Source organism: Shewanella profunda (assembly GCF_023283765.1).
In the GTDB taxonomy this organism is placed as follows: Bacteria; Pseudomonadota; Gammaproteobacteria; order Enterobacterales; family Shewanellaceae; genus Shewanella; species Shewanella profunda.
In genome coordinates, this window is record NZ_JAKILG010000005.1 from 115343 (window position 1) to 164757 (window position 49415).

40 protein-coding genes and 2 pseudogenes (1 of these 42 cut by a window edge) are annotated in these 49415 nt (G+C 47.9%); 11 read left to right on the forward strand and 31 right to left on the reverse strand.

Features of this window, described 5'->3' with window-relative positions; genetic code table 11:
• The 3 genes from L2744_RS04560 to L2744_RS04570 form a co-directional block, all read left to right on the forward strand.
• Positions 1-956: the 3' portion of a tyrosine-type recombinase/integrase gene (locus L2744_RS04560; RefSeq protein ID WP_248990807.1), read on the forward strand. Its footprint begins 58 nt before the window's first position; only the last 956 of its 1014 coding nucleotides appear in the window; its start codon lies off the left edge, out of view; it ends in the stop codon at positions 954-956.
• A 26-nt stretch (positions 957-982) separates the two neighbouring features.
• On the forward strand, positions 983-1738 hold the full coding sequence (locus tag L2744_RS04565; RefSeq protein ID WP_248990808.1) for a helix-turn-helix transcriptional regulator: 756 nt from the start codon (positions 983-985) through the stop codon (positions 1736-1738).
• Positions 1739-1812: 74 nt separating this feature from the next.
• Positions 1813-2673, forward strand: a complete 861-nt coding sequence (locus L2744_RS04570; RefSeq protein WP_186507490.1) for a sterol desaturase family protein — start codon at positions 1813-1815, stop codon at positions 2671-2673.
• Between the two features lie 66 nt (positions 2674-2739).
• Here L2744_RS04570 and lspA read toward each other — a convergent pair whose 3' ends face one another.
• The 7 genes from lspA to L2744_RS04605 all read right to left on the reverse strand — a co-directional run bounded on the left by lspA (position 2740) and on the right by L2744_RS04605 (position 10704).
• Positions 2740-3276 (reverse strand): signal peptidase II, encoded by a 537-nt coding sequence (gene lspA, locus L2744_RS04575; RefSeq protein WP_140907663.1) that lies wholly within the window; start codon positions 3274-3276, stop codon positions 2740-2742.
• Between the two features lie 4 nt (positions 3277-3280).
• Positions 3281-3601 (reverse strand): P-II family nitrogen regulator, encoded by a 321-nt coding sequence (locus L2744_RS04580; protein ID WP_105934546.1) that lies wholly within the window; start codon positions 3599-3601, stop codon positions 3281-3283.
• A gap of 78 nt (positions 3602-3679) precedes the next feature.
• The gene (locus tag L2744_RS04585) at positions 3680-6820 is read right to left on the reverse strand and encodes an efflux RND transporter permease subunit (RefSeq protein WP_140907665.1); all 3141 of its coding nucleotides are present in this window, start codon (positions 6818-6820) and stop codon (positions 3680-3682) included.
• 74 nt (positions 6821-6894) lie between these two features.
• Complete coding sequence (locus L2744_RS04590; RefSeq protein WP_140907666.1) at positions 6895-7836, reverse strand: efflux RND transporter periplasmic adaptor subunit; 942 nt, start codon at positions 7834-7836, stop codon at positions 6895-6897.
• Positions 7833-9173, reverse strand: a complete 1341-nt coding sequence (locus tag L2744_RS04595; RefSeq protein WP_140907667.1) for a TolC family protein — start codon at positions 9171-9173, stop codon at positions 7833-7835. The genes L2744_RS04590 and L2744_RS04595 overlap by 4 nt, the downstream gene beginning before the upstream one ends.
• A gap of 83 nt (positions 9174-9256) precedes the next feature.
• Entirely contained in the window at positions 9257-9613 is a 357-nt protein-coding gene (locus L2744_RS04600; RefSeq protein ID WP_037431561.1) for a hypothetical protein, read from the reverse strand.
• Between the two features lie 191 nt (positions 9614-9804).
• The gene (locus L2744_RS04605; protein ID WP_011711494.1) at positions 9805-10704 is read right to left on the reverse strand and encodes a cation efflux transmembrane domain-containing protein; all 900 of its coding nucleotides are present in this window, start codon (positions 10702-10704) and stop codon (positions 9805-9807) included.
• 77 nt (positions 10705-10781) lie between these two features.
• Here L2744_RS04605 and cadR point away from each other — a divergent pair, with 77 nt between their 5' ends.
• Positions 10782-11189, forward strand: coding sequence for a Cd(II)/Pb(II)-responsive transcriptional regulator (gene cadR / locus L2744_RS04610; RefSeq protein ID WP_025265560.1), 408 nt, complete (start codon positions 10782-10784; stop codon positions 11187-11189).
• On the opposite strand, the gene L2744_RS04615 is transcribed toward cadR, so the two are convergent.
• The 6 genes from L2744_RS04615 to L2744_RS04640 form a co-directional block, all read right to left on the reverse strand.
• Complete coding sequence (locus L2744_RS04615; protein ID WP_105935173.1) at positions 11167-13155, reverse strand: cytochrome c/FTR1 family iron permease; 1989 nt, start codon at positions 13153-13155, stop codon at positions 11167-11169. The two genes, cadR and L2744_RS04615, sit on opposite strands and share 23 nt — an antisense overlap.
• 230 nt (positions 13156-13385) lie before the next feature.
• On the reverse strand, positions 13386-13622 hold the full coding sequence (locus L2744_RS04620) for a GDCCVxC domain-containing (seleno)protein (protein WP_427616048.1): 237 nt from the start codon (positions 13620-13622) through the stop codon (positions 13386-13388).
• Positions 13619-13906: a mercury resistance system periplasmic binding protein MerP gene (merP, locus tag L2744_RS04625; protein WP_050660120.1), complete on the reverse strand. Its 288-nt coding sequence runs from the start codon at positions 13904-13906 to the stop codon at positions 13619-13621. The genes L2744_RS04620 and merP overlap by 4 nt, the downstream gene beginning before the upstream one ends.
• Before the next feature lie 17 nt (positions 13907-13923).
• On the reverse strand, positions 13924-14283 hold the full coding sequence (locus tag L2744_RS04630) for a mercuric transporter MerT family protein (RefSeq protein WP_015485718.1): 360 nt from the start codon (positions 14281-14283) through the stop codon (positions 13924-13926).
• Positions 14284-14359: 76 nt separating this feature from the next.
• Positions 14360-14764: a mercury resistance transcriptional regulator MerR gene (merR, locus tag L2744_RS04635; RefSeq protein ID WP_015485717.1), complete on the reverse strand. Its 405-nt coding sequence runs from the start codon at positions 14762-14764 to the stop codon at positions 14360-14362.
• The gene (locus L2744_RS04640; RefSeq protein ID WP_025265557.1) at positions 14761-15999 is read right to left on the reverse strand and encodes an ATP-binding protein; all 1239 of its coding nucleotides are present in this window, start codon (positions 15997-15999) and stop codon (positions 14761-14763) included. The genes merR and L2744_RS04640 overlap by 4 nt, the downstream gene beginning before the upstream one ends.
• A gap of 181 nt (positions 16000-16180) precedes the next feature.
• Here L2744_RS04640 and L2744_RS04645 point away from each other — a divergent pair, with 181 nt between their 5' ends.
• Positions 16181-19114: a Tn3 family transposase gene (locus L2744_RS04645; RefSeq protein ID WP_050660089.1), complete on the forward strand. Its 2934-nt coding sequence runs from the start codon at positions 16181-16183 to the stop codon at positions 19112-19114.
• An 82-nt stretch (positions 19115-19196) separates the two neighbouring features.
• Here L2744_RS04645 and L2744_RS04650 read toward each other — a convergent pair.
• The 4 genes and pseudogenes from L2744_RS04650 to L2744_RS04665 all read right to left on the reverse strand — a co-directional run.
• Positions 19197-19526, reverse strand: a pseudogene (locus L2744_RS04650) (DTW domain-containing protein); the annotation flags it as partial.
• 190 nt (positions 19527-19716) lie between these two features.
• A complete protein-coding gene (locus L2744_RS04655; protein ID WP_248990809.1) occupies positions 19717-20268 on the reverse strand; it encodes an NUDIX hydrolase in 552 nt (183 codons plus the stop codon).
• 101 nt (positions 20269-20369) lie between these two features.
• On the reverse strand, positions 20370-23474 hold the full coding sequence (locus tag L2744_RS04660; RefSeq protein ID WP_248990810.1) for an EAL domain-containing protein: 3105 nt from the start codon (positions 23472-23474) through the stop codon (positions 20370-20372).
• Between the two features lie 400 nt (positions 23475-23874).
• Complete coding sequence (locus L2744_RS04665; RefSeq protein ID WP_248990811.1) at positions 23875-24600, reverse strand: tRNA (adenine(22)-N(1))-methyltransferase; 726 nt, start codon at positions 24598-24600, stop codon at positions 23875-23877.
• 348 nt (positions 24601-24948) lie between these two features.
• Here L2744_RS04665 and L2744_RS04670 point away from each other — a divergent pair, with 348 nt between their 5' ends.
• From L2744_RS04670 to L2744_RS04680, 3 genes and pseudogenes are all read left to right on the forward strand, one after another.
• Complete coding sequence (locus L2744_RS04670; protein ID WP_248990812.1) at positions 24949-25824, forward strand: universal stress protein; 876 nt, start codon at positions 24949-24951, stop codon at positions 25822-25824.
• 227 nt (positions 25825-26051) lie between these two features.
• Positions 26052-26941 (forward strand): annotated as a pseudogene (locus L2744_RS04675) (helix-turn-helix domain-containing protein).
• 36 nt (positions 26942-26977) lie between these two features.
• Positions 26978-27427: a carboxymuconolactone decarboxylase family protein gene (locus L2744_RS04680; protein ID WP_248990813.1), complete on the forward strand. Its 450-nt coding sequence runs from the start codon at positions 26978-26980 to the stop codon at positions 27425-27427.
• Positions 27428-27497: 70 nt separating this feature from the next.
• On the opposite strand, the gene L2744_RS04685 is transcribed toward L2744_RS04680, so the two are convergent.
• The 3 genes from L2744_RS04685 to L2744_RS04695 form a co-directional block, all read right to left on the reverse strand.
• Positions 27498-28505 carry a class I SAM-dependent rRNA methyltransferase gene (locus L2744_RS04685; protein ID WP_248990814.1) on the reverse strand — a complete coding sequence of 336 codons (1008 nt, stop codon included), beginning with the start codon at positions 28503-28505 and terminating at the stop codon, positions 27498-27500.
• A 279-nt stretch (positions 28506-28784) separates the two neighbouring features.
• Positions 28785-29657 carry an alpha/beta fold hydrolase gene (locus L2744_RS04690; RefSeq protein WP_248990815.1) on the reverse strand — a complete coding sequence of 291 codons (873 nt, stop codon included), beginning with the start codon at positions 29655-29657 and terminating at the stop codon, positions 28785-28787.
• A 298-nt stretch (positions 29658-29955) separates the two neighbouring features.
• Complete coding sequence (locus L2744_RS04695; RefSeq protein WP_248990816.1) at positions 29956-30249, reverse strand: YciI family protein; 294 nt, start codon at positions 30247-30249, stop codon at positions 29956-29958.
• Between the two features lie 736 nt (positions 30250-30985).
• Here L2744_RS04695 and L2744_RS04700 point away from each other — a divergent pair.
• Positions 30986-32569 (forward strand): MFS transporter, encoded by a 1584-nt coding sequence (locus tag L2744_RS04700; RefSeq protein WP_248990817.1) that lies wholly within the window; start codon positions 30986-30988, stop codon positions 32567-32569.
• Positions 32570-32640: 71 nt separating this feature from the next.
• A complete protein-coding gene (locus tag L2744_RS04705) occupies positions 32641-35163 on the forward strand; it encodes a glycoside hydrolase family 15 protein (protein ID WP_248990818.1) in 2523 nt (840 codons plus the stop codon).
• A gap of 161 nt (positions 35164-35324) precedes the next feature.
• Here L2744_RS04705 and L2744_RS04710 read toward each other — a convergent pair whose 3' ends face one another.
• Entirely contained in the window at positions 35325-36140 is an 816-nt protein-coding gene (locus L2744_RS04710) for an AraC family transcriptional regulator (RefSeq protein ID WP_248990819.1), read from the reverse strand.
• An 80-nt stretch (positions 36141-36220) separates the two neighbouring features.
• Here L2744_RS04710 and L2744_RS04715 point away from each other — a divergent pair, with 80 nt between their 5' ends.
• Complete coding sequence (locus L2744_RS04715; protein WP_248990820.1) at positions 36221-37612, forward strand: SLC13 family permease; 1392 nt, start codon at positions 36221-36223, stop codon at positions 37610-37612.
• 118 nt (positions 37613-37730) lie between these two features.
• Here L2744_RS04715 and L2744_RS04720 read toward each other — a convergent pair whose 3' ends face one another.
• The 10 genes from L2744_RS04720 to L2744_RS04765 all read right to left on the reverse strand — a co-directional run bounded on the left by L2744_RS04720 (position 37731) and on the right by L2744_RS04765 (position 49326).
• Complete coding sequence (locus L2744_RS04720; protein WP_248990831.1) at positions 37731-38891, reverse strand: cupin domain-containing protein; 1161 nt, start codon at positions 38889-38891, stop codon at positions 37731-37733.
• A 435-nt stretch (positions 38892-39326) separates the two neighbouring features.
• On the reverse strand, positions 39327-39707 hold the full coding sequence (locus L2744_RS04725) for a DUF1801 domain-containing protein (RefSeq protein ID WP_248990821.1): 381 nt from the start codon (positions 39705-39707) through the stop codon (positions 39327-39329).
• Positions 39708-39853: 146 nt separating this feature from the next.
• Positions 39854-40441, reverse strand: a complete 588-nt coding sequence (locus tag L2744_RS04730; RefSeq protein WP_248990822.1) for a cytochrome c3 family protein — start codon at positions 40439-40441, stop codon at positions 39854-39856.
• A gap of 8 nt (positions 40442-40449) precedes the next feature.
• Positions 40450-40935, reverse strand: a complete 486-nt coding sequence (locus tag L2744_RS04735) for a nitrate reductase cytochrome c-type subunit (protein WP_248990823.1) — start codon at positions 40933-40935, stop codon at positions 40450-40452.
• A gap of 10 nt (positions 40936-40945) precedes the next feature.
• Complete coding sequence (gene napA / locus L2744_RS04740) at positions 40946-43435, reverse strand: nitrate reductase catalytic subunit NapA (RefSeq protein ID WP_248990832.1); 2490 nt, start codon at positions 43433-43435, stop codon at positions 40946-40948.
• Between the two features lie 2 nt (positions 43436-43437).
• Complete coding sequence (locus L2744_RS04745; RefSeq protein ID WP_248990824.1) at positions 43438-43695, reverse strand: chaperone NapD; 258 nt, start codon at positions 43693-43695, stop codon at positions 43438-43440.
• Between the two features lie 43 nt (positions 43696-43738).
• On the reverse strand, positions 43739-43897 hold the full coding sequence (locus L2744_RS04750; RefSeq protein ID WP_248990825.1) for a periplasmic nitrate reductase, NapE protein: 159 nt from the start codon (positions 43895-43897) through the stop codon (positions 43739-43741).
• 447 nt (positions 43898-44344) lie between these two features.
• Positions 44345-48226 carry an ATP-dependent RNA helicase HrpA gene (hrpA, locus tag L2744_RS04755; protein WP_248990826.1) on the reverse strand — a complete coding sequence of 1294 codons (3882 nt, stop codon included), beginning with the start codon at positions 48224-48226 and terminating at the stop codon, positions 44345-44347.
• A 192-nt stretch (positions 48227-48418) separates the two neighbouring features.
• Positions 48419-48835 carry a CBS domain-containing protein gene (locus L2744_RS04760; protein WP_248990827.1) on the reverse strand — a complete coding sequence of 139 codons (417 nt, stop codon included), beginning with the start codon at positions 48833-48835 and terminating at the stop codon, positions 48419-48421.
• A 62-nt stretch (positions 48836-48897) separates the two neighbouring features.
• Positions 48898-49326 carry a nuclear transport factor 2 family protein gene (locus L2744_RS04765; RefSeq protein ID WP_248990828.1) on the reverse strand — a complete coding sequence of 143 codons (429 nt, stop codon included), beginning with the start codon at positions 49324-49326 and terminating at the stop codon, positions 48898-48900.
• Positions 49327-49415: the final 89 nt, after the last annotated feature.

Here is a 49415-nt window from a genome sequence, read left to right on the forward strand (position 1 = left end):
CCCTGATTGAACGTCAGGAAGCCGAATCATTGCGGCACTACCTCCAGGCAGCGACGTCCGACAACACGCGCAAAGCCTACCGCTCGACCATTCGCCAATTTGAAAAATGGGGTGGTCGCCTGCCCTCGGATCGGGATACTGTCGTGCGTTACCTGCTGGCCAGAGCCGAATCGCTCAACCCCCGGACCCTGGATCTGCACCTGACCGCCATTAGCCAATGGCACCATTACCAAGGGCTCATCGATCCGGTAAGCGATCCGTTGGTCCGCAAAACCATGGAAGGCGTTCGTCGTACTCAAGGCCAACCCAAACGCAAAGCCAAGGCATTACGTTTGGAGCACATTGCCCAGATGGTGAATCACTTGCGGCAACTGCCTGACACCAAAAAGAAACAGCGGGATATCGCGCTGGTGTTGACCGGCTTTTTTGGCGCCTTTCGTCGTAGCGAATTGGTGGCCATTCAAATCGGTGATCTGGTGTGGGAACCAGAAGGACTTCTCATCCGGCTGTCTCGTTCCAAGACCGATCAACAAGCCATGGGCTTAGTGCGAGCATTACCTTTCGGTGCACCAGGCTGCTGTCCTGCTATGGCCATGAAGAACTGGATAGAATTGGCTGATATCAATGAAGGTCCGGTTTTTCGTCCCGTTAACCGTTGGGATAAGGTTCAACCCAAAGCACTGAATCCCGGTGGCATTAATCAATTACTCAAGACTCTGGGGAACGCCTGTCAGTTCGATTTCGTGCCGGACTTGAGCAGCCATAGCTTTCGGCGTGGCCTCTCTACATCGGCAGCGAGGGAAAAAATCGACTTTGAGTTTATTAAGAAACAAGGCGGCTGGAAGAGCGACGCTACCGTATGGGAGTACATCGAAGAAGGACAGCAATTCACCAATAATGCCTCATTTATCCTCCTAGAAAAGTTGCAAGCGCTTATAGACAGTCAACTACAATGAAAAGCTGCCTTTGTAGAGATAGGGTAATGATCACAACAAATACTTTAGTGAACCCATGGCACGGCTCAGTAGCGATAACACCAGGTATCGGTGCGTTCCTTGGCGAGTCAGGAGACAATAAGCCCCATAAACATTGGGCGCATCAAATCGCGATCGGTTTAGATGCAAACGTTGAAGTCATTTCCAGCGAAACACGGCACAAAGAAAAGGGGTTATGGATACCGGCTGGAGTTACTCATCAATTGATAATGGCCGAGGTACTGTGTATTTATATCGATCCAACCCATGATATTTGCAAAGCCTTGCTGCCTCACATAAAAAATCCGTTGATGCAACCCATTGGGACACTCCGTGAGGAATTCAATACGGCGTGTTTATCTCGCTTTACTGCCACGGAAAACCTTTCATTCGAACTGGAGGCTTTCGAGCGTCACTACCGGCACGATCAAACATCTGATCCAAAGAGCAGATTGAGCCACATTTTAAAAGCATTACATGCCGAAGCCATGGATGGGCGATCAATCTCTAGAGCCGAGTTGGCAAAGAAAGTTCGTCTTTCCCCAAGTCGTTTTTCCCACTGGTTTTCCGAAAGCACCGGCTTACCTTTACGCAGCTATAAAAAGTGGTTAAAACTATTAACGGGGTTTGAGTTATCACGCCAAATGTCACTCACTGATGCGGCAATTGCATCGGGATTTTCCGATCAGGCCCATTTCTGCCGGTCTGTTACCGAGGCTTTTGGTGTTTCCCCGGCAGTTATTCAACGGCTTTTGTCAGAATAAACAGCACTTTCGTTCAATGTGGCTACGTGTAAACATGAGATGCTGAACACTCTCAATCAGCGAGGAGTGTTAAAATGATTCGTAGCATAACGTGGTTGGTTAGGCTCCTGTATTTGCCGTTGTTTTTGCTCGTCGGAAATGGCGTCGCTATCTATCTTGTTGCCGAGGGTTACAACCAAGGTTGGCTGGTATTTTTGATCTTGGTATTTATAGGAATTTCCTTCGCCACCGAAAAACTGACACCCTATGATCGTGCGTTTAATGAACCGCAACAAGATCAGCGACGCGATCTGCTTCACGCCTTTATGAACGAGTCACTTAATGTTATTGGCGTTGCTGTACTCCCGTTATTTGGTGGCTTGCTGGTCTTGGCACCGATATGGCCTTCCGGGTGGCCGCTGGCTTTCCAGTTACTTTTGGCGATCCTCATTTCTGATGTTGGCATCACCCTGGCGCATTTTGCCAGTCATCGCCTCTCTTCACTGTGGCGCCTTCATGCCGTTCATCACAGCGTAAAACGGCTATACGGTTTTAATGGTCTTATGAAACATCCATTGCATCAATTGATAGAAACCGTCGCAGGAACGACACCATTGCTCTTTGTAGGAGTGCCACAAAATGTCCTGATGTTGTTGGTGGTTGCAGTAGTGCTTCAGTTACTATTGCAGCACTCGAACGTGGCGTATTTTACTGGACCGCTGAGGAGGGTTCTCGCAATCAACGCGGTGCATCGTTTCCACCACTTAAATACGGCAGAAGAAGGCGATGTGAACTTCGGGCTTTTTACCACCTTGACGGATCGCTTGTTGGGAACGGCTTATTTTGACTCTGAACGAACGATCGGTACTAAAGATCTTGGTATCGCTTCAACGCCGAATTATCCAGCTGACTATTGGCAACAGTTGATGCAGCCTTTTCGACGGGACAAGACATGAGGTTATTTAGTAATTGATAAATCCGAGAACACGCTCCACATGCCACAGCGGGAGCGTGTTCTCCACTTACCTCATTCCTTTGTTGTTTTCATGGTCGCTGTTATCGCCTTCATCATGAACTTGATGATTCCTACTACCTATGGTACTCACAATAAAAATACATACCCCTATGAATATCGCTGTATCAGCCAGATTGAATGCTGGCCAATGAGAATAGCTCCAGTGAAAATCAAGAAAGTCCACTACCGATCCACGCCATACACGATCAACCAGGTTGCCCAATGCACCACCAAGCAGCATCGAATAGCTCGCCGCTTCAAGCCGGGTTGGACGCCGCCGCATTGTCCAAACCAACCAAACCGATACGCCAGAGGCTAATGCAATAAAGAAATAGCGTTGCCAGCCACCAGCATCAGCTAGCAAGCTGAATGCAGCCCCAGGATTCATCATGTGTACAATATTAAGAATTGAGTTAATCTCCACGCGCTCACCGTACTCTATCGTACGCTCAACGGCATACTTACTCGCCTGGTCCATCAGTAATATCAAACCGGAAAGACACAGCCAACCACAAAAGGTGTTTGTCGGGTTAGAGTTCGCCATGAAGTTAATTTTCTTTTCCTCCAATCGGTAGCGCTTGCTCGACAGGGGTGACGTATACCCAACCGGATATGTTGGGTCCGATTTTCCCGGTTTTGCGTATGATAGCCGTCACCTCATCCACCTGATTGTCATCACAGACCAGAGATAATTGTACTTCTGAGATAACCACGCCAGCTTCGGCAGAATAGGCCAATTCCCGCTCCCCGAGGGGCTTCAAAGTACCCTTGATGTCGAGTAGCGATAGGTTTTTGTAACCCGCGTCACGCAGTGCGTCGATGACATCAGCGGACCGAACGTGATGTATAAAAGCGGTAATTTGTTTCATGTGAATACTCCAAAAAAGTGTCGTCATTGCTGTTGGATGGATCGCGACAATCGGTTGGGTGCCGCGATCCTGAGGGTGTCACTGAGCGATCGGATCGCCGTTGTCATCAATCTCTTTTGGCTTTCGCCAAGCCAGTCGATAAAGGCCGGGAAGTACCAATAGAGTGAGTAACGTGGATGAGATAATGCCGCCGATGACTACCGTGGCCAGTGGTCTTTGGACTTCTGCTCCAGTGCTGGTGTTGAGTGCCATCGGCAAGAAGCCTAATGCAGCCACCAGAGCGACCATCAAAATCGGCCGCAATCTCAACATGGCGCCGCCCTGAATCGCCTGCTCGACGGATTCACCCCGATTGAGCTCATCTCGAAAGGCCGACACCATCATGACCCCCGTCAGTACAGAAACCCCGCATAAGGTAATAAACCCAACGCCGGCTGTGATCGAGAGGGGAATATCTCTTAACCACAAGGCGATAACGCCACCGGTCAGCGCCAGCGGTACGCCACTGAAGACCAATGCCGCATCTTTTGCCGAACCAAAGGTCATCATCAACAGTGCAAAAATCATCACCAAAGTGACGGGGACAAGCAGGCTTAACCGCTGCGAGGCCGATTGCAGTTGCTCAAAGGTGCCTCCATACTCCAGCCAATAGCCGGGCGGCAATTTCACCTGCTGCGCAACTTTGCCCTGAACTTCAGCCACAAAACCACCCAAATCACGACCGCGAACGTTCGCGCTGACAACCAGTCGCCGCTTGCCGTTTTCGCGAGAGATCTGATTAGGTCCAGGGGCCAGCGTGAGACTGGCCACTTCCCGCAGCGGTACGTAGCCGCCCTCTGGCAGCGGTATCGGCAAACGTTCCAACGCGCGCAAGTCGCCCCTTATGCCCTCGGCCACTCGCACCACTATCGAAAACCGCTGGTCGCCCTCAAAGATCAGGCCGGCCTCTTCACCACCCGTGGCGGCGGCGACTACGTCCTGCACATCGGCGACATTCAAGCCATAGCGATACATGGCTGAACGGTCGGCATTAATGGACAGAATAGGCAAGCCGGACACCTGCTCGACCTTAACCTCTTCGGCGCCCTCAATACCGTTCAATACCGCCGCGATTTCGCCGCCCGATTTAAGCAGTTGCGTCAAATCGTCACCAAACACCTTGATCCCGAGATCGGAACGCACACCTGAAATCAACTCGTTGAAGCGAAGTTGGATCGGCTGGCTGATCTCATAGGCATTTCCCGGCAACAACGTCAGTTTCTCACCAATTTCTTCTAACAGCTGCGCTTTGGTTTTATCAGAATCGGGCCATTCACTGCGATCCTTGAGCATGACATAGCCATCGGAAATGTTGGGTCCCATGGGGTCACTGGCAACTTCGGCCGTGCCGACGCGTGCGAAGTAGGTTTTGACTTCACGGATTTCCAGCACCGCTTTTTCCAATTGAAACTGCATATCCAGAGATTGAGTGAGACTGGTACCCGGTATTCGCAGCGCCTGGATGGCAATATCGCCCTCATCCAGATTCGGGATAAATTCCGTACCCATCCGCGTTGCCAGTGCGCCGACCAAAACCACAAAGATCAGGGCCGCAGACAATACGAGTACGCGAAATTTGAGTGCCCACGCCAAAACCGGGGCGTAAAACCGTTTGGAGTGGCGAACAATAAAATTGTCCTTCTCCTCGATATGCCCCGTCATAAACAGCGCCACGGCGGCAGGGACGAAGGTGAGTGACAGCACCAACGCAGACAGCAAGGCCATGATTACCGCCATGGCCATGGGCGTAAACATTTTGCCTTCCACGCCCGTCAAAGCCAGGATGGGTAAGTTCACCAGAATCACCACTAACACGCTGATCAGACTTGGTGTAAATACCTCGCGGGTGGCCGCAAACACCGTCTGAAGGCGCTCGTCCAGTTTTAAGGTACGCCCAAGATGGTGTTGCCGCCCGGCCAAGCGCAAGATACAGTTTTCGACAATGATCACCGCGCCATCCACAATCAAGCCAAAATCGAGTGCGCCCAAACTCATCAGATTGGCACTGACCTTGGTTTGCACCATGCCTGTCATCAACATCAACATTGACAAAGGGATCACCATTGCGGTGAGTAAGGCCGCCCGGACATTGCCGAGCATGACCAGGAGCACGACGACAACCAAAATCGCGCCTTCGACCAGGTTGGTCTGTACCGTGGAAATGGTTTTATCGACCAGTACTGTACGGTTATAAACCGGCTCTGCAACCACGCCTTCGGGCAGTGTTTTGTTGATCTCCAGCAACTTGGCCGACACCGCTTGGGAAACCGTCCGGCTGTTGCCGCCCAGTAGCATGACGGCGGTACCCAAGACCGTCTCCTCGCCATCGAGCGTCGCAGCACCGGTGCGCAATTCCTTGCCGAATCCCACCTCGGCCACGTCAGCCACGGTTATGGGTAGGCCGTCACGACGGGCGACGATGATTTTTTCGATCGCCGGGATGTCAGCTACCTGTCCGGGGGCACGAATCAGGTATTGTTCGCCATTTTTTTCGATATATCCGGCACCGATGTTGGCGTTGTTTTTCTCCAATGCCGCCACCAGATCATCGAAGCTGAGCTGGTAGGCCAGCAGTTTTGACGGTTCTGGGGTGACGTGGAACTGCTTTTCAAAGCCGCCAATGGTATTGACTTCGGTAACACCTGGAACCAGGCGCAATTGCGGACGTATCACCCAATCCTGCAAGGTGCGTAAGGCCGTCGCATCATACGGCTCACCATTTTCCATCAAGGCGCCCGGTTTCGCATGCACCGCATAGTGAAAGATTTCACCGAGGCCTGTGGCAACGGGTCCCATCGCCGGATCGATTCCCGAAGGCATCTCGCTTTTCGCCTGCTGCAAGCGCTCGTTGATAAGATTGCGGGCAAAGTAAATGTCCGTGCCTTTTTCAAACACCACGGTCACCTGAGACAGGGCATAGCGTGATATCGAACGGGTACTCTCAACATAGGGCAACCCCGTGATCGCCAGTTCTACCAGGTAGGTAATGCGTTGCTCCACTTCCAGCGGTGAGTAGCCTGGGGCTTCTGTATTGATTTGCACCTGGACATTGGTGATATCGGGTACCGCGTCAATGGGTAGCTGCTGATAGTTCCAGACACCCAGGGCGCCCGTTACCAGCACCAGAAACATCACCAGCCAGCGGCGTGCGATGGAAAATTGAATGAGTTTATCGATCATCACACACTCCTTCGTTGAGCGGCGATAGAATGCTGCTCCGGCCGATGGAATCCAGAATGTCTTTCAGGGAGCTATTAATCATCATCGCCAACCTCCCCTTTACCCAATTCCGCTTTCAAAATAAAACTGTTTTTGCTGACATACACTTCATCTGCGGACAGACCTGCCACCACTTCGGTTAGCTCACCGTCGGTTCGCCCCAAAGTCACTGTACGTGCTTCAAAACCTTCCTCACCCCGAACAAAAACGACAGGGTTATCCTCGACGATTTGCAAGGCTTCGTTGCGGATCACCATTGGAGCGGCTATTTCGGCGCGGGTGATTTGCGCGTTGACAAAGAGACCGGGTTTCCAAATGCCATTCGGGTTGTCGATCAAAGCGCGCGCCATAATGGCCTGATTACCAGTTTGGCCAAGCGGCGCAATATAGATGATTTTTCCCTCTGCGATATGGGTCGAATCGAGACTGAGAATGCGAACCCGCTGGCCTAATTCAACCTGAGCAACATCCTTGGGAAAAACCGACAGCTCCACCCAAACCGTTGAGAAATCCTGTACTACCAACAACGGGATATCCGTAGTGTGCTCGCCAGCGTTTGCATTCCGCTGGGTAACGGCACCATTGAGTGCGGATACTATCGAATAGGTTTTCAGACTTTCATTCGCTTCCACAGTCACCAGGGGTTCGCCTTTGCGAACCGGATCACCAACACTTTTTTTAACTTCCCGAATAACGCCGTCGAAGCGTGCCGTTACCGACTGTACACGCTCTGCGTTGGTGGCGACGACGCCATATACTGGCAAAACATCGCGGATGGTGCCCGAGGTAACGGTTGCCAGCGTAATGCCGGCATGTTTTATCTGCTCCTGGGTCAGCTCGACGTGGCCTTCTTCACCGTGCTCTTCCTCTTCTCCGTGACCCGTCTCGGCGAAAGTTTGTCCAGACAACAGGGTGATCGCAAAGCAACACGTAATTAGACGGATAAATGATTTTTTTAACTGGGTATTTGATTTCATTGTGGGGTTCCTGAAAATGTGTTGTCTTCGCCATACTGTGTCAAGGCCAAGGGCTCTGCTGTTAGCTGCTCAATTTCTGCACCATAGGTTAAGGCGGCTGCGGCCGCTTCGATCTGGGTGCGCCTGGCGCTCAATAATTCCTGCCGCGCGCTGACATAGTCGAGATACCCGTAGCGACCGCGTTGATAGGCCGCCTGAGTTTCTACCAGGGCCTGCTCAAGGGCGGGAATGATGGCGGTGCGCAGTGCCTCTACCGCGACAATGGCTTGTTTGCGGTTGTGAAAAGCCCGGAACAGTTGCGTGTGTAGATCCAGCAGCATTACATCGCGCTCTGCCAACACCTGATTTTTTTCGGCCAACGCGGTCGAAACGGCGCCGACATTTCGCTTGCCGGAAAACAACGGCATGCTGAAACCCGCTACCAACGCGGTGTCATCGGTTTCCTGCAAGCGACGAACCCCCACCGACCAACTGATATCGGCACTGGATTGGGTTTGAGCAAGGCGTATTTCTGCTTCTTTGAGGCGGGACTCTGCTGCGAATACTTCTATCGCAGGATTTTTTTCAACTTTGGCGTACAACAGGTCGAATGCCACGTCCTCGCCAAACTGGAATAGATCACCTTCCACTTTGTCAAAGTCCGGTGAGGTTACCCCCCACAGGGCAGACAACGACACTTTCAAATAAGCAAGCCGTTGCTGCTCCGAAAGCAAAGCGAGCTTCGCTTGCTCGGCAGCGGCCTGTGCCCGTTTGACTTCCGCCTCGGGTGTCGCTCCCGCCGTAGCCCGCTTTTTCACAATGCGTAAGCTCTCGCTCGCCAACTGGGCGGCCTCGCCAGCCAGGGTGACCTGCTCCTGTGCCGCTAGCACATCGACGTAACGGCGGGTGACTTCGCCCAATAAGGCCAAGGATTCCACCTGTCGGCTGGCATTGAGCACCGACCGACTGTGGGAGATTACGCCTTGCCGTGCCGCGCGCTTATCCCCCATTTCGATGACCGAAGACAGCGCAATGGTGAGTTCAGCACCACCTGCACCGCTGAAGTCCCCAGTGCCCCCGACATTTTCAGCGTCAAATCCCAGCTCATACGCCGGTCTTAACCCGGCTGTTTCGGCCTGCCCTTGAAGGGCTGCGTAGCGGTAGGGAAAAACTTTCAAAGACGGGTTTTGTGACAGGGAGCGCTGCACCGCATTGGTCAGCGTGATCGTTGAGTCCCCAGGCTCGGCGCTAAGCCCCGACGAAGAAATGAAAAATAATAAACTGAACAGAATACATCGGCTTTTGATATTCCTCCGCCCCAAAGCGCCAGAACCCGGCGCAGTACGTATTGATAGCATATGGTAGATCCTACTTATTTAAGATAATTCAAACCGCGCGTTGCAACGATAACGGCAACACAGAAAAAACATAATCGGTAAAATCAGGCGATTGGAGGGCGGTACAGCGACGAGGATGGGGCCTCGGGAATGAGGGCTTGAGAGTCGTTATGCAACGAATGTTTATGCAAAAAGTTTGGGTGAGTCAGGTTACCGGATAAATAGACATGGCAATGGCAGCCATGGTGATGGCAATGAAACAGGCAGTCAGTGGACATATTCTGATCAGTGGGATCAGTAGCGGTCGAGCTATCCAGTACTCCCGATGATGAGCCATCGATGAAATCAGAGGAATAAGGGGCTGTATCCGAATAATTAATGGGATGCACGTCAGCCATCGCTGTCACTGATTGCAGTGCAATCAAGAGTAACAGCAGATAAGACAGTGCTTTTCGACTCATAAACCGAACATAACCCCAATGAAATGGAATAAACTGCGAAGCAGTCCACCCTTGATTACGGATTCAATCCCCGATTGTCCCAGCGCCTTTCGTTTACCTGTTATCCGCTTATCAAAGCGAGCCAGGTCGAGGATTTTTATTGGCGAGTTATCAAAAAAAGACCATTGCTTGTTGTTCATATTGTGCTCGGCTCAGGACTTGAGCTGCAAGATACGGCGCGCACCATTCAACACAATCAAACCGATGATAAGGCCAATCACCAAGTCTGGATAACGTGAGCCCGTCCAGGCCACCAATCCACCGGCAAGGATCACCCCTAGATTGGCAATCACGTCATTGGCGGAGAAAATCCAGCTGGCTTTCATATGGGCGCCGCTATCCCGGCTTTTGGCAATCAACAGCAGACAGGTCACATTGGCCGCCAAGGCAACAAGCCCGAAGCTCATCATCAAAGTGGAAACCGGTTCACTACCCAATACTAATCGCCTTACCACCTCGCCCAAAGCGCCCAAGGCGAGAATGATCTGAAGCCAACCGGAAAAATGGGCTGCACGCAACTTCATCCGCACACTGTGCCCTACGGCATACAGCGCCACGCCGTAGACGGCGGCATCAGCGAACATATCCAGGGAGTCCGCAATCAAACCAGTGGATTGCGCCCACCAGCCGACAGTAATTTCAATGACAAACATGATGCCATTGATTGCCAGTAGCCACTTGAGAATGCCAGCTTCTCTTTCTGCCTCCTGTTTTGCAGACGCCTGCGCACGGGCGATGGACTCGCTGGCGACGGGCATTGTACTGACAAGTCTCGCGCCCAGACCGACTGATTGCATTCTTTTTTTAATAAGGTCAGCGTTATCACCATGGTAGACACTCACCTTGCGCTTGGGGGTATCGAATTCCAATGTGACTTTAGGATGCACACTGTCCAACGCCATACGGATCATGCCTTCCTCTGAAGGACAGTCCATCTTGGGGACATGATACTCACTAACAAAGCCGCCATGAGAAGCGTCGTGTACTTCGGCAATTTGGGGAGTGTTCTCCGTCGCGTTATTTTGGCAATTGCCACCGCATGTGGTCGTCATAAAAAACCCTTGTTCTATCCAAGGTGGGCAGTTTAAACTCTATAGTTACTATAGAGTCAAGCACAGAGATTGAATAAATGAAGATTGGCGAGCTGGCAAAAAAGACGGATTGCTCGGTGCAAACTATCCGTTACTATGAAAAAGAACAGTTGCTGTGCACGACACAGCGTAGTGACGGCAATTTTCGACTTTACGATGAAGCTGCTGTCGAACAGCTGCTATTTATCAAGCTCTGCCGTAACCTGGATCTCAGTTTGTCCGAGATCCGCCAGCTACTCACATTAAAACGCTCACCGGGTGCGCAATGTGATCAAGTCAATCGCATGATGGATACGCACATTCAACAAGTGGAAACGCGCATTCAGGAGCTGGTTCAGCTGCGCGAGCATTTGAAAGTACTTCGCCGCAGCTGCTCCAGTGAAAGGACGATCGAACAGTGCGGCATCTTGCAAACGTTAACCACTAATCAGCATCAGAAGCGGTAACACTTACGCGCTTGAAATCGGACGCCTGTGTTATCGGCGGTGATGTTGCGCGTTTTGATTTGGATAGTATTAAAAATACCAGGTAAACCAGAAGTACCGAAAGTTGCGCAAGCACGCCTTGCCAGGTGGATTTGACGCCAATCCAGTCAATCTCAAAACTCACAGGTAATGGCGTCATACCGATGATGGCCGCCTCCTGTAATGCCGACACAGCTTTGCCCATCAGGACAAATGCCAGCGCTAGCAGCAAGTAGGTGGTGGCTGAAAAGAATTTGGCGATCGGCAGCTTGACGGAAAAGCGAATCAACACCCACGCCAATATGGCTAACAGCAACAAACCGAGCGCAAAGCCACCACCAACAGAAGAATATTGGGTTGATACCGCCTGCGTTAACAGCGATTGATAAAATAATACGGTTTCAAACACCTCCCGGTAAACCGCCACAAATGCCAACGCCACCAGCCCCCACAAGGTGCCAGACTTAAGTTGGGTATCGACATGTTGCTGAATGTAGGCTTGCCATTGTGCAGCCTGGGTTTTGCTATGCATCCAGATCCCAACATAGAGCAGTACCAACGCGGCCAATAAAGCGGCAATTCCCTCCATGATTTCACGATTGGCACCACTGATCGTGATCAACGATTGAGCGGCGATCCAGGTGGCACCACCGGCAAGTAATGCCGCAATCCAGCCTATGTGGACATATTTAAGCGCATCCCGACGCCCGGTTCTTATCAAAACCGTCGTTAAGGCAATGATAACCAGCAATGCCTCCAGGCCTTCGCGCAACAATATGACCAGACTAGCAGTGAATAAAGTTCCTTCGGACAAGGTGGACTCTGATAACAAACGTTGTGCGTCATCCAACAAATGCCGCGTCTCCGCCATTAGCGCACCCAATTCTCCGTTTACGTCGGGGCGGCTGGTCAATTGTCGTAGTGCCATCATGTTGGACTCGATGGATTGGCGCAGTGCTTTGTCATGCGCATCGAGGCTGTTTTCAATCAGTTCAAAACCGTCCAGATAAGCACTGACGGCGAGTTCACTTGCGGTTGAAAAATCTCCCTTCTGATGCGCTTTTTGGGCGGCTTGAAGTCGATTCCATGTGATTGCCAAGGGATCTTGGGATGCCTTGAATAATGCCGAGGGGTTAGCGCGTAAACTCTCCAAAGCTTGTAGGGTTATATCAGGGCGTGCTGCTGCCAGTTGCAGTGGGTTGTGATTAATCAGCTGCAGTTTGGTAATATTCAAATCATTGTGAGTAGGTTCGCTGGATTGAAAAGCGAGTCCACCGACATAGAATGCCATTGACCAACGCTCTTGCTCCGTTAGTTGTTGAAAAGATGGCATGGCGGTGTCGTCAATGCCATTGGTAATGGCGTCGTATAAACCCAAAATTGATCGATTTAATGCCCGCTCTTTATCGGTAAAGTCCGTGGGTGCGGGATCGAGTTGTGCTGCCAGCACTCCGTCACCTTGACCAGATACTCCATGGCAAGATCCGCAGTTAGTCTCAAATACCGGCCGGATTTTTTCTTGAGGTAATATCCGTTCCGGCAGGGATAAATGTGGCATCAATCCCAACAATGTGCCGCGTAGGCTGGCACTCATTTGACGGATCTCATCAACACCTTTCTTATCATGGATGGCCCTCTGCAATGCCATTGCTTGCACTGCGAGTGACTCTGCATCAGCAGTGGCGGCCAGCGAGCTCTTGCTAACAATCAGTTGTGAAAACTCCACCATCTCCTGATATTCATTGTCATTAATTACCTGACCGTTTTTCACCGCTTCGGCATAATCAACGCCTATGTATTCAGCGAGCTGTGCCAGTTGCCGGAGTTGAGTAACGTTGTCTGGGATCTCAGCTTCATTCGCCCCGGCAGATAGAGAAAGTGGCAGCATCAGAAATATGATGGCATGAAGGGTGGCTCGTTTCAGGCGTTGCAATCTGCAATCAAACATCTCGGTGTTCTCTTATTCATGAATCGCTAATGATTATTGATCGCAATTGTAAACTCTATAGCCGCTATAGAGTCAAGAGAAGTAAAAATTACAGTCGGTTGGAAACCGTTTTGATAGAGAGGCCTTACCAAGGCTCGCTCCTTAATCTTACAGAGATCATTGAAGGTGGATTGATACTGGAAAATCATCGACTTAACCGGGTGAGTGACATGCAGATTTGCGAGGTCCACTTAACCGCCGCAACAGGTTCCTGTGTCTTTATTGCCCTGTGACAACTGTATCGGCGGGCATGGTACCGAGCCATAGGAACAGTAGACACAGCAGTCACCGAGCTTCGGCTTCAATAAAACATGGCACTGCTCACACTCGTAGAACCACTGACACGCGTCGGTGGGCATGGATTCTGTTTTTTTATGGCCGCATTCGGGACAAGTCAGCACTGACTGCAAAATCACCTCTGGCATCATGGTGTTTCCGTTTTCACGATGGTCGATGGATAACCGGCATGGGTGGTCGCTTCGACCAATCTGTCAGCGTTGGTCAGGGAATCCTCAAAGGTTACTACGGCTTGCTTATGCTCATAACTGACCTCGGCTTTTGTTACGCCTTGGACCTTGGTGAGTGCCTTTTTGACCGTGATCGGGCACATGGCACAGTTCATGGTTGGCAGATCCAGCGTGATGGTTTGTGGCTTGGCCCAGGCCGAGAAGCTGGCGATGGTGAATACGAGACCGAGAATGATTTTCTGCATGGTTAGCTCCAGAGTGTTCATGCGAACAGAGGAATCCAGTAGGTGCTGGTGACGAGCACCAGCGCCACGATTGCAGCGATCCAGAAAACCATTTGCCGCCGTTTCCGAGTTTGCGGCACAGCGCAGACGGTTCCCGGTTCACAGGTATCGACCGGTCGATAAACCTGCCAGCCAGCCCAACCGAGCAACAACATAACAAGCATGATGAATACGGGACGGTAGGGCTCCAATACAGTCAGGTTACCGATCCAGGCCCCGCTGATACCCAGTGACAGGAGCACAAAAGGCCCAACACAACACAGGCTGGCGACGGTGGCAGCGGTAATGCCACCGATGATAGGTAGCCTTGTGTTGGTGAATGACTCTTTTCCTGCCATCGCCGACTCCACTTTATTGACCTAGTGAAATCAGTGTAAGTCCCGTACCAAGGTACGGAGTCAAGTCCAATGCCTTTTATTGACGAGGAGCAGGTTGGAGGGATTCAACAATAGGACATGCCGCATTGTCAGGATTGGTCCGGCACTGTGTGACGAGCTCTTCCAACACCTGTTGCAGGCGGTGTAGATCGTTAATTTTTTCACGCACGCTGGCCAGCTTTGCTTCGGCCAGCTCCTGGACTTCCGAGCAATGCGACTCGCCCAATGACAGCAGGTTGTTGATCTCCTCCAGCGTAAAACCCAGTTCCTGGGCGCGTTTGATGAATAAAATCCGAGCCAAGGTTGCGTTTGGGTAGGTACGGTATCCCTCTGCGGGTTTGGGTGGTTGACGGATCAAACCACGGCGTTCGTAGTAGCGGATGGTTTCGACGTTGACACCTGCTGTCTTGGCCAGCTGGCCAATGGTGTGGTTTTCGTTCATGACCAGAGCGCTCCCAGCGGGACAGCAAAGAGATTGTCACCAAAAGCCGTCGTATGATCGCCATCGTAGAGCAGGACACCGATTTTAAAGCGCTTGCCGGCCACACTTTGAAAGCGTTTCAAGCCGGTAAAATCTTTCGTGCTCAAGGTTGCCGCCGCTTTGACTTCAATGGCAAAACAATCGCCCATGGCGTTTTCAATGATCACATCGACCTCCACCTTGTCCTTGTCACGGTAGTGGTAGAAGTTCAAGGGCTCCTCGATCCACACCGCCTGTTTGCGCAATTCGTTGTAGACGAAGGATTCCAGCACCAACCCAAAATCACCTGGCTGTTTCAGCAGGCGCTCCCGATTGAGGCCCCGCACGGCGCACATCATGCCGGTATCGACCGAGTGCAGTTTGGGTGTTTTCACCAGGCGCTTATATTCGTTGGAATGCCAGGCCGGCAGCTGTTCCACCAAAAACAACTGCTCCAACAACGCCATGTATTTTTTGATGGTCAGTCGATCCAGCCCAAGTTTAGCGCCCAGTTCGGTCAGGTTAACCAGTTTCCCCGCATAAAAGGCGGTGAGTTTGAGTAACTTGGCCATCAGATCGGGGTGATCGATATGGGTCAGATCGCGGATATCCCGCTGGATCAATGTACTGACGTACTGTTGATACCAAGCGGTGCTTCGCCGCTCATTGGCACGTTGCAGAGGCTCGGGGAAACACCCCGTAATCAACCGTTGCAGTAGATGATCCCGCACACGAATGTCCTGAGCCGAAGGCGCTTCCTGGTTCAGTAGTTTGCTTAAAAAGCTGGGGGGTCGTCCATGGATCTCACATTCGGAAAGCGTTGTCAGGCGAACCGACTCCATCCGGCCGGCCAGGGAATCCGATAGCCGGGGCAATAACAAGGCATTGGCAGAACCCGTCAGGAGAAAGCGACCTGCCGTGCGTTGTTCATCCACAGCCTGCTTGATGGAGACGAACAGTTCAGGCAGGCGCTGAACCTCATCGAGCGCAATTCGTTTCGGTGGCAGATTACGGATGAACCCGACGGGATCAGCTTGTGCAATTTCGAATTGGGCCTGATCGTCCAGGGTAATGTATTCCCAGTTTTCAGCGCCCATCTCACCAATCAGCGCCTTCACCAGAGTGGTTTTACCGACTTGGCGCGGCCCCATCACAAAGACCACCGGGGTGTCGCTCAGCGCTTCTTTGACATTGATTTCAGAATAACGTGGGTACATAAAATAAGCGCTCGGCTAATTGATGGTTGAAATTCGTCTATTCGTTATTTTATTATCGTCTATTCGTGATTACAATGCCGTCTGATTGTTAGATACGACAATAGCGACTCACGAATGTAAAAAAATCAATAAAAACAACGCTATAGGAATAGTTGGCGTGACTGAGCCCAAGTGAGAACTCATGACAGCCAAAGAGCAGTTCTTAACCAACCAGCAGCGAAACCAGCCGTTAATGCTGCCACAACGATTTTCCGACGAAGAAATGGTTCGCGATTGGACGCTGAGCCGACGCGATTGCCAGGTGGTCAACAAGTACCGTAAGCAATACCGTCTGGGATTTGCTATCCAACTGTGCGCCATGCGTCTCTATGGCCGGTTTCTTAACCAACTCCATGATCTATCCCCCCGGGTAATCAGCTACCTGAGCAGTCAACTCGACCTCCCGCCCACGCTAACCGTGGACGTGCCCGAGCGGGAAGCGACACTATTGGAGCATCGGAACAACATCCTCAAGTATCTGGGCTTTCAGCGGTTTGATGACAAAGCGGAAGCGGATCTGGACCGCTGGATTGAAGAATATGCTCGCCAGGGGCTGCTGCCGGATGAACTTTTTCACCGGGCAGAGCGCTACCTGCTGCTGAACCGTATTGTATTACCCGGGCCCTCGACCATCGAACGGCAGATCATCCGTATTTGTAACCAGGTTCACACTCAGCTTTTTGAGCAGGTGTTTGATCAGATGTCCCCTGAACTGCGCGGTGCCATCGACGTTCTGTTGCAAACCACAGACGGTAATCAGCGAACCTACTTCAACCAACTCAAAGAGTATCCACCGGCCGCCAAAATCTCATCACTGAAACGCTATTTGGAGCGCTATGACAATCTGGTGGCCACCGGCGTTAATGAATTCGAGGAAAAGGTCATTGATACCGCTTTTCTTCACTACCTGTATCGACTGACCAAGCGCTACAGCGCCAAGGACATGAAACGCTTCAAAGACCACAAGCGCTATGCCCTGATGGTGTGCTTCCTGTTAGAATCCCGCAAGATTCTGCTGGATAACCTGGTCAAAATGCACGATCAGTACATGACGGAACTGTGCCGACAAACCAGAAACAGTCACGACAAAAAGCACAAGGAATTCCGCAAACGCCAGAAGAAAGCTATCGACGCCGTGCTCGATACCACGCATGTTTTGCTGGAATGGCCGGATGAACAGCCGTTGTACAAGAATGACTTATGGCAGCGTATTGACGAGAAACACTTGCTAGCCTCCATTGACGACCTGCACATTTTTAAACGCCTGGAAGAATGCGGCTACTGCGATTTGTTGCTGACCCGTTACCCCAGTTTACGAAAGTATTTTTCCGACTTTATACGGTTACCGTTTGAAGTGGCGAAAGGTTCTGGGCCACTGATAAAAGCCATCCAGTTCGTCCGGCAGTTGGATGACGGCGATCTGAAAAAACTGCCGGAGAATACACCGACTGCGTTCATTCCCCGCGAGCTGCGTCGCAGCCTTAAAGATCAAGCCGGCAACATCAATCGCAATGTTTGGGAAATGGGCCTTGCTCTCGCGATGAAAGATGCGTTGCGTTCCGGCGATTTGTATTTACCACAGAGCAAACAGCATGTGTCGTTCTGGGATCTGACCTTGAACGAGCCCAACTGGGATGAAACCAAACACACCGTCTATACCGAGCTACAGCAGCCTTTGCCACACGAAGTGCGTTCCGCCATTTCAACCCAGTTCCACGAAGCGGTGTCAGCAGCGCAAAAGCGTTTTGGACTGGATAATTTCGCCGAGATACACAATGGCCGGCTGAAACTCAAGCGTGACGACAAGCTGGACGTACCGGATAAAGTCAACCAACTGCAAAAGGTGATCGATGCGCATATGCCCAGCATACGCATCGAGCAATTGCTGATGGAGGTGGATCAAATGACGCATTACAGTCGTCACTTTGTCCCTATCCAACATCACCAGTCACGGCCCAAAAACTTTTACAAAAGCCTGATGGCTGCCATTATTTCACAAGCCACAAACCTGGGCGTCGTGTCCATGAGTAACAGCGTCAATGGCGTTACTGTCGATATGCTAAGGCATATCCTGCAATACTATATTCGCGAAGAAACCCTGATCAACGCCAGTGCTGAAATTGTGAATCAACACCATGAGCTGCCGTTGAGTGCGGTGTATGGCTCCGGTACATTGTCCTCTTCAGATGCGCAACGCTTTAAAATCCGCGCCGACAGCCTGTTGGCTTCATACTATCCCCGCTATTACGGCTACTATGAAAAAGCCATCGGGATCTACACCCACGTATCCGATCAATATTCCGTGTTCAGCACCAAGATCATTTCCTGTAGCCCTCGTGAAGCCCTGTATGTTCTGGACGGTCTGCTGGAAAACAACACAATTCTGAAAATCCGAGAGCACACCACCGATACGCATGGGTACACTGAAATCGTCTTCGCCCTCTGTCATTTGCTCGGCTTCTACTTTATGCCACGCATTCGGGATCTGAAGGATCAGCAGCTATACCGTATCGACAAATCCGTCGATTACGGTGACCTCAACCATTTACTCACGAAAACAGCTGATTTGGCGATTATTGAGGAGCAATGGGAATACATGATGCGGGTGGTCATTTCTCTGAAACAAAAAACTGCGCCAGCACACGTCATCGTTCAACGGTTGACCAACAGTTCACCCTCCGATCGCCTCACCAAGGCCTTTACCAACCTGGGCCGGATCATCAAGACCGAATACATTCTGCGGTACCTAACTGACAAAGACCTGCGCCAAACCGTCCAGCGGCAACTGAATAAAGGGGAATACCGGCACAAACTGCCGCGCTGGATATTCTTTGCGGACCAGGGTGAATTCACCACTGGGGACTATGAGGAAATCATGAACAAGGCCAGCAGCCTCAGCTTTGTATCCAATGCCATTCTGTACTGGAACACGATCAAGATAAATGACGTGGTTGAGCAGCTCCGGCAGCAGGGGGAGGATATCGACGACAAGACCTTATCCCATATCTCGTTATTGCCCTATAAGCATGTGTTGCCCAATGGTACGTACTTTATTGAAGATGAGGGGAAGGGGTGATTATTCGGAAACCTACGGTTACGCGGAGGGCCTGGGAGTCAAAACCGTAGGTTTTCGTTCAAATGCCCCCGCTGGTCCTATACGGCAACTCAATTTTTGCTGCCGATTTCAGATACGGGCTTTGGCGTAGCATCTTTCGCGCTTCCTGCCATGTACCATCGAGGATCACGATTTGCTTTGGTAGCGTTAATGCTGGCTTAATCGACAAATCTTGCTTTACTTTTTCTTCTGCGTCCGCAGGAAATAAAAGCTTAGCCTCTTGGGATGCTAACCTGGTGACTAAGGCTGGATCTGGTGCAGTTCTCGACCAAGGTATACAGATAACACTTTCGGGAAAGGCCGCTATAGCGAGCCGTCCGGTATTATTTGGCCGCACTAATTCACGCTCATGGGTAAGTAAGATAATTTGCATTGTCACCTCCCCTTTAATCGTAAATTTATTCAATATGTTTTTACAAAATGCAATCACAAAAATTTACAGATGAATGAATAATATTCAACCAGTAAGCTATTGTATATATTTAAATAAATTAAATTACTCACGCTATTTTTAATAAAAAATAATTTGGCATCAATCAATTAAACAGCAAAGATAAAGTTAATTAACACTTTGATTTACTTGAGTTTAATAGTTCCTCAACTATCCGTTTTAGTAGATAGGTTTCTCGCTCTATAGATTGGCCTTTATGAGGGTGATTACGCTGAACATCTTCATTATGGGCAATGGCCTGATAGATATTGATCCATTCAGGTCGCATGCCATTTTTAATCTCATGGGCTTCTAGGCTGGGTTTGCCTAATCCCCGCACGCCTAAATAGGTATCTATTTCACATTGGTAACAGTAGGACTCCATATGGACGACATTTGCGTTTTCACGATACCAAGGGCGAAACTCTTCATAGCAGCCAAAGGGAGCTAACACTTGAATCGCAATAGCGCCCGTTTCTTCCCGTAACTCACGGATAAGTCCAGCTTCTACACTCTCACCTTCATCAATTCCACCACCGGGAAGGCTATAGTCGTGGTACTTTTGAGTGTAGAGCAACAGAATATCATCACCGGATAACACTATGGCTCGTGCTGCACGGCGATGAAAAACCCTAGCCGTAAGTAAATTCACAGCCGGATCTTGGGTTGATTTGAGGAGACGCATGCATTGCCCTGTCAGCTAAAAAAGAGCAGCAGCATAAACGAAAAATGACGAAAAGCGGATCAAAAATTGTTGGTTACACCTGTGAGCTCTGAACAAAATTGTCAGTAACTCGGGATGAGAGGCTCATTTACATGTTTAAATTGACTTTTAATCTGTTGATATTGAGCAGGCCAATTATCATACCAATCCATAAAATCGTTAGCCGTCATAGGGACAGCAATTCCATATCCCTGACACATCTGGCACCCGAGTGTGGCAAGTACTCTGCCATGCTCGATGGTTTCAACCCCTTCAGCGATAACCGCCAGATTAAACACACTTGCAAGGCGGATCACACCTTCGACTATCCTTAAATCATCTTGGTCAACTAACATATCACGGACAAAACTTTGATCGATTTTCAGGGTCGATACGGGTAATTGACGTAGATAAGTCAAAGAAGAATAACCTGTACCAAAGTCGTCAAGTGAAAAATGCACGCCAAGGCTGGCACATTCTTTCAAAATACCAATCGCTAGCGTCATATCCTTAATTGCGGCACTTTCGAGAATTTCTAATTCAAGGGAGGATGTGTTCACATCGGGAAAGTCGGCTAAGCTTTGTTTTAAAAAGTCATAAAAGTGATCGGCCAGCAATTGCCTTGCGCTCACATTCACACTGATTTGGATGTTCTTTCCCCCACGATGCCAACGCTGGATTTGTGCTATGGCGGTATTAATCACCCATTCTCCTAATGGGATCTCAAGCTCACTTCCTTCAATATCCGGCAAAAATACGCTGGGAGATAACAGACCACGCTGGGGATGTAACCAACGGATCAATGCTTCAGCACCGATCACTTCTCCAGTGGCCAGATTCACTTTGGGTTGATAAAAAAGCACAAATTCACGCTTTGCAAAGGCAGATTTAAGTTCTTCTAACCATTTCCTTTTGGCAAGCAACTTACGATCGACGTCTGGATCAAACATTTGAAAGCAGTTCTTCCCAGCCGCTTTCGCCATATACATAGCATGGTCGGCATGGCGTAACAGAATATCAGGATCAACATTATCTTCGGGATATAAACTCACCCCAATACTGGCACTTAAGCGCAGATTTTTATCGCCGATTAAGACAGTCTGATCTATTGCGCATAACACTCTCTCAAGGACTTGTGTACATTCTGCCTCTGAACAAATATCAAATAACGCCACAAACTCATCCCCACCAACCCGCGCTAATGTATCTTGCTCACGCATGATCTTAGAAAGATTCTCCACTATCGCGACTAAAAGTTGATCGCCCACATCATGGCCATAATGGTCATTAACAGCTTTAAAACCATCGAGATCGAGAAAACAGACTGCGCATAGCCTGCCATCGCGATTTACCCTCGATATCGCCTGTTTAAACCTATCGAGCAATAATCTACGGTTAGGTAATCCAGTTAACACATCGTAATTCGCCACCCTATCTAATTCAGCGGCGTGGTTTTTAAGATGGGAAATATCCGCTTGAGTACCTGAAATCATCAAGGCACGACCTTTACTGTCCACCTCCACGATGCCGCCTTTGCAAAGAACCCAACAAAGATCACCGGATTTCATTTTGCATCTCACTTCAAGTTCAATACTTGGGGTGAGATGTCGTAAATGTTGCAACACAACCTTTTTCACTTCACGTTGATCTTTGTCATAAACAAATTGAGCCCAGTTTGTGGCTTTGAGCTGCATCTCACCGGTTTGATATCCTAAAATGGCTTCAAATCGTGGGCTCACTTGAACTTCACCCGTAGCCACATTCCAATCCCAGTAACCTTGCTCTGAACCTTGGATGACTCGCTGTAGCTGCGCAGTTTGTGCTGCAAGCTGTTGTTGAAGCAAGCGTGCCTGTGTAATGTCCTGCACAGTGCCGTGTAGTTTAATGATGCACCCTTGTTCATCCCGCGTTGCTTGTCCCCGAGCCTTAATCCAACTGGGTGACGTATAGGCACGGTAAAATTCAGCTTCACACTCATAGGGTTCGCCAGTGTCTAAACACTGGGTTACGGCATGATTGAGTTTTTGCCAACTTTCAGGGGTAAAGAGTGACTGCACCTGTTCAATATCCAGCGCTTGCGGCACTTCTTTTTGTGATAATCCATAGATTTCAAAAACCTGTTCAGACCAAGTATGGGTATTGGTAATGAGATCCCACTCCCAACTCCCAATACCAGATAATTGCTGCGCCTGCCTCAGCCCTGCCTCACTCTTGCGCAGCCGTTCAGCACTTTGCTCCTGCGCCGTAATATCCCTTGCAATCCCAAAGAGACCGCGTATTTCACCTTTAGAATCAACAACTGGGCCCTTTGTCACTTGAAACACGACTAAGCCACTCTTTAGCTGTAAATGTTCCTTATGTGTAGTCACTTTCTTTTCTTTAAGCACTGCCTCATCTTTTTGGTGGATCAAGGCCGCCGAGATGGGTTCAAATAATGCATCATCATTTTGACCGATCACCTCTTGCATTGATTTACCAACAAATGCCGCTGCGCCCTGATTTGCGACCACATAACGGCCTTGTAAATCCTTCACAAAAATAACGTCTGTCGTTTGGGAAACCATAGACTCAAGTAATTGATGATTTAAATCTGATTTACGTATTGAGGCCCTTAAATAGCCACTTAAACCACTAATAATAATGCCATTAACACTTAAACTGACGAATGGCAGCCAACTTAGCATCATATCAAGCGGTGACTTCTCCACATTGAAAACCAAGAAGTACACACAGAGTGTCGAAATTAAGGTGGCTAATAAACCCGGACCAAAACCGCCCATAATTGCACTTAACGATATGGGCAGTGTAAAGAGCAGCAAGAGAAGCCGTACCTGTAATTCGAGGGTTAAATAATGGGCAACCCACAGTGTAAGCAATGGGAAAAGCACGGCAATTCCATAACGAAACCAAGGTCCTTGGCCAAGAAAGACAGAGCGAGAGAAGGTAATTTCAATGGCGCGATGTGAGGGGGCAATATGACGATCTGGCACCGCATTCAAGACAAACAAAAAAATTAATGCCGACGTCAGTACAAAAAAGACTCCCTTGGCAAGGGAAAAGCGGAATACAGTCTGTTGGTCAGTAATAAACTGTAATAATTGATCTGAAAAGTATATCCAACCTAAAGACAGGAGAGCATAACTTGCGACTGCGAGCACGATAAACTGGAGCCGTGAAAAATTGTGCATTAGTTCGATATTTCCCCTATCCATGTATCTTAGATGATTATACTGTCACTGTAGATCACCAACTAAATGCTAACTAGCTGTTCCAAATGCTAAACATCTTAGCCGACCTCAAGCACAGGCATGCGCACATCCATGGGGCTCCACCACACCTGCGTATTCGTGGCCTTACTGTTGCAGGTGGTAGCATATTAAGAGCGCTTAATTCTAGCCTTATCTATCTAGGTGGTGCTTGAAAACAAAGAGGTTTAACTTGTCCACAGGCCTAATCAATTAACTTAAGCCCATTAAATCGATATTTAATCTAATTAACCAGACTAAACTTAGCAGTTTTTGATATAAAAGCTAGTGAGAACAAGGAATAAACAAGCAAGTAAACCAGTAAGAAAGGTAGAGTGTGAACTTAAACAACATTGCAAATTTGTGCAAGCTGAGACTGATAAGCTTGAATAATGTGGGGGACTTGCAGATCACTTGGCATTCGTTGGTAATGGGCTATGACTTGGGATAAATAACGCTTAGCAAAATCAAGTTTCTTTTTATCTAAGTTTTCCCACATTAATGAACCTGTCAATGTCACAGGATGGCCACTAAAATGACGACCATAAGTAACATGAAGGATTTCATAAAAGCGCCTATTTTCCTCTAGCAGAGTCTCTGCGTGAAGTAAGAAACCCCATTTTGCGAGGGATTGTCGAACATAGAAATTATGATGCACGGGACACAAAATAAACTCTATTTGTCTTGATGCATGGCGAGATATCAGCGCTTGAACGAGTTCAATTAATAACTCACCACCGACTCCCGCAATAATAATCAAATGTGTATCAGCGGTATCTGTCAGCTCAAGTGGCAAATCGGCCGCATTTAGACAATGCACTTGCCACTGGCTAATACCACTTGTGTATTGATCAATACCAAAAGCTTGTTTAGGGAAAAAACGCTGTAAATCTTGGGTTAACTGCAACATTAAAGGGGCAACACAGTCGACAAAATGTATTTGATGGGCCGTATTTCTTTTTAGTAACAACATACCAAGCAAACCATGATCGCAACAGCAGTCCCAAATATGATCATAATGTCCTGTCACTATATTATTGATCTGTTGTAAACGCTGGCTAATTTTCACGCTTATGCCCTACTGCGATGATAAAAATATAATAGAAGACTGCATTTTACCTGAGCCATGAACAAACTACCTAGCTTACATCTTGCCTAAAGTTATCCTTATTTAGCTCGCAAGAGTGGCTCAAGATGAAAAAGCAACACAATCAATTAATAAAGCTAAAGCATCACATCATCATTATGTCGCATTTCCCTCATTGTATGCCTCAGTTATAGTCAATCTCTATCTAGCTCAATAAGCTAAACAATATTCGGAGTTTGGATACCATAGCTATACTCAACCAAGCAGAGAATAGCTATCCCAATATCAACCCTAAGAGCCATTAGCAAATGAAAATAGGAGTGAACACAAATGAGTAAAGTGTTTATCGTTGCACAACAGGGAAATGCACATACTGATACCATTTCAGAAGGAATGAAACTGGCTAATGTTCTCAAGAAACAAGCGGAAGTTTTCGCCTACTGCTATGAATATTTCTCTGGACCAGAATACTATAACCCCCGCTTAGCAGCTGTTGCACAGCAAGCGTTAATGAAACGCCGAGAAGAGGAAGTACGTGAGCAGTTAAAACATATTGATGCGAGTGAAATACCACTGCATTTAGTGTGGAGCAAAGCCCTCTATGAACATGTGTGTCATCACTCTGCTCGCCATGGCTTTGATATGATCATCAAAGGGATCGATAACAAAGATCACTATTTACCGATCGATTGGCATTTGATCCGCCACACCCAAGTACCTTTAATGCTGCTCTGTGATAATCCCTTGAATAAAGCGAACACAATATTGATGGCTGTCGATCTTGATGCCTCAAACCCGCAAAAACAATCACTGAATGACTTGGTCGTCGAACAGGCCAAAATGCTCGCCAATGCCACAGGGGCTGAGCTGCACTTAGCCCATGTAATTCGCGTTCCGCCAATATTACGGGACATGGATGTGATCAATATCCACGAAGTGACAGAGTCTGCCCATCAAAAACATGCAGATAAACTCAAGGCATTAGGGTTAGCACCGGAAAATATCCACCTGATTGCGGGCGATCCCGAGTTATGCTTATTTGAACTTTCCTGCCGCCTGAAAAGCCGTTATCTCGTCATAGGCGCCCGTCAGCGACAGGGACTTTTAGGTTATGTTTTAGGTAATACGGCAGAGGCTATCCTCAGCCGTATGCGCAGCAATGTCCTTGTTGTGCCAACGAACTCAATGTCAAAGTCACAACTTTAAGCGGTTGTCAGCTTACTTTATGAACACAGACAATCACCCAAAATGAGCATGCAGTCCTTGGTGAGGTGATGTTACTGGCAGATATTGACCCGTTTAGCTTAATGGAAATAAGTCATTCGCTAAGAGCCCTTGCTCATCAGGGCTCTTAGCAAGATACCACCACTCCAGCCAACCACTAGTGCAATCATCTGTCAGTTAGATTAATCTGAATCACTTTCCCTTGCCTAATGGTGGTTGCCTTGCAGTACAGGACCGATTTATTAGAAGTGCATAGTTTTACGCGTTTCGAGAGCTCGCTCGCGCACTTAGGCTTTAGGCATTTTCAACCCTTAGCCTCACTTCGCCCATGGGTGCACCGTTACTTTCATCTGCAGGTGGCAACAAATTTACCGCAGAGTATTGAACAAACATTCTATCCTGACGGCGGCACCAGCCTGCAGTTCTATTTCCCAGCACAAAGCCTTAATGCAAACTCCGATGGACCTAAAGTGGTTTTTCACTGTGGTCAGAGTTTACATTCCCACACATTTTTACCCGGAATAGAACAAATGACCGTCCGTTTTCATCCCGGCGGTGCTTTTCATTTACTCGGCATTGCAGTGCAGGATATTCAGCGCACAAGTTCACATACCGTAATCGAAGCCACTCAATTGCAACTGCCTGGATTAAATCAGTTATTATCACAACTCGCGGACACCAATCAGCCAATACAACGTATCGCTCGACTCGAACCAAACCACAACTCGATACGGGTTATCCAAGGGGAAAAGGGTCTACCGCAGGGCTAGTGCAAATGAGTTTACCAAGGCTTATCCAAGCCCAAACCCGTTTAGAGGATTTTTATGGACAACTTGCCCTAAGCCGTCGCCAGTTTGAACGCAGATTTAAACAAGAAACCGGATTATCGCCAGCACAGTTACTGCAATTAAACAGAGTCAAAATCGCCCGCAATCTACTTAGTCAATCACCCGAACTTAATCTAGCGCGGGTGGCATTTGATTGTGGATTTTACGATCAAGCTCATCTACATCAACACTTTGTAAGGGTGACACAGCAAACCCCTGGGCAATATAAAAAACGCAAAATGTCGCAAATATCCAATCTAACGCAACGCTAACCACTTAGATTGAAGCCTCAGTTTATAGGAGGTTTTATGTCAGAACGTATTCCACGCCCACAAATTTATCAGCTACAACCCGCACTATCTCAAGCACTGATAAGCTTAGATAAAGCCGCCGCTGACTCACAATTTTCACCATTACTGGTGCATTTAGTGAAACTGAGGGCATCACAATTAAATGGCTGTGCTTTTTGCCAGCGAATGCACGCACAGGAAGCCAGAAGCGATGGCGAAGATCAACTGCGTTTGGATCTGCTTGCCGCTTGGCATGAAATCGATGGGATATTTGATGAACGGGAACGTGCGGCTTTAGTGTGGACAGAAATACTCACCCAAGTTGCGTCGGCCCCCGTCCCTGATAGTCAATATGCTCAGCTTGCCGAACACTATTCAGAGAAAGAAATAGTGGATCTCACCTGCTTGATTATTGCCATTAATGGCTGGAACCGCATCGCTATTGCCTTCCATTTACAGCCCATCTAAATTGCAAATATAAAGGACGAATAAAAAGGGCACCTACTTTGGTGCCCTATTCGCTTGTATTGCTATGTCGTTAGCTTAACGTCAATGCCACTATTTTAAGCGGGTGATTATTATCGAACGAGGGGAAATCTTCATGGGGATCGAGCCAAGAGTGCGCTGTGACTGTACGGCCTTGTTTTTCAACGCAGCGCACTAAGCTGTCGAACCATACTTGGCGCTCAACTTTCGCCACATTATTGCAGCAAACGATAGTGCCCCCCACTTTGGTCGCCATTAACGCTGGCTTAAACAGGCCTTGATAATCATTGACGAGATCGACAATCCCAAAGGCACTTTTGGCATAACGCGGCGGATCGAGAAACACCAGATCAAACTGGGTTTGCGGTAATTTGGGATAGCTCGGCAATTTTTGATTACGGCGCCCACCGACACTCAACCCTGCCAATTGCCGCAGTGCCGGAAAGGCATCGCTCTGCACAAACTCGCACACATCCGATACGTGGTTTAACGCCGCATTCGCTTTGCCCGCTGCCAACGCAAAGGAAGAAAAATCGATATTCATCACCCGAGTCGCCCCGCCCACGGCCGCAGCAGTACCAATGCCGCAAGTGTAGGAGAACAAATTCAACACAGTTTTACCTTGGCTGTTTGCCCGCACATATTCGCGGCCAATGCGCATATCGAGGAATAGAAGCGGATCTTGTCCTTCGTGGCGCAGTTTAGTGGTGAACTTAATGCCATTTTCCTGCATCACGCGCTCAGCGCTAGCAATGCTTTCCAGTTCGGGCGATAAGGCATTCAATACCCGAGAATTACCTAAGGAGCGGTCGTTATAGACAAGAGGTAAATCGACTTCCCGCTGTAAGATAGTGCTGATCCCGATTAACTCTTCAGCCGTTAAGGTCTGATGAAAACTCTGCACTAACCAAGTATCGCCGTAACGGTCGACATTCAAGCCACTCACGCCTTCGACAGTGCCATGGAACACCCGAAAACAATCGGTTTGATCCTGTTCTGCTTGTTGTAAAAAATCATGGCGTTTCGCCAGAGCCGTCGATAACAGCGTTTGAATAGACATAAAAAGCGGAACTCGCGCAGCAGAAACCTGCGTAAGGTTTCAAGAAGGAAAACGCCATAATACCAAACTAGGTCACACAATATCGGAGAAATTCACCAAAAGAGTGCTAAATAACAAGCTTTGGCCCGAACGAACAATATCACCGCGGCCTTACCACACCGTTTTTGCGATATCGCTTTTGGATAACAGTTCACTTGAACCTTAGCGCTTGCTTAGCCGCTATCGTCAACACAATCATTAACCTTAGCCATATCTTTTAGGCGTTATTATAGAGCTAAGTCATTTTGCCACTTTTGTTAAATTAAGTTCAGTCAGTCCTTGATGTATAAGGCTAAAACAGGCGGATGAATTTTCTAATGGCAGCAGATGACCATAACGTTGATCTTCTAAAAATACCGTATTCGGCGCTAGCTTTTGCCAGCGCTGCCAAGTCGCTTCAGAAAAGAAAACTGACGGTTTCCCACGAATGGCAACACAGGGGATCTTTATCTGCTTCAATATCGACAAAACGTTTGGCGGTTGAGTGTAGTTATGCGCTTCCCATCGTTTGGGGAACTTCAGCGTGTATTGGCCTTGATTGTTTTGATGGATCCCAAATTGGGCTAATGCAGTAAAAGCCTCATCATCAAAACGTTTATATAGCCTACTCATTTGGCAATATTCAATATATCGCTCACGGGTTTCCCACAAATCCCGCTTCTTTAGGGTGTTTTTTGCGGGCGCAGTAAGATTCATTAAGGATTTTGGCATTAACTTCGCAAACCAAGCGATAGGCAGCGACACCATTGCAGGTTCGATAAGAATCAGTGCCTTAAACAAATCTGGTCTTTTACTCGCGGCGAGAATAGTGCTTGTAGCCCCCATAGAATGGCCAATCCCCACTATCGGCGCACTGCAATGTTGCTCAATATGTAATATCAAATCATCAGCATAAAGCTGCCAATCTCTGCGTTTAGGTGGCAGCCCAACATCTGGCCATGTCGGCCTTAACTCGAGTGCATTAAGGCTGAACTGCTCACTCAGTTTGACCAGTAAGGGCGCATAAACACCCAACGGGAAACCGTTAGCATGGTAGAAATGAGCGGGTTCGCCTGTATCTGAAAAGGTTTTAAACACCTTAGCCTGTTGTAATTCATTCCAAACTTGGTTCATTCAATCCCGCTTATCTGACGAAAAATTAGCCTGATATAATTCCTTCAACAATAGCTTTAAAAGGTAACGCAATAATCTGCGGTGGCAAATGCCAATTAATATCATACCAATTAGAGCCATAACCTGCTCCCCTGCTATTTCATGGCAATAAATCTAGAACTACCGGTTTAGGCACACTGCAGCATGGCGAAATAATCACTTTGTGACAAAAGATCGGAGCATTCCTCTTGGTAATGTCTTTAGATATCAGTGTATAAACACCAGAGATTTGACTTAGTGTTTACATGGTGTGGAAAGCTCAAATCACTTCGATTAACTGCTCTAATCCGGGCGCTGTTTTAGTTGGCACAAACTCAAGCACCTCGAACTCGGCTACGTCAGCAATACAAAAAGGATCTTGCAGTAAAATAGCCTCCAACACCGCCCGAGAAACAGCCTTAGCTAAGATAATACCGCCAGTACGTGGCACCTTACGACCCGAGGCAACAAAAGTCCCTGATGCAAAATACTGATCAAGATAAGCAATATGGGCGGCTAAGTGCAATTCCACTTCCGCAATTGGCTTTTTATAGGTGAGCGAGACAACAAACATAAGTATCCTCGTATTGAGTGAAAAAATGCAAAAAGCAATTGAAATATAAACCTGTAATCCGGTGGACATGAATATCTAAGCCTACCGTTAACTTGGCTGACTATATACCCAAGCAACCTCAAAACACGAGTTTCATATAGTTATTAGCAGCCAGTTATGCATTACCAACCGAGCACTGCAGCCTATTTTATCACTCAGTTAACATCGCCAATAACAACACGGCTCTCGATATCGATTGATGCAATGACCTGGAGCTCACTATCCTAGCAAAATTAGCGGGATACGCTAGTAACCAAATACATCGCCAACATTGATAAAAAGCCACCTTGAGTTACAGCAATGTTTCTACTCGGTTACTAAAATACTATGAATACGTATGTAGGCGGTTGTGCACAAATCCATGCCGAGGCTACTATAAATCCGCTCGCTTCAGCCATATTTAGGATGAACTTATGGGCGAATAGGCTTCTGAGGGATAAGTATATTCGCCACTTTTTCACCGTTTTTTTCACAAGATGTTTTCACCGGATTTTTGTACAGAGGATCCGCGACTTTTATAAAAAGTCCGATCAGAGTCGCTGGTAAGCCTTAAGCTCGAGCACTCTTAGGCTGTGTATGGGATAGAGAGCCGCATCAAAGCAAAGCAAAGTACAGTGCCAATCCATTGCTCAGGCAAAACAATTAAAACAATAAGCACTCAAGGCAGAACTGCTGCCAGCAACAGAAAGGAAGTTCAATGTCTTCGAATCATCAACAGGCTAATCAAAAAGATAGCCATCAAGCTGTTGCGACTCAGCCGCATTCATTCAAGCAACAGCCCGAGTTGAATTTTTGGCAAATCTTTAATATGTGCTTCGGCTTTTTAGGCATCCAATTCGGTTTCGCCCTGCAAAACGCGAACGTCAGCCGTATCTTCCAAACGCTCGGCGCATCTATCGATGAGATCCCCATACTGTGGATCGCCGCGCCGCTAACAGGCTTATTGGTTCAGCCCATCATTGGCTATTTGAGTGATAACACTTGGGGGCGACTCGGCCGTCGTCGACCTTATTTTTTAATCGGGGCGATTTTTACCACACTCGCGATTTTTATCATGCCGCATTCGCCCACCCTGTGGATTGCCGCAGGCATGTTATGGATCATGGATGCCTCCATCAACATCGCCATGGAGCCGTTTCGCGCCTTTGTGGGGGATAATTTGCCTAAGAGCCAGCGCACTCAAGGCTATGCCATGCAAAGCTTTTTTATCGGCATTGGCGCTGTGGTCGCTTCGGCCTTACCTTATATTTTGACCCACTTTTTTGATGTCGCGAACACGGCAGCCGCGGGCGAAATCGCCGATTCGGTGCGTTACGCCTTCTATTTTGGTGGCACTGTATTACTGCTCGCCGTGGGTTGGACAGTGGTGTCGTCCAAGGAATATTCCCCTGAGGAACTGACCGCCTTTAATGCTAAACCCCATCAAGCTGACGACCCCACTCAGGTTCGCCACCGCACGGATAAAGATTATCAATTTGCCGCTTTTATTTGGATGGTTATCGGCGCCCTGCTCACCTTGGCCACTTGGGCACAGAATTTAGATAAGCAATTGTATATTTTGAGTTTAGGGATTTTTGCCTTCGGCCCATTGCAACTGTATTGCGCGCTGCGTTTAAGCCGTGTTCAGCCAACAGAGCGCCACACGCTCGGCATGGTCTTTAATGTGGTCGATGATTTATTCCACATGCCCAAGGCCATGCACCAACTGGCGATAGTGCAATTTTTCTCATGGTTTGCCCTGTTTGCCATGTGGATCTACACCACTGCCGCCATCACTTCCTATCATTTTGGCAGTAGTGATGTCTTGTCTAAGGCCTATAACGATGGCGCCGATTGGGTTGGCGTTCTCTTTGCTGCTTACAATGGTTTCGCCGCCATTGCCGCGATATTTATTCCTATGCTGGCCAAGCGTATCGGCATCAAACTCACCCACACTGTCAATATGTTCTGTGGCGGCCTAGGGTTGATAAGCTTCTATTTTATTAACGATCCCAGCCTGTTATGGCTGCCAATGATAGGCGTCGGTATCGCATGGGCCTCCATTTTATCCGTGCCCTATGCCATGTTATCTGGTGCCTTACCCGCTAAAAAGATGGGGGTGTATATGGGGATCTTCAACTTCTTTATCGTGATCCCGCAGCTGCTCGCTGCCAGTGTTTTAGGCTTAATACTTAATACATTATTTGATAATCAACCTATTTATGCGCTGATATGCGGTGGGATATTCATGATGTGCGCAGGCATTGCCGTCCATTTTGTCGAGCAAGATAAAACGGCTTAACTCATTTGATTTAATCGCTCAGACATTTAATCACTTAAAACAACAAAAACCATCACTTGGGGAGAATGAAGATGAAAGCGGATCCTACGCCACAAGGGTATCAACACGCCAACCATGCCAAGGCCCTAACGAAGTTACACTTTAAGCCTATCGCACTCGCCATTACCGCTAGCTTATTCGGTATTATAGGATTAGCAGCCTGTTCACCCGCCTCCACGCCTGCGGTACAAAGTGGCACAGTTAACGCTGCTTCAAATCGCCAAGCCATAGCCCCTGGGGCGCCGGGTCAAGCGCCGACGTGGGCATTTGCGGGTAAAACGGGTATAGGCACATCCTATGAACCTTACTCCCAAGGCCAGTATCAAGACACGCAGCAGAACCCGATTAGTCGCGTATGGTTCTCCCTCGCCCAAGGCATTTTGACCGAAACCATGTACGGTTTGATCCACAATGCCCAGCTTAAGGAACTGCAATTTGTCATAACGGGCAATGGTTTTGTCGATACCGAAAAAGATAACACTATCAGCAGCATTGAATATCTAGATACTGATGCGAATGGCCGACCACAGTCGCTGGCCTATAAAATCATCAATAAAGATATTGAAGGTAAGTATCAGATAGAAAAACATATTTTTACCGATCCAGACCGCGATAGCCTGATGATGCGCGTGACATTCACCGCCTTTGAAGAGGGCATTACTCCACATTTATACGTCAATCCACATATCGACAATGCGGGCGCCAATGATATCGGCAGCATAGAACACCATGCGCTAGTGGCCTATACCGCAGCAACAGACAGCAGCGTGATGACGGTAAAATCTGATATCGATTTTACGCAGGCCACCACAGGTTTTGTCGGGGTTTCCGATGGTCTATTGGACTTGGCCGATAACGGCAAGCTTGATACGCCCTATCAAATGACCAGTGCTCAAGATAAGCCAAGCGTTGGCAACATCGCCTTTACCGCCAGCTATCCCACGCTCACGAAAGCGACGCCAGTCACTGTTAACCTCGTCATAGGTTTTGGCAAAGATAAGGCCAGCAGCTTGACCAATGCCAACGCGACCTTAACCGCGGGATATGATACCGTACTGAACCATTACAAGGCTGGCTGGCAGCAATACCTCAGTTCCCTGCCCGCCATGTCAACCATGGCGAGCAGCACCACGGATAATGGCAAATTACTGTACACCAGTGCTATGGTCCTCAAAGCACAGGAAGATAAAACCTATGCGGGTGCACTTATCGCTTCGCTATCAAATCCTTGGGGTGATACCGTTTCCGCGGAGAAGCCAAGCACAGGTTATAAAGCCGTATGGCCGCGGGATTTCTATCAATGTGCCATGGCATTTCTTGCAATGGGTGATACTCAAACCCCTAAAGTCGCCTTCGAATATCTGAAAAAAGTGCAAGTGACCGCCAATACGCCCGGCTTTAGTGGCACACCGGGCTGGTTCCTACAAAAGACCCATGTCGACGGTCAAATTGAATGGGTGGGCGTGCAGCTCGATCAAACCGCTATGCCCATTATGCTCGGCTGGAAACTCTGGCAAGCGGGCGTGTTATCCCATGATGAAATCAGTCACTGGTATCAGGAGATGCTCAAAGGCGCGGCGGACTTTTTAATCAGCGGCGGTGAAGTCAACCTCGATTGGAACCACACCCAGATCACTCCACCCAAAACTCAACAAGAACGTTGGGAAGAACAAGCGGGTTACTCACCGTCCACCACGGCCGCAGTGATCGCCGGTCTAGTGGCGGCGAGTGATATTGCTAAAGAGGCCAAAGATGTCGCTTCCAGCAGCCGTTATCTCGCCGCCGCCAAAGGCTTAAGTGACAGCCTAGAAAAGCACTTAGTCACCACCCAAGGACTATTAAAAAACAGCGAAGGAAAACAGACGCCCTATTATCTGCGTTTAAGCCCCAATGGCGAGCCAAACAATAGCGATTTACTGGGTGAGAATAACGGTAAACAAGGTTTAGATCAGCGCCAGATCCTCGACGGTGGATTTTTAGAACTGGTGCGTTACGGTGTGCGCGGTGCAACCGATAAGCTGATTAATCAAAGTCTTGAATTGATTGATAACACTGAACTTGAACATAAGCTACGCCTTAAATACGAATTTAGTGCCAAAGATGGCAGCACCATTCCGGGTTTTAGACGTTACGGTAACGATGGCTACGGCGAAGATACGGTTTCTGGCAATAACTATGCAGAGTCCGGTAGCAACAGCGCCGACCAACGCGGTCGTGTTTGGCCTTTCTTTACCGGCGAACGCGGTCATTTCGAGCTAGCACTCGCCCAAGCTAAGGGTGAACTCACTGGGGATAATGGTCAGCAAATCAAACAACAACTGATCAATACCTATGTACAAGGTATGGAAACCTTTGCTAACGCGGGCATGATGTTACCCGAGCAATCCTGGGACGGTGTGGGTAATGCCACCCGTTACCAATATCAACTCGGACAAGGCACCAATTCGGCCACCCCACTGGCTTGGACCCACGCCGAATACATTAAACTCGTGCGTTCCATGACCGACGGCCAAGTATGGGATTATTACCCCGTGGTTCCAATGGCATTGAAATAAAAGTTAGTGCAGGCCCATTTTTACTTAAATACTGCCTAGTGCAACTTAAAGATGGGTTAAGCCAGTGTTTTTAACTTTTGGAACCGACAACGGTAAGGTGATTAAGATAAGCTAATCCACCGCGCTATGGATAGCGCAGTGGATAGCACGGTGGGACTTTATTATGCCTTATTTTTTACAGACTTATGCTTGGCATAATCCTGTGGCGTACAACCAAATTGCATTTTAAATGCACTGCTGAAACTGCTCACACTCAGGTAGCCTAAACTATGTGCCACCCTAGTGGTGCTCTCACCTTGGGTTAATCGCTCAAGGGAATTTAATAAACGAAATCGTTGTCGCCATTGTCGATAAGTAAGACCCGTTTCCGCTTTAAAGAGTCGTTCAATGGTCCTCACACTTGCGCCACCCATTTCGGCTAACTCGGTCAGTGAGTGATTAACTTTAGGTTGGCGAATAAGCGTTTGGATAAGACGGTTGAGTCTTGGATCTTTTCCTGCTGGCAGATGTGCATCGACACTGTCGAGTGTTTCTAGCTCGTCGATAGCGGTCAAACCAAGCCGAAGTAACCGCCCGGCCTCCATTGATTCAGCTTCACACAATCTGAGGATAATTTCCCGCATCAGTGGCGTCATGGTCACCATCACCACTTGCTTATCCTGTTCCCTGACGCAATAGCTAGGGTCAATATAGAGATTGCGGGTATGGGCGTGGGTTTCACTGTTCACTTGATGGGGTAGATTGCAAGGGATCCAGACCGCATGGGTTGACGGAACCACCCATACTGCATTTTCACTGCGAACCCGTAACACCCCTTTTACAGCCCAAAGTAACTGTCCTCGAGGGTGTGAATGGGGCTCAATACCCGCTTCGGCATCCAGATTACGGGCATGGGTGAGCACGGGGCGATGGGGATCTATGGTAAATGCGGCGTCACTGGGTGCTAACAATGTCGCTTTAGGAATAATGTCTGACATATAGCCGCCTTAAAACGTCAAGATAAGTGCGCTATCTTAAGATCCATCTTTTAAGTTGACAACCCGTTAGGTTTTTAAGCATGAAAAGTTTTATTAGCGTTAAAAACATAGCCTTTACTAGCGCATTTTTAATCGCTATTTGGCTTGCTCTTTTTCCTCTAAGCGACCATCCAGCTGTGTTTTCCTACAGCGCTGGCGTGGTATTAGTGACACTGATGTTTTGGAGTACAGGCTTCTTCCCCCCCTTTATGGCCGGCCTGATATTTTTTGCACTCGCCACCATTTTCAAACTTATCGAGCCGAGTCTGCTCTTTTCCGGATTCGGTTCGACCGCTGTGTGGTTAATCATTTCTGGTTTTGTGATAGGCAGTGCCATCTCAGAGTCAGGTTTAAGCCGACGGATAGCCTCAACGCTTGCCCCCATGTTGACGATAAGTTATCCGTACTTGATTGCAGGACTTGTTTTGAGTGCGGTACTACTCGGTTTTGTCATGCCATCTTCCGTTGGCCGTGCGGTGGTGCTTGTGCCAATTGGCATGGCTTTAGCGGAGCAGGTCGGTTTTGAGCGAGGCAGTAATGGTCGAATTGGCATTGCAACCGCGTTAGCCCTGTCTTGTAACATGCCAAGTTTTGCGGTTTTACCCTCCAATATCCCGAATATGATCTTAGCAGGTTCCAGTGAAAGTCTGTTTAACGTCAGTTTTGGTTACACTGAGTATCTCTTGCTGCATTTTCCAATCTTGGGTTTACTCAAATCAATATTGATAGTCACGTTAGTAGTATATTTGTTCCCCGCACATATTGATAAAAACCTGCCTTATAAAGATAAAGAAAAAGAGACTTATGATCTTGCCATGCAAAAGAAAGTCGCGGTGTTACTCAGCATCACCCTGCTCTTTTGGGTAACTGACACACTGCATGGTATCAATCCCGCTTGGGTAGGGCTTGCAACAGCGATCATATTGTTGCTACCCAAATGGGGCGTACTTGAGCCTAAGCGTTTTAATAGTTCGGTCGATTTTGCCACTGTTATTTTTGTTGCTGCAGCATTAGGACTAGGCGCATTGGTTAATCACTCAGGGCTTGGAACCGCACTAGGTCAACTGTTGAGCCAATGGTTACCATTGCAACAGGGCTCCTCGTTCCTGAATTTTATGTCCCTATCATTAATCTCTACGCTAACGGGCTTAGTTACCACTGTTCCGGGCGTTCCCACGGTATTGTCGCCAATGGCGGCGGACTTTGCCGATGCAACGGGTTTCTCAATTCCCGCTGTATTAATGACACAGGTGATTGGTTTCTCAACCGTGATTTTTCCTTATCAAGTTGCCCCTTTGATTTTGGCTATGCAGATATCTCAGGAACCATTAGTCAAGCTACTTAAAATAACCTTACCTTTAGCGATGATCACTGTAGTTGTACTGATGCCAATGGACTATCTATGGTGGTTGTGGCTCGGTTGGATAGCCTAGGGCGTGCCACTTGAGTGATTTATTGATTAACAAAAACGCCAGCATTTATGCTGGCGTTTTCAATAACAAACTAAATAAACAAGTAAACGCTACGGCGTTATCCCTCTTAAGACATATTTTAAAATATCTCTTGCTCACCAAGATCTTCAAAATACCAATAACCAAGATTCACCCACTCGGTAAGCCGTGCTAGGCAATCGGCATTGTCTAACCAAGGCAGTAAGGTTGCTTTATCCAACTGACTCATATCACAAAGCAGTGGGATTATCCCAGCAAGCTCCGCGGGCAATTGATATCGCTCACCATTAATAAATACCATCCCTTGCTCGACACTGACATCAAAATACAGACAACGTAAACCGCCAAGACGAATAAGCGGTTGTTCATCAAGCCAAGCGAGCACTTCATCCTGAGTGATATCTAGCGGCTCATCGGGTAAATCTAAAGCACATTTGGACTGGGTTAAATAGCGACCCGAGAATTCACTCACCAGCTCATCGTTTAACATATTGGTAAGTTGAATACGTAAACGCGCCAAATCACCATTATCCACGCAGCCACTACGGGTTGAAACTTGGCGGTCAGGATCTTCTATCTGCTGTGCACCTAGATCATGTTCGGATAAATGATCTGCTAATGCGCTGACCATATCTTTTGCCGATGCAGTACGGTAACCAACAGAAAAACTTAGCGATTCTTCAAGTGTAATCCCATCATGTGGAAATCCTGGAGGGATATAGAGGATATCGCCAGGCAACAATTCGGTATCGATAATAGGTTCAAAGGCTTCGGTGTGCAGCAGCGCAGGATGCGCGGCAAACTCACGGTGTGGACCGCGATCGCCCACTCGCCAGCGGCGACGACCAGAACCCTGACAGATAAACACATCGTAAAGATCGATATGCGGCCCCACGCCACCACCAGGGGTCGCGTAGCTCACCATCACGTCATCAAAGCGCCAACGGGGAATAAAATCGAAACATTGGATTAACGCTTCGGCATCGGGCAGCCAGTTATTCAGCGCTTGCACAATTAAGGTCCAGTCTCGCTCGCCCAACTTTTCATAGGAGTCAAAGGGACCAAATTCGGCATGCCACTGCCCTGCCTGCTGGTAAACTCGCCGCGATTCAACTAGTTCATCCATCGCTAAGCCCGCCAACTCTTCGGGGGACACTAAATCTTGGAACTGTTTGAATCCTTGGCGGATCACTAACGGTTTTTTCTGCCAGTATTGGGCTAAAAACGCTGCGGGGGTTAAACCATTGATATCGAGTTGCATGGGTTGCTCACGGGGCAAACTGTTATTCATAAACATAAATGCTAACAGGAAGCCAATGTGAGAAAGCTCGATGGGATCAACAAAGCACTAAGTCGTATAACCATGAATAAAAATAAACTCATCATCTTCGGTCAGCGGTAACTAACCGAGTTGCTGTAGTCGTATTTTGAACTCAGTAAGGTGAAATAAATTTGCATCAGTCAAACCCGCAGGAAAAACGGTTTTGGCGATTCTAATAGCATAAATGGATTTGTAGCTAATGCGCCTTTGCACAAACAGACAATCAGCAACCTTAATATCGGATAACACTCGATTTGAGGCTTCATAATCGAGGGGGAAAGCCCTCTTCACCTACCAACTGTAATTGCAGATACACAGAACGAGAGGCTAACAGCGTGATACATTCACGCCATTTAGTATTATTCATTAGAGGATTCATAGCGTGAACTTAAGTGCTTGGTTAATATAATCGGTAAGTTGCTTTTGGAGTGTCTCATTCGAAACATCAGTATTTGAGAAGAACTTAATATGGCGACGAAACTTACCCTTACCTTCGAGTAAGCCATGTTTATCCTTAAGGCTCGCCCCCGCAGTAAATTCTAACGATACATGTTGCTGATAGGCAAAAATGCCACAAAATGGCTGCGTGGTGCTAAAGAGGATCCCGCCGTACTTGATCTCCTCCGTCACAGGCACAGCGGCCGTTTGTGCCACGACGAAAATCAATCGTCTTAGGTTTTGTACTGCTTCAGCCAATTGCGGACTGACCAATCGAATATCCTCAATATGCTGCTCAAGCCGTGATGTCTCATCCATAACCGCAACTCCATTCATTAAATTGTACTTAAGGTTATCGTATTGAGAAGCAAGATAAAACCGACTTGATGGATAACAGAATAAAAAGGCCAAGTGTGGAGTGACTTGGCCTTTGACTGGAGATGACATTTATGGGGTTATCAAGATTAGAAGCCTTCTACCCCCTTCATATCAGGGAGATGGTGGGCAATCCCCTTATGGCAATCGATACAGGTTTTCTCACCACTGGCCAGCGATGTGGAGTGCATCTGCGCCGCCCTTGGTGATTGTCTCGTAAAGTCCATATAGGTGAAGTTATGGCAGTTTCGGCACTCTAAAGAGTCATTCGCCTTTAAACGATCCCACTCATGTTCTGCCAGTTCGCGACGTTTATCTTCAAACTTTTCGCGAGTATTTATAGTCCCAAACACTTTGCCCCATACTTCCTTAGATGCCTGCATTTTACGGGCAATTTTATCCGTCCAATTGTGTGGCACGTGACAGTCAGGGCAAGTTGCCCGTACACCGCTGCGGTTAGTGAAATGGATCGTCGACTGCAACTCTTGGTAGACGTTATTTTCCATTTCATGGCAACCGATGCAGAAAGCTTCTTGGTTAGTTGCCTCTAACGCAGTGTTAAAACCACCCCAGAAGATCACTCCCGCCACAAAACCACCCAAAGTTAAAAAACCTAGACTGTAATGCACACTCGGACGATTGAGTACCTGCCAGATCTTTTTCAATTTATCTAACATGCTAACTCCTAGTGTTTTTTCTGCTCAACATTGGCTTTAATCAGATGTTCCATATCCACAAAGTCGTTTTCGACCAGTAACTTGGCATCTAACTGAGGCACATGGCATTGAGTACAGAAATAGCGGCGCGGAGAAAGCTCGGCTAAAAAGTTATTATCCCTATCCATATAGTGCGTCACGCTAACCATAGGTGCTTGTGACTCTCCAGTGCGGCTTCTGGCATGGCAGGCCATACACTTATTGGCTTTAATATCAACCTGATAACCATCTATTTTGTGCGGTATAATCGGTGGTTGCATCGGATAACTACGCACTTCTTTCACATCTGTATTACGCACCTTTTGCATCGCAGGTGATGTAGGTTCGATATTGATAGGCGCTAGGCGCAGCGTATCAATTTTATCTTCAGGAATACTGGTTGCAGACACGTTGACCATGAACAATGAACCGAATGCAAGCAATCCTAACACTCTGACTAATTTGAATGTTTTCATTCTGTACTCCTTATACCTTAACGATCTTCACCGCACATTTTTTAAAGTCAGTTTGTTTTGACAAAGGATCTGTCGCATCTAAGGTGACTTTATTAATGAGCTGGCTTGCATCAAACCAAGGCACAAACACGAGACCTACGGGCGGTTTATTTCGGCCACGGGTTTCGACTCGTGTCTTAATTTCACCTCTGCGTGACACTACCCGCACTTCATCGCCACGGCGAAGGCCACGTTTTTTGGCATCTTCTGGGTGCATAAAACACACTGCATCGGGGAAAGCACGGTAAAGCTCAGGCACACGCTGCGTCATGGAACCTGAATGCCAATGCTCGAGAACGCGACCCGTTGATAACCAAATGTCGTATTCTTCATCTGGCGACTCTGCTGGTGGCTCATAGGGCAGCGCAAAAATCACTGCGCGACCATCGGGATGACCGTAAAACTCAAAACCTTTACCGGCTTTCACATAGGGATCACTTCCCTCACGGAAACGCCATTTGGTTTCTTTGCCATCGACCACAGGCCAACGTAAACCATGGGCTTCGTGGTAGGCTTCAAAGGGGGCTAAATCGTGACCATGACCACGACCAAAGGTCGCGTACTCTTCAAATAATCCTTTCTGCACATAAAAACCAAAGTGTTTTGCTTCATTGTTTAGATACTTAGGATCGGCCTCTGTTAGAGGAAACTTGTCGACATTGCCGTTTTGGTACAACACTTCAAATAAGGTTTTGCCCTTAAACTCAGGGTTAGCCGTTAATACATCCTTTGGCCACACTTCATCTGTGGTGAAACGCTTAGCAAATTCCATCAGTTGCCATAGATCCGAATGGGATTCACCTGGTGCTTGCACCATTTGATGCCAAAACTGAGTGCGGCGCTCGGCGTTACCGTAGGCACCCTCTTTTTCGACCCACATTGCGGTGGGCAAAATCAAATCGGCCGCTTGAGTTGTAACCGTCGGATAGGCATCGGACACCACGATAAAGTTGGCAGGATTACGATATCCAGGTAATCCTTCCTCATTGATATTTGGGCCCGCCTGCATATTGTTGTTGACTTGCACCCAGTAACAATTCAAGTCGCCATCTTTTAAACGGCGGTTTTGTTCGACGGCATGGTAACCAGGTTTAGGTGGAATGATGCCGCTTGGGATCTTCCAAATATCTTCGGCATGCTTTCTGTGTTCAGGATTGGTCACGACCATATCGGCGGGTAAACGGTGGGAAAACGTCCCCACTTCACGGGCCGTGCCACAGGCTGATGGTTGACCCGTCAAAGAGAATGGGCTATTACCTGGGGTTGAAATTTTTCCCATCAAGAGATGAATGTTATAAATCAGGTTGTTACACCACACACCTCGGGTATGTTGGTTAAAACCCATGGTCCAAAATGAGGTCACTTTGATGTCGGGATCGGCATACAGCTTGGCCAGCGCAATCAGTTTATCCTCAGGCACGCCCGACAACTTACTGACTTTTTCAACGCTATAATCCGCCACGAAGGCTTTAAATGTCTCAAAATCAATTGGTGTAGAGTCCCCTGCCGTTTTTACATTTTTCGCTTTTTGCTCAAGGGGATGGGATGGACGTAAACCGTAGCCAATATCCGTTGTGCCCTCACGGAAATTGACATGCTTTTTCACAAAGTCCCAATTTACTTTATCGTTTTGAATAATATAGTTAGCGATATAGTTCAGGATGGCTAAATCGGTTTGTGGGGTAAAGACTATCGGTAAATCGGCCAGGTCGAAGGAGCGATGCTCAAAGGTTGACAGCACGGCCACTTTGACATGATTTGCGCTTAAACGGCGATCGGTGACTCGGCTCCACAGAATAGGGTGCATCTCCGCCATATTTGAGCCCCATAGCACAAAGGCATCGGCGGCTTCCATATCGTCATAACATCCCATAGGTTCATCAATACCAAAGGTACGCATAAAACCCACAACGGCAGATGCCATGCAATGACGCGCGTTAGGGTCGATATTATTTGAACCAAAACCCGCTTTCATTAACTTAACGGCGGCATACCCTTCCCAAATAGTCCATTGACCAGAACCAAACATCCCCACCGCTGTTGGCCCCTTGGCTTTAATGGTCTCTTTCCATTTTTGCGCCATGATGTCGAAGGCACTGTCCCAACTGATGGGTGAAAACTCACCGTGCTTGTCGTATTTGCCATCGGTCATCCGCAGCATAGGCGTGGTTAAACGGTCACTACCGTACATAATTTTCGATAGGAAATAGCCTTTAATGCAGTTAAGACCACGGTTAACTTCACTGTTCGCATCACCGTGAGTTGCCACCACTTTGCCATCGCGCGTTGCCACAATCACAGAGCAACCCGTACCGCAGAAACGGCACGGTGCTTTATTCCACTCTAATTTAGTTTGTTCTGAGCTGGTAATAAGGTTGCTGGCACCTGCGGGCAACGCTAACCCTGCTGCGCCTGCGGCAGCAATGACCGCATTGGCTTTGATAAAGTCACGTCTATTCATATTCATTCTTCACCTTCTTTGAGCTCTTCACTCTGGTGGTAAACCATAGTGGCGGATAAGACGCCAGGAATGGCATTAATTGTCTCTATGCTATCCATCAAGGCGCGTTGGGAGTCACCTTCGAGCACAACAATCAATTTCACATCGTTGTTAACGGAAAGTTCGGCATTTTCTATCGTCAGAATGTGTTGCCTGACGTCGGCCATTTTCTGTGGCAATACTTGCACCACTAAACTGGTGATATGAAGTTCTTTACTCATGCGACATTCCACTCTTAACTTATTGTTATTATTGGTTGTAAATTTAGCCTGTACCCGGTGGACCCGTTAAAATCTGGCTAAACCAAATCGCAAAGCCAAGGCCACTGACCAGTACCACTGTCAATAACGGTGCGAGAAATACGGTTAAAAAGATAAAGATCTTCAGTTCTAAGGATTTTTCTTCTGCGGTGCTAGCACTCATGCGTCCTCCAAGAGGGTGATCCCTTCACGCTAACGAATGGTAAAAATCGTCAATGGCAGGAATTTATGTATATCAATTGCATCTTTTTTCTACAGAAGGATCATACCTTTATGCTGTTAACAAAATGTATACCTCCAAATCGGTAAAGCCTTTGATGCTTGATCCAGATCATTAATTTGACGGTAGATTTAGTTAGATCAGGTTTTTTGAACGAAAAGACAGATTGCGAAAAAGATGCCTAAGTTTATTTATCTATCAGGTTAAGGTGTTGCATGACAAAAATAGCGGTGAAAAACAACAAAATTGCAGGGTATTCAGCTGGAGTAACCATTAAGGAGTAGTGAAACAATAAGATGAGCAAATACTTGTAATGGGAGTTTAAATAAAAAACCGAGCAAAGTGACAGGCCTTGCTCGGTTTAATACTTTATCTTAGATGGAGTTGTACTCAAACCTGTTGAATATGATTCAATATCCGTTTTTCTGAAATGGGATAGGCTGTACCTAATACCTGTGCAAAACAGGAAACGCGATATTCCTCAATCATCCATCGGGCCTCTATTAGCGCAGGTGGTGTTGGCATTGAGCGGGGTACTTTGGCAAGTTGTGCCACCAGTGCATCCACAACTTTGTTAATACTCTGCATATGCAAACGGTCGCGGGTGGGATCGACGGGCAACTTCTCGACACGGATTTCAATCGCTTTTAAATACCGCGCTACATCCCCTAGGCGATTCCAACCGCAAGCTTCGACAAACCCTTTAAACACTAACTTGTCTAACTGGCTTTGAATATCACTCATGGCAAAGGCAATATCTAGGCTGATTTTACCCTTGAGGCGTTTTTTAATCCCCTGATAGAGGGTTAAAATCTGCTCGACCTTAAGGGCGATTTGCTCGGCGGTCGGGTTGAGTTCCTGACGTACCCAGTCCTTTGCCCGTTCAAATTGCTGCTGATCACGCACATCTAGGGCCTTTTCATCCAATAATTGCTGCACTGCGGCGGCAATAATGTCATCAATCAATATTTGAACTTGACCGAATGGATTGAAATACATGGCTAATTTTGCTTTATTCGGCAAGGCTTGCTGCAAATGCTTCACCGGTGAAGGGATGTTTAACAGCAGTAACCGTCGCAGACCTTGACGGTGGGCATCCTGGGCCTCAAATTCATCATCAAATAATTTGATTGCAACGCTGTCTTTATTATCGATCAGCGCCGGAAACGCCCGCACTTGGTAATTGCCTTTTTGCTGCTGATACTGCTTTGGCAGCTCGCCAAATGACCATTCAGTAAGGGCTTCTTTTTCGATGCCCTTATCCGCGACCTGACGAATAGCCTTAGCGACCACACCCTGCAGCTCAGCTTTTAAGGTATCGAGCACTCGACCCTCGGCAATTAACTTATGTTTATCGTCTTCGATTTTAAAGTTCATCTGCAAATGCGCGGGGATCTGGGTTAAATCAAAATCTTCCGGCGATATACGCGTGCCACTCATGCGCAATAATTGTTTGCACATGGCCTCAAGCAGACTGGCACTAAAGGGGGTCATGGCCTGCACGCAAGCGCGGGCATAATCGGGCGCAGGCACAAAGTTACGTCGTAAACTCTTAGGCAAAGATTTGATCAATGCGATGCACTTTTCTTCCCTCAGCCCCGCCACTAACCAATCAAAGTCCGTATCGTCGATTTGATTGAGCAGCGCCACCGGAATGTGCACAGACACGCCATCATCCGCCGCTGCGGGATCAAAGTGATAACTGAGTTGCAGGCGTAAATTGCCCTTGTGCCACGTATCGGGGAAATCCAACGCCGAGATATGGTCGGCATTGCGCTGCATCAACAGCGCCTTGCTGAAATCGAGTAAATCCGGTTGCTCACGCTTGGCTTTTTTCCACCAGCCAAAAAACAGCTGGGCGTTGTAAATGCCCTGTGGAATACGCGGCTCGTAAAAGTCCATCAACACTTGCTCGTCAACCAAGATATCGCGACGACGGGATTTATGCTCGAGTGATTCAATGTCTTCGAGCAGCTTTTGGTTAGCGACAAAAAACGCTTCTTGGGTCTGTAATTGCCCTTCTGCCAAGGCGCTGCGGATGAAAATCTCGCGCGCTTCAACGGGATCTATGGGGCCATATTGCACTTTGCGGCGGTGCACAACCGTCAAACCGTAGAGCACTTGATTCTCAAGGGCGATAACGCTGCCAGGTTTTGCCTCAAAATGGGGCTCGACATAGCTTTTCTTGATCAAATGCGCGGCTAAGGGCTCTAGCCATTCGGGTTCGATTTTAGCGCAGCCGCGGGCGAATAAACGCGAGGTTTCGGTAAGCTCAGCCGCCATGATCCACTTAGGGCCTTTTTTGGCAAGCGGCGAACCAGGGAATACAAAAAACTTACGATTACGAGCACCTAAGTACTCGTTATTGTTATCTTTAAAACCAACATGGCTCAATAAGCCCGATAAGAGCGCGCGGTGCAAGCTGTCGTAATTGGCGGGCGTATCGTTTAGGCGCCACTTTAAATCGTGCACGGCTTGCTTAAGCTGGGCGTATAAATCCTGCCATTCACGCACGCGCAAATAGGCTAAATATTCATCGCGGCACTTTTTACGGAACTGGCTAGCAGACAACTCTTTTTGTTGATCTTTTAAGTGCTGCCACAGGTTTATCCAACTGACGAAATCGGAACTGGGATCAGCAAAACGGCGATGGGCTTCATCACTGGCTTGCTTCTTCTCCATCGGACGTTCGCGGGGATCTTGAATCGATAAGCCCGCGGCAATCACTAGCACTTCGTTCAAACAACCTAACTGCTGACTCTCGACCACCATGCGCGCTAAACGCGGATCCACAGGAATTTGCGCCAAGTTGCGCCCAAGTGGCGTCAACACTAGCTTGCCGTGTTTGCTCTCAACCGCTTGTAATTCTTCTAGCAGCAAGAAACCATCGCGGATATGGCGTGGATCGGGCGGCTCAATAAAGGGAAATGCCCCTATATCGCCAAGACCAATCGCGAGCATCTGTAAAATGACCGAGGCCAAGTTAGTGCGCAGAATTTCAGGATCGGTAAACGCCGGACGATTATTAAAATCCGCCTCATCGTACAAACGAATACAAATACCTGGCCCCACACGGCCACAACGGCCTTGGCGCTGATTGGCACTCGCCTGCGAGATAGGTTCAATTGGTAAGCGTTGCACCTTAGTGCGATAGCTATAGCGGCTAATACGCGCCGTACCTGGGTCGATAACGTAGCGAATGCCCGGCACAGTCAGCGAGGTTTCCGCCACGTTCGTCGCTAATACAATCCGCCGACCTCTGTGACTACTGAAAACTTTGGATTGCTCACCATAGGATAAACGCGCGTACAGCGGCAAAATTTCGGTATCGCGGTAATTACGCCGACTCAATTGCTCGGCCGTATCGCGAATTTCCCGCTCGCCGTTCATAAAGATTAGAATGTCGCCAAGACCTTCGGCCACCAGCTCATCAACGGCGGCAAAAATGCCTTCGATTTGATCTAAATCGGCATCACTATCTTGCACTAAGGGTCGGTAACGGGTTTCGACCGGAAAGGTACGGCCCGACACTTCGATAATAGGCGCATTGTTAAAATGCTTAGAAAAACGCTCAACGTCTATGGTCGCCGACGTAATAATAACTTTGAGATCGGGGCGTCTTTTGAGAATTTGTTTGAGGTAGCCCAGAATAAAATCGATGTTAAGGCTACGCTCGTGGGCCTCATCTATGATGATGGTATCGTATTGATCGAGATTGCGATCTGACGTCAATTCCGCCAGTAAAATACCGTCGGTCATTAACTTGATATAAGAGTCACTCTTAAGCGCATCGGCAAAACGCACTTTAAAGCCAACCACTTCACCGAGCGGACTTTGTAATTCTTCGGCGACTCGGCTCGCCACACTGCGGGCAGCCAAGCGTCGTGGCTGGGTATGACCAATCATGCCGCGGCAACCTAAGCCTAATTCCAAACAGATTTTAGGTAACTGGGTCGTTTTACCCGAGCCCGTTTCACCGGCGATGATCACCACTTGATTGCCCGCAATAGCGCGTGCAATATCGTCGCGCATTAACGATACGGGGAGATTTTCTGGGTAATTAATCTTTGGACGGGCGTTACGGCGCTGCTCAACCTTATCAAAGGCGGCCTGAGCTTGCTCAGTAAGTTGGACTAAGACTTGAGCCTTTTTATCGGAATCAGCTTCTTTATTGAGTTTAAATAAACGACGACGGATCCGCGACGCGTCGCTCTGATAGCAAAGATTTAGGAAAGCGTTCGATAGCGGATGTTTGTCAGAGTTCAAAACCAAATTCCATTGCTAGCATCAAAAACGGCGATCCTAGCAAGGAATGTGGTGCATTGGTATTGCTAATTTGCCGGAAATGAAACCTAAGCGGTGCAAATGAAGCGTATGCACTAAGAGATTGACCAAGCATGGGCTTAAGTAGCTCGATGATTTTAGCGATATCTTAAATATTCAAGCTAAATTAATGACAAATACTTAAGCGGGGGCTAAGTAGCATTGCTGCATATACACATTCATGGCCTTTAACACATTGGTGCGATTAATTGTCCCTATCACTTTACCCTGCTCTACTACTGGATAAATTTTAGGTTTAGATCCCAACATCTGTTCTGCGAGTTGTAACATGCAGTCATCTGGCCCGACAAACAATACCTCAGTACGCATACAATCCTTTACAACGGATGTCATATCACAGTGGTAACTACTCTTAAGCATCACAGCTAAACAGTCCTGTTGGGATAAAAAACCCACCAGATCACCATTATCATCGACCACCGCAGCGCCCATTTTATTATTGTCTAATAGTTTTTCGACAGCTGTGGCAAGCGACATATTCGCGCGTAGCAAAACGGGTTGGCGATCCATATGATCGCGGATTTTTATTGAGTCCATAGTATTCCCCTTAATTAGCCCTACGCTTAGAGTCTAGTCAAAATCTCGCCATAAGTAAGCGATTAATGCCGATTGACCTCTGCAACTCTGTGCCCATAACTGAGCACTCGGGTAATTTTCCATTGATTATCCTGCTGACGCCAGACAATCGTAAAATCGGCCAAACCATCACAGCTACCTGTTTCAATGTGACAAAAACGATGAACGCCTTGCGCTATAGCACCAAACTCTTTTACCGGGAACACTCTCATTGTGCCAGTCACTAACTCACGGCGATAATGACCACAGGCATATTTCTGCGTATTAGCCATCATGTCCTGCCGATTCCAAGTCACACCGCCAGTATCGTGATAAAACTCCACATCGTGCGTGAAAAATTCTGCGTGTTTCTTTAACTCAGTTGGTTCAACGCACTTATTAAAGCTATCGAAAACAGCAAAATCTAATGCCAATATATCGGAAAATAATGGTAACCGTCTAGCGAACCACACCTCGCATCATTAATCTGCCTATTTGAAAATACCTGCTCAATGATAAATTTGGAGCAGGTGATGAAAACATACAGAACAACTACTCAGTG

Bases quoted from the DNA above. Each gene is read 5' to 3' on its own strand.
- L2744_RS04685 (WP_248990814.1), bottom strand. From the start codon at position 28,505: ATGTCTATTCAAACGCTGTTATCGACGGCTCTGGCGAAACGCCATGAT.
- L2744_RS04570 (WP_186507490.1), top strand. From the start codon at position 1,813: ATGATTCGTAGCATAACGTGGTTGGTTAGGCTCCTGTATTTGCCGTTG.
- lspA (WP_140907663.1), bottom strand. From the start codon at position 3,276: ATGGCGAACTCTAACCCGACAAACACCTTTTGTGGTTGGCTGTGTCTT.
- L2744_RS04615 (WP_105935173.1), bottom strand. From the start codon at position 13,155: ATGTTTGATTGCAGATTGCAACGCCTGAAACGAGCCACCCTTCATGCC.
- L2744_RS04645 (WP_050660089.1), top strand. From the start codon at position 16,181: ATGACAGCCAAAGAGCAGTTCTTAACCAACCAGCAGCGAAACCAGCCG.
- L2744_RS04660 (WP_248990810.1), bottom strand. From the start codon at position 23,474: ATGCACAATTTTTCACGGCTCCAGTTTATCGTGCTCGCAGTCGCAAGT.
- L2744_RS04580 (WP_105934546.1), bottom strand. From the start codon at position 3,601: ATGAAACAAATTACCGCTTTTATACATCACGTTCGGTCCGCTGATGTC.
- L2744_RS04565 (WP_248990808.1), top strand. From the start codon at position 983: ATGATCACAACAAATACTTTAGTGAACCCATGGCACGGCTCAGTAGCG.
- L2744_RS04730 (WP_248990822.1), bottom strand. From the start codon at position 40,441: ATGTTAGATAAATTGAAAAAGATCTGGCAGGTACTCAATCGTCCGAGT.
- L2744_RS04600 (WP_037431561.1), bottom strand. From the start codon at position 9,613: ATGAGTCGAAAAGCACTGTCTTATCTGCTGTTACTCTTGATTGCACTG.
- L2744_RS04690 (WP_248990815.1), bottom strand. From the start codon at position 29,657: ATGAACCAAGTTTGGAATGAATTACAACAGGCTAAGGTGTTTAAAACC.
- L2744_RS04725 (WP_248990821.1), bottom strand. From the start codon at position 39,707: ATGGATGAGACATCACGGCTTGAGCAGCATATTGAGGATATTCGATTG.
- L2744_RS04605 (WP_011711494.1), bottom strand. From the start codon at position 10,704: ATGACGACCACATGCGGTGGCAATTGCCAAAATAACGCGACGGAGAAC.
- L2744_RS04630 (WP_015485718.1), bottom strand. From the start codon at position 14,283: ATGGCAGGAAAAGAGTCATTCACCAACACAAGGCTACCTATCATCGGT.
- L2744_RS04745 (WP_248990824.1), bottom strand. From the start codon at position 43,695: ATGAGTAAAGAACTTCATATCACCAGTTTAGTGGTGCAAGTATTGCCA.
- L2744_RS04585 (WP_140907665.1), bottom strand. From the start codon at position 6,820: ATGATCGATAAACTCATTCAATTTTCCATCGCACGCCGCTGGCTGGTG.
- L2744_RS04710 (WP_248990819.1), bottom strand. From the start codon at position 36,140: ATGTCAGACATTATTCCTAAAGCGACATTGTTAGCACCCAGTGACGCC.
- L2744_RS04640 (WP_025265557.1), bottom strand. From the start codon at position 15,999: ATGTACCCACGTTATTCTGAAATCAATGTCAAAGAAGCGCTGAGCGAC.
- L2744_RS04680 (WP_248990813.1), top strand. From the start codon at position 26,978: ATGTCAGAACGTATTCCACGCCCACAAATTTATCAGCTACAACCCGCA.
- L2744_RS04720 (WP_248990831.1), bottom strand. From the start codon at position 38,891: ATGCAACTCGATATCAATGGTTTAACCCCCGCAGCGTTTTTAGCCCAA.
- L2744_RS04700 (WP_248990817.1), top strand. From the start codon at position 30,986: ATGTCTTCGAATCATCAACAGGCTAATCAAAAAGATAGCCATCAAGCT.
- L2744_RS04735 (WP_248990823.1), bottom strand. From the start codon at position 40,935: ATGAAAACATTCAAATTAGTCAGAGTGTTAGGATTGCTTGCATTCGGT.
- L2744_RS04595 (WP_140907667.1), bottom strand. From the start codon at position 9,173: ATGCTATCAATACGTACTGCGCCGGGTTCTGGCGCTTTGGGGCGGAGG.
- L2744_RS04715 (WP_248990820.1), top strand. From the start codon at position 36,221: ATGAAAAGTTTTATTAGCGTTAAAAACATAGCCTTTACTAGCGCATTT.
- L2744_RS04620 (WP_427616048.1), bottom strand. From the start codon at position 13,622: ATGATGCCAGAGGTGATTTTGCAGTCAGTGCTGACTTGTCCCGAATGC.
- merR (WP_015485717.1), bottom strand. From the start codon at position 14,764: ATGAACGAAAACCACACCATTGGCCAGCTGGCCAAGACAGCAGGTGTC.
- L2744_RS04705 (WP_248990818.1), top strand. From the start codon at position 32,641: ATGAAAGCGGATCCTACGCCACAAGGGTATCAACACGCCAACCATGCC.
- merP (WP_050660120.1), bottom strand. From the start codon at position 13,906: ATGCAGAAAATCATTCTCGGTCTCGTATTCACCATCGCCAGCTTCTCG.
- L2744_RS04590 (WP_140907666.1), bottom strand. From the start codon at position 7,836: ATGAAATCAAATACCCAGTTAAAAAAATCATTTATCCGTCTAATTACG.
- L2744_RS04670 (WP_248990812.1), top strand. From the start codon at position 24,949: ATGAGTAAAGTGTTTATCGTTGCACAACAGGGAAATGCACATACTGAT.
- L2744_RS04655 (WP_248990809.1), bottom strand. From the start codon at position 20,268: ATGCGTCTCCTCAAATCAACCCAAGATCCGGCTGTGAATTTACTTACG.
- L2744_RS04750 (WP_248990825.1), bottom strand. From the start codon at position 43,897: ATGAGTGCTAGCACCGCAGAAGAAAAATCCTTAGAACTGAAGATCTTT.
- cadR (WP_025265560.1), top strand. From the start codon at position 10,782: ATGAAGATTGGCGAGCTGGCAAAAAAGACGGATTGCTCGGTGCAAACT.
- napA (WP_248990832.1), bottom strand. From the start codon at position 43,435: ATGAATAGACGTGACTTTATCAAAGCCAATGCGGTCATTGCTGCCGCA.
- L2744_RS04760 (WP_248990827.1), bottom strand. From the start codon at position 48,835: ATGGACTCAATAAAAATCCGCGATCATATGGATCGCCAACCCGTTTTG.
- L2744_RS04695 (WP_248990816.1), bottom strand. From the start codon at position 30,249: ATGTTTGTTGTCTCGCTCACCTATAAAAAGCCAATTGCGGAAGTGGAA.